Source organism: Gordonia sp. G4 (assembly GCF_057770005.1).
Genome location: NZ_CM173442.1, coordinates 2,070,962 through 2,127,314, shown reverse-complemented (window position 1 = coordinate 2,127,314; position 56,353 = coordinate 2,070,962). Strand labels below are relative to the sequence as shown.

The window sequence follows — 56,353 nt, the reverse complement described above, 5'->3', positions numbered from 1 at the left end:
GTCGGCGCTCTCCGCGTCCATCGTCGCGGAGATGTCCCAGTATTCGGCCGACACGAACGCCATGCGCTCGCGTTCGCGCTCGACGATGATGCGCGTGGCCACCGACTGCACGCGGCCGGCCGACAGCTTCGGCATGACCTTCTTCCACAGCACCGGCGAGACCTCGTAGCCGTAGAGGCGGTCGAGGATACGGCGGGTCTCCTGGGCGTCGACGAGGTCGATGTCGAGGTCCCGGGGATTCTCGGCGGCTGCCCGGATCGCCGGTTCGGTGATCTCGTGGAAGACCATCCGCTTCACCGGGATCTTCGGCTTGAGCGTCTCGAGGAGATGCCAGGCGATCGCCTCCCCCTCGCGGTCACCGTCGGTGGCGAGGTAGAGCTCGTCGACGTCCTTCATCAGCGCCTTCAGTTCGCTGACGGTCGACTTCTTGTCCGGGGACACCACGTACAGCGGTTCGAAGTTGTCGTCGACGTTCACGCCGAGGCGTGCCCAGGGCTGGCCCTTGTACTTGGCCGGGACGTCGGCCGCGCCACGCGGAAGATCGCGGATGTGCCCGCGGGAGGACTCCACCACATAGTTCGACCCGAGGTAGCCGGCGATCTTGCGGGCCTTGGTCGGGGACTCGACGATCACGAGGCGTCGGGTGCCCCCACTCGAGCGGGATGCGGTGCTGGTCTCTGCCACCGGGGCGTCCTTTGGTTGACTGGGTGGAGAACGTTCCTGCGTGTCAGTTCAGGTGTGTTCGTTGGGTTTGTACCTTATGTATAGCGCCGTTTGCACATTTGAATTCCGCGACGGATCGGCCCGGGCGGTCAAGCCCCTGGTAGTGGTGTAACTGGTTTTTGATCCTTCGTTGGTGATCAGGCGGGTAGTTGCATCAGTTCATCGGTGCTCACCTCCGTGGTCGAGCTGGTGCCGGTGTCGGTGGTCAGTGTGAGGCGGCAGCGGCTCAGGACTTCGAGTCCGAGGTAGCGGCGTCCTTCGGCCCATTCGTCGGTCTGCTCGGCCAGGACCGCCCCGATGAGGCGGACGATGGCGTCCCGGTTGGGGAAGATGCCCACGACGTCGGTGCGGCGGCGGATCTCCCTGTTGAGCCGTTCGGTGGGGTTGTTGGACCAGATCTGGCGCCATACGTCGTCGGGGAACACGGTGAAGGCCAGCAGGTCTTCGCGGGCATCGCCAAGGTGGTCAGCAACGTCGGGCAGCCTGCCTTCGGTGTACTCCAACAGCCGATCGAACTGCTCGTTCACCGCGGTGGCCGTGGGTTGGTCATACACGCTGTGCAGCATCGCTTTCACGGCCGGCCACATGGACTTGGGGCACACGCCCATGAGGTTCGCCGCGTAGTGGGTGCGGCACCGCTGCCACGCTGCACCGGGCAGGTTCGCCGCGATCGCGTCCACGAGCCCGGCGTGGGCATCGGAGGTCACCAGCCGCACCCCGCCCAGTCCGCGGGCCACCAGGTCGGCGAAGAAAGTGTTCCACGAGGCCTTGGTCTCACTGGTGGCGACCTGCATCCCGAGGACCTCGCGGTGCCCGTCGCCATTGACCCCGGTGGCCAGCAGGACGGACGCCTTGACGACCTGGTTGTTCTCGCGGACCTTGATCGTCAACGCATCGGCGGTGACGAACGTGAACGGGCCGGCATCGTCCAGGCGGCGGTGCCGGAACGCGGCCACCTGCTCGTCCAGGTCGGCGGCCATGCGTGAAACCTGCGACTTTGACAGTGAGTCGATGCCCAGGGTCTTGACCAGCTTGTCCATCCGGCGGGTGGATACCCCGGCCAGGTAGCAGTCCGCCACGACGGTGATCAGCGCGGACTCGGCCCGCTTGCGGCGCTCGAGCAGCCATTCGGGGAAGTAGCTGCCCGAGCGCAGCTTCGGCACCGCGACGTCGACGGTGCCGACGCGGGTGTCCAGGGGCCGGTGCCGGTAGCCGTTGCGCCGGTTGGTGCGCTCGGCGGTGCGGGCGTTCCACTCGGCGCCGCACACGCTGTCGGCGTCGGCGGACAGCAGGGCGTTGATCATGGTCTGCAGCAGCTCGCGCATCAGATCCGGTGATGCGTCGGATAGGGCTTGGCCAAGTAGGCCTGCAGGGTCGACAATATGGGGTGCGGTCATCGTGATGACTCCTCGAGGATTCTTTAGACGGTTGACTCGAAGGATCACACGGTGGCCGCTCTACATCCGTGTACAACACGTAGCTGCAGGCGATCTCGGCCACCGAGTTACACCACCCTATGGGGCACTACTGCCCGGGCGACGGATCCGCCGCCACATTGACACGTTCTACCAGCTCAGAAGCCCGAGTGTGGGATGGCTAATGCTCGTCCACCGGCGGCCAGTCCGCGACGGCCTCGGCGCAGGGCGGCACCCCGACGTACTCGTGCAGGCGCGACAAGCGTCGATGGCCGGCGATCCGCAGTGCCGGCGATTGCCCGCGCGTACCGACGAGGGTCGGCGCGATCCCGACTCGCATCAACGCGGTCGCGAGGGCGGCGTGCGACTCCGGGGCGTGAGGATCCAATCCGAGCTGATAGCGGCCGGCATCGCTGTGACCTGCGGCGATCACCCACAGACGCAGCGCCCGATAGCTCGGGACCCAGCCGGACGGCATCGCCTTCACCGCGCCGGACGACCATGCCCTGTGCAACGGGTCCAGCTCATGACAGGAGGCGGTACGTGCCAGGGGCGTGCCCTCATCCGACGTCGTCGACTCGGCGTCGAGGCCGGCGGCACGCATCTCGACGACGATCTGCTCGGCTCGCCAGCGATCGGCGACCACGATCGAGACCCGCGTACCGGTTTCGGAGCGGACGGTCTGTCCGTGCGCCGCGAGCAGCCCCGCGAGGTCGGTGTACGCGGGCTGTTCGGTCTCCGCGGAGAAAAACGACAACTGGCCCACGAGTCGAGACTAGGTCGTCCCCGGGGCCGGAGCCGGGGTTTGGGGTCGGCGGGTTCACGACGCCGCGGAGCACGTGCCGCCCGCGCACGCCGGGCACAGACAACAAACCGCTCCCGCCTCGACGAATCGAAACGGGAGCGGTGGTTTGCCCCGACTGCGTGGTGCAGTCACACGCGGGTGTTCTCAGACGGCGCGGACGCCAGTGGCCTGCGGACCCTTGGTGCCCTGACCGACCTCGAACTCCACCCGCTGGTTCTCCTCGAGGGTGCGGAAACCGGATCCCTGGATCTCGGAATAGTGGACGAACACGTCGTCGGAACCCTCATCAGGCGCGATGAAGCCGAAGCCCTTTTCCGCGTTGAACCACTTCACAGTTCCCTGTGCCATTCTTGCAATCCTTTACATATCAACTGTCGCGACACGATGGGTCATCGTGTCGTGGCCGGTCGACCGCCATACCTCAAAGAGCCCCGCGAAGATCTGCATCGATCCGCCAAACTAACCTCAGTACCACGGCTGCAACATGCTTGTCGCCCACCGTGCGGTGGGTCGCGAAAGCTGCGGCCGGAACCAGTCAATCATGTTCGGCCCCCCAGCGATAGTCACACGAACCAAAGTGAGTGAAAACCTCGTCAAACTTCAGATCAACGACATCAGCCGGTAACATCGCCGCAGGTCAGGGACCACGCAGCGACACTATTTCGAAGAGTTGTCACCAGAAGATGCAGTACTCCACATTCGGGACAGGGCTGCTGGCCCGGACCCTCGCGGGTTCCGACGCCGACCCCTCCCCTCTCACTCACCTGTCGGTAATCCCGTCGCGCTCAGCATCTTTCGACGACTGGCCGGAGTGGGTGCCGCAAGCCCTGATCGACGCCTATGCCGACAACGGCATCGAGAAGGTGTGGACTCACCAGGCGCGCGCGGCCGACGCCGCATTCCACGGAAATCATGTCGCTATTTGCACGGGTACCGCCTCAGGCAAATCGTTGTCGTATCAAATGCCCATTCTCACCGCTTTGCTGAACGAAAAGAATGCGACGGCGCTATACCTCGCACCGACAAAAGCACTCGGCGCCGACCAGATCCGGGCGGTGTCGTCGATCATCGCCGGACGGCCGGAGTTCGGGCATCTGCAGCCGTGCGCATACGACGGCGACACCGACCCCGAGATCCGTCAGTGGGCGCGCGCCCATTCACGCTGGATCTTCACCAACCCCGACATGTTGCACATCGGGATTCTGTCCCATCACCACCGCTGGCGTCAGTTCTTCCGGCATCTCCGATTCATCGTCGTCGACGAATGCCACCACTATCGTGGGGTGTTCGGGTCCCATACCGCGTTGGTGATGCGGCGATTGCTGCGCATCGCGCGGGCGGCCGGCGCCGATCCCATCGTCATCGGGGCGAGCGCGACGGTCGCCGAGCCGGCGGAGGCGCTGGGCAGGCTGATCGGCGAGCCGGCCGTCGCGGTGACCGAAGACGGGTCTCCCCGCGGCGAGCGGACCGTCGCCCTCTGGGAGCCCGACTTCCTGCCCGTGGTCACCGGCGAGAACGGCGCACCGGTCCGCCGTTCGGCCGGCGCCGAATCCGCCCGTCTGCTGGCCGATTTCGTGGTCGAAGGGGCTCGCACGCTGTGCTTCGCCCGTAGCCGGCGGGGTGTGGAGCTGACGGCGCTCAGCGCGCGGCACCTGTTGTCGCAGAGCGCCCCCGAGCTCGAGTCCCGGATCGGCGCCTACCGGGCGGGCTATCTCGCCGACGATCGACGGCGTCTCGAGAAGGCCATCTCCGACGGGGAGCTGCTGGGCGTGGCCACCACCAATGCGCTCGAACTCGGCGTCGACATCAGCGGGCTCGACGCCGTGATCGTCAGCGGTTATCCCGGGACGGTCGCCTCGTTCTGGCAGCAGGCGGGGCGGGCGGGACGCCAGCGCGAGTCCGGCGACTCGCTCGTCGTACTCGTCGCGCGCGACGATCCGCTCGACACCTACCTCGTCCACCATCCCGAGTCGCTGCTCGGCAAACCCGTCGAGGCCACGGTCACCGACCCCGCCAACCCGTACATCCTGGGTCCGCATCTGCTGTGCGCCGCCATGGAGAAACCGCTGTCGGACAAGGAGATCGACGCCTGGAACGCCCGTGACGTGGCGCACGACCTGGCGAGCGAAGGTCTGCTCCGCAAACGCAAGTCCGGGTGGTATGTCACCGCCGGGACCGAGCCCCACGCCGACGTCGACATCCGCGGCGGGATCGGCGGACAGGTCCTCATCGTCGACACCACGACATCGCAACTGCTCGGTACGGTCGACACCGGTCGTGCCATGTCGACCGTGCACCCCGGCGCCGTCCACATCCACCAGGGCGAAACCTATCTCGTCGACGAACTCGACCTCGACGACGGTCTCGCGCTGGCCCACCCGGAGGATCCGGACTGGACGACGTCGGCGCGGGAGACGACCGACATCACCATCACCGCCACGCTCGCGAGCCGACGATTCGGTCCGCTGACGGTTGCGTTCGTCGAGGTCGACGTCACGCACCAGGTCGTCGGGTATCTGCGCACGTTGCGGACCGGCGAAGTACTCGACGCCGTCGAACTCGACATGCCCGAACAGACACTGAACACCCGCGCCGTGATGTACACCCTCACACCGGAGTCGCTGGCCGACGCCGGAATCGACGAGACCCGGTTGCCGGGCTCGCTCCATGCCGCCGAGCACGCGGCGATCGGCCTCCTTCCACTGGTGGCGACCTGCGACAGATGGGACATCGGTGGTCTCTCCACCGACCTCCACCCCGACACCGGGCTGCCGACGGTCTTCGTCTACGACGGCTACATGGGTGGCGCCGGTTTCGCCGAGCGAGGGCACTCGGCTTTCCTGACCTGGATCGACGCCACCCGCGACGCCGTCGCCAGCTGTGGTTGCGAGAGCGGCTGCCCATCGTGCGTCCAGAGTCCCAAATGCGGCAACGGTAACGATCCGCTGGACAAGAATGGCGCAGTAGCCGTCCTGGATCTTCTCCGTCGGGGATACTTGGCCCATGCATGACGAGGCATCCGACCGGGGGACACATACCTATCGTCAGGTCACTCGACCCTCCCGGGCCTTCTTCCTGCTCGCCCGACCGACGCAGAACACCGACCAGTTGCCGTCCTCCATCGGCGAACGCGATGTGTTCTTCTCCGAGGAGGAGGCACTCGACGCCCTGGACCTCCACTACGCGTGGTGCGCCGCCCGTTCCGGAGGATTCACCGACGTCGTGACGACAGCGCAGTGGTACCTCCAGACGGCGATGGTCGGCCCGCGGGTCACCGCGTCACTCGGCGAGGTCTACCTGGCGTCGTCCGATGCGCAGTCCGGCGAGACGTGGGCAGCGGCAGGAGGTTTCCTCACCGAAGGAGAGCTCATCCACTGGTCGTCGTTCGTTCGGGCCGCCCGGACGTGGATCCCGATGAACACCGGCACCGATGCCTTCGAACTCGCCTACCGCGGTGACACCGACGTGCACTTCCACCAATTGTGGTTTGCTCCCATGCAATCCATCCGGGTGTATCCCAAACGGATCTCGGTGGACGCGGACGGGCGCGGCTAGGTCCGGCGTAAGCAGTCTCCGACCCGACATCGACTCAGCCGACGGGTCCCGCCCGGGCCTGTGCCGTCGCGTCGTTCGTACCGAAGGTCCCGAGTTCGACCGGCACCCGTACGGTCACCACCACGTCCTCCCCGACGATGCGGCACCCGACGAGTTCGGCGCCGGAGGATTGCCGCCCGGCCAGGTCTCGCGCGGACGCACACGGATCCACCTCACCGGCGACATGATCGATTGCCGCGGCCAGCGCCGACAGATCGGCAGCCGACTGGGCCCGATGACGCGCCAGCACAGCACCCCCGACGTAGATCACCATCACGAGGACACCGGCCAACGCCGCGATCACGAACGCACCCAGCACCGTCGCGTGACCATCGTCGTCGGCGATGAGTCCCCGACCGGCCCTCACGGTCCGACCCCGGGTGCGAACACCACCTCGTCGGCACCTGTCGGCTCCTTCGCCGCCACTGCCCGCGCCGAGATCGTCAACCCCGGCAGCATCGCCACATCTGACCGGACCTCGACGACGACATGCTCGTCCGAGGCCGAGATCGACACCCGGGCATCGTCTCCGGCGAGCTGTTGCGCAGCCTCTCGCGCCGCGGCATCTCCCGCGGCGGACAATCGCGCCACCTCGCGCGCCGCGTCGGTGCATCGGATCTGCGTGGTCACCGCGGCGATGGCGCCGACGGCGATCAGTACCATGACGACGATCGCCGCGACGGCGTACGCGGCCTCGACGGTCACCATCCCCGATTCGTCGGCGACGAAGCGTCTCAACCGATTCCGACGACTCATCAGCCGACCGAGGTGTTGAGAGCCTTTCCGATGATGCCGGTCAACGCACTCACGATGTTGTCTCCGGTGACGACGGTATAGAGGATCGCACCGAAGGCGGCCGCGGCGATCGTCCCGATCGCGTACTCCGCGGTCGACATTCCTTCCTCGTCGGTCATGAGTCTGGTCATGTGTGCGCCGAGACGTCCGATCGTGGCGCCGCGATCGTGCCCCGCAGCGGCAGGGGTGTCGTCGTGAGTCCGGAACATGATGCGTGACATGGTCTCTCCTGGGAGTCGATGGAACCGCGGGAAACGGTGTGGCAAGTACGTGCGGTGTTACAGCTACTTGGACGCACCGCGTCCCGGTTCGGATCCCTCGGATTTCGAGACCATGCCGGGCCTGCGCGCAGACCCGGCCGGAGGTCGGCTACGAGGTCGACCACACCCCGAGTTCGTTGCCGCTCGGGTCCGTGAAATGGAACCGGCGGCCGCCGGGAAACGCGTAGGGCCCGTTGACGATCTCACCGCCCGCGGCACGCACCTGCTCCGCGGTGGCGTCCAGGTCGTCGGAGTAGAGCAACACGAGCGGGCCACCGCGAACGGCGGCGGTGTCGCTCGTCGCGAGGCCACCGACCTCGGGCAGATCCGGGCCGCCCGGATTCACGATCCCGGCGTACGCGGGCCCGTAGTCGTTGAACTCCCAGCCGAACGCCGCGGCGTAGAAGGCCTTCGCCTCGGCGGCGTCGGTGACGGTGAGTTCGATGTAGTCGATCGCGTGGTGTCGAGATCCCGAGTCGCTCATGGAGGCCATTGTGCGTCGGTGTACCGACAGTGCGTCAGACCGAACCCAGAACCGTCGAGGCGAGCCCGACGACGACCGGGACGATGCCGAGGCAGATGAACGCCGGGAGGAAGCACAGTCCGAGCGGGCCGCTGATGGCGACACCTGCCCGCTCCGCGGCCGCGAGGGCGTCGTCGTGCGCCCGGCGCCGCACGTCCTCGGCGAGTTCGGCGAGTCCGCCCGCAAGTGACGAGCCGGCCCGCGCCGAACGGCGGGCCATCGCGGCGAGCGCATCGAGATGGTCGTCGGACGACTCGCCCCCGTCGGTGAGGACCGACCATGCCGCGTCCGGATCGGCCCCGAGTTGCAGCAGGTCCGCGACGTGCGCGAGTGGGCCGGCCATCGAGGCCGGCGCGCGTTCGGCGACCACCGACGCCGCGGTCCCCACCGGCAACCCGGCGCGCAGGCACACCGCGAACAGGTCGAACGACGACGCGATCGCGAACGGGTCGTCGGGGGCGGGCCCGGCACCCAGCCACCGCGGCGTGCGAGCAGGGGGTGTCGGCGGCTCGGTCACGCGATACAACAGCCACCGGGGCGCGGGCCAGATCCACAGCGCCGCGGCGAGCAGGACCGCCGAACACGCCGCACCCGTCATCCCACCGGGGGTCAATGCGCCAGCACCTTTCCGGTGATGCGCTCCGACCAGCCGATGCCCGCAGCCACCAGGCCGCACCCGGCCATCAGCAGAATGCCACCCAGCCCTCCGCCGAGGAGGACCTGGATCGGTCCCGCACCCGTTGCCTGTCCCAGCGCTATCCCCAGGAGCGGCAGACCGGCCAGGACCGCTGCGGTCGCCCGTGGCCCCGACAGTCCGGCCCGGGTTCGATCGGCGAAACCCCGCCGGGCCTGCAGATCCGAACGCACCGCACCGAGGAGGTCGACCATCGGCAGACCGCGATCGTCGGCGATCTGCCAGGCCACTCCGATGCGACGCCACGACTCCCCGTCCGTTTCCCCGCCCACGCGGACGCCGGCCCCGGACGCCGGGTCGATCACCGAACCGCCCAGTGCGGCACGACAAGCCATCGCCTCCAGCCCGTCCGCGATCCCGGTCCCGGAGCCCGCATCACCCGGATCACGACGACGGAGTTCGGCGACCGCGACCTCACAGGCCCGCACCGGCGGTGCGCCGACCGACAGTTCGGCGATCATCAACGACAACGCGAGAAGCAGTTCGTCCATCCGGCGATCACGTCGCTTCTCGGCCAGTCGCCGTCGGCGGACCCACAGCACGATCGTCACGACGATCCCCGCCGCGACGGCGGCCGGTAACCCGCCCACCAGGAGGGCACCGAACGGCGCCGTCATCGGGAGCAGCACGGCCGGTGTCGACGACCACGCAGGTGCGGTGTGTCCGCACACCGCGAGGAGCCGGGGGGTCGCCCGAGGCGGTGCGGACATCAGCACCGCGACACCCGCGGTGCCCAGCACCAGTGCGACCGCGGCCGGCGTCGACATCATCGACCAGCCCCCGACACCGGCCCACCGGCGGCGACCAGCGCGTCGAAGTGTCGACGATCAGCGGTGAAACCCCTGTCACGCAACCAGATCGGCACGATCGTCACGCGCCCTGCGTCGTTCCGGCGAACGACCCCGATCTCGACGAGACCTCTCGTGCCGCCTGCGTTCCGTGCCACCCCGAGTACCACCTGCAACGCGGCACCCAGCTGACTGTGGAGCGCGTCGCGAGCCATACCTCCCAGTGCGGCAAGCGCTTCCATACGGGCCGGCACCTCCGACGTCGAGTTCGCGTGAACCGTCCCGGCGCTTCCGTCGTGCCCGGTGTTCAGCGCCGTCAGGAGGTCGATGACCTCACCACCGCGCACCTCCCCGACGATGATCCGGTCGGGTCTCATCCGAAGTGCCTGCCGGACCAGGGTCCGTACCGGGACCTCGCCCACACCCTCGACATTCGACGCCCGCGCGACGAGTCGCACCACCTGCGGATGCCGCGGGGCGAGTTCGAGCGCATCCTCGACGCAGACGACCCGCTCGCGCGGATCCATGGCACCGATCAGCGCGTTGAGCAGCGTCGTCTTCCCCGTTCCGGTGCCGCCGATCACCAGGAAGGCCAGGCGCTTCCGGAGGATGTCGGCGATGACCGGCACGACCTCGGTCGGGATCGCGCCGCTGTCGACGAGGCTCGGCAGGTCCTTGGACGCCGACCGCAGGACCCGCAACGAGATACAGGTCCCATCCGCGGCAAGTGGCGGGATGATCGCGTGCAGCCGCACGGTGTACCCGCGGCGCCCCACGTTCGACAACTGCCCGTCCACCCAGGGCTGTGCGTCGTCGAGACGGCGCCCGGCGCCGAGTGCCAGCCGACCCGCGAGGCGTCGTACCGATGCCTCGTCCGGAAATCGGATGGTCGTCGACTCGAGTCCGGAACCGCGGTCGACCCACACCTCGTCGGGTCCGGACACCAGGATGTCGGCGATGTCGGGTTCGGCGAGGAGTTGCTCGAGCTTGCCCGCCCCGGTCAGCTCGGTCTGCAGGAATCGAAGCGCGGCGAGCAGGTCGGTGTCACCGAGCACTCCCCCGGCCTCCGCGCGGATCGCGTCGGCGATGACCGCCGGACTCGGGTCGGCCGCGTCGGCGGCCAGGCGCGAGCGGACCCGGTCCAGCAACGCCTCGTCGGCCTGGCCGTCCGTTCGGGAGCGCGTCATGACGCGAGCCGTCCGCGCTCGGCGACCCTCGCGTACACCGTTCGTGCCGCACGACCGAGCGGACCGCGAGGTCGCAGCCGCAGCGGGCCGCCCTCCAGCCGCACGGCCAGGCGGGGCTCCGGTCGATACGCGGCGAGCAGCGGCAGTCCGATCGCGTCGGCGACCTGCTGTGGGCGCAGACCGCCGGGCGAGGGACCCCGCACCGCGAGCTCGACGGCCACCTCGTCGCCGACGACACGATCGACGATGCGCCGGGCCGCGGCGCATCCGCCGACGGTGGGAGTGGTCACCACGACCACGACGTCGGTGGACGCGATCGCCGCGCGCACCACCGGGCTGTCGCATCTGGGCAGGTCGAGCACGACGAGATCACCGTGTGTGTGCCCGGCATCGATGACCGCGGTGACCGCCTCGACACTCAACCCGGCAGCCGGCAGGCGCTGAGAGGTCAGCACCGCGAGACCGTCGCCCGCACTCGGCAGCGCCTGGTGCAGGGCCGTACCGCCGACGACCCCACCGTCGAGCGAGAGATCCTGCCATCGCAGCCCTCGACGACGTTCGAGGCCGAGCAGGAGGTCGGCACCCGCGCCCATGTCGTCGAGGTCGAGCAGCAACGTGGGCGAGCCGGCGTCGGCTGATGCCAGCGCGACCGCGGCGGCCAGTGTCGAGGCCCCCGCACCGCCATGGGCTCCGATGACCGCGATGACGCCGGCCGGGCGGCGGCGCGGTACCCGGCACTCGGTCAGTACCCGGACGAGGCGTCCCTCCTCGGCCGGCAGCGTCGACGCGTCCTCGGCGCCCAGGTCCATCGCCATCCGCCACGTGTGCGCACTCGGTTCGGTTGCGCTCACCAGCACCAGACCGGGCCGGCGGGGCGGGCGGACGCGGCTCAGGACAGCGATGGCGGGCGGGTCGACGACCACGGCGCGGGCCGTCAGCCATTCCCGCCGGCAGTAATCGGCGGGTGCCGTCTGTACGAGGTAGCCGGCCGCCGCGGCGCACCGCGCGACATCGTCGTGGAGGTCGGGATCTACGAGAACCAGGAGTTCGTCGGGCATGCGGACGATCATGCGGCCGGAGGAGCCCGTCGACCGGTGGGATTCCGGCGGTCTGGGGATGGGGCCGAAGCCTGTGGACAACGTGCCGCGCTCAGCGCGTTCCACGGGTAGAAAAGACCCCAGACAGAGGACAACCCCGGCCAGGGGGGGAGGAGGCCGGGGTCGTCACGTTTCAGCCCCGGGGGGTCGGGCTGAAACGCACCGGTATGAGAACCGGGTAAGGATGACTATACACACGGATTCGGATTCTTTGCAAGCACAACAATCGCTTTCGCGAATGTCCGTTCTACTCCAGGGTAACAAGATGCGCGAATGGGCAATCCGAGTTGGGCGTTATCCGAGAAACGCGATTCCGGCGCGGAAAGTACGCAACGTCTTTGCAACGTTCCCTTTGACCACCCCGCGGGCCGGGATCGTGCGCGATCAGACCCCCATGCACCCATTCCTTCTCCGAACCCGCTGGGCAACAACATTTTTCGCTGAAGCACGCAAGTTGTCCGACATTCCGACACCGAACGCTTGATGTGACCGGCATCACGGTGTAGAACAGTGGTTACGGAAACTCGGAAGGCCAAGTTCGATCCGGAAGAGAAGGAACGAACCCCCACGCCGAGCACTTCCCAGCACGGGCGGCAAGCACCCACGCGGAGCACGCCGCATATGGCAAAAGTGTTGTGCGCCTGCGACATCGCAGTCAGGACGACCGACCGCCACACTCGTTGCGCCATCGCCTTCCTCCCCTGAGGCGCCAGGCCCGGGAGGAACGGCACACAGCTGGCAGCACGTGGACGGTCCGCAATCCCGACTCGCGGTCAATCGCCGAGGCGGTAACCACAACCCACCAAGCACGCTTGGTAACTTGAGTCCGTGCTACGCGGGCGGCAACCGCGTCGTTTACGACGCCGGCGGCCGCCCGCAGCGCTGTCCGGGACAGAAGCGCAACCCGACCGCTATCCCGCCCGTGCCGCGTCGGCGATCGACTTCGCCTCCGCCGCACCGGCTTCCAGAGCCTCGCAGCAGAACACGATCCAGTCCCGCAGGCCGGCTTCGGTACCTGTCCCGAAGCTCGTCGCCAACGTGCGATACTCGCCGACCCGCTTGAACCAGGTCACCTCCGGCACGCCGAGACAGTGCGGGTCCAACCCGGTGGCGGCGGCGACGAGCCGAGACGCGGCGCGGGCGACGACGCCGTTGGCGGTCGGAAAGGCATTCATGGCCAGCAGCTCGCCGTGGACCACCGCGACGAGCACGGGCGCCGGAACCGACGTCGCCCCGGTTGTCAACTGCCCCAACAAATTGAGACGTTCGCCGACATCCGTCCCACTCCGTGGCCGCCCGAGCTCATCGGGGTCGTCGACGAGGTCGGCGGCGGCGAGAGTGTGCAGCCGCGCCAGAGCCTGGGCCGGCGCCCGCCGGATCACCGAGGTCATCGTGACCAGGGAGTCGCCGTCGAGTGCCTGCGACACCCGCATCGCGCCCGCGAGGATCGGGTCGTCGAAGTCGCCGTCACGCCGGAGCTCGACGCTTCCGCCGTCGATGGCGGCCGAGGAGCGACCGGCCCGCCACGAGGCCTCGGTGGCGGTCTTGTCCCATCCTCGCAGGTTGGCGGGGTGCCGGTGGACCGCGGAGAGGGCGTCACGTGCGCGATCGGCAGCCGAGGAGACGCCGGGTAGCTCCAGCAGGGGCAACAATGGGTCGGTGGTCACGAACCGACGATAGTTGCGTCGACGGCCGTCCCTTCCGGGACACCCTCGGTCTCGCGCGGTACGGCGGCGACAGAGTCCGGCGGCGCTTCCCCGTTCCCTCGAATCCGGAATTAATGAACCCTCATTGTTAGTCGCCGTTTCGAAATTCCGTGCGGCCTATTGTTCGTACCGCCGAGTCAGTCGCCCGGCTGAAACGAAGCGTCGCCGGCTCCGGTCGCCGCCGACAGGCGTCCTACCGTTCGTCGTCACCCACCGGCCGTTCGTCGCGAATCGGTTGCGTTCGCATACGGGACGGTTCCTGGGTCGACGTCGACGTGACTACGCTCACACTGTTTCCCCGTACTGACGTCGGGTCACCTTACTGTTGAGTGACCGCCGTCGACAGCGAAAGGCCCTTCTCACCGATGTCCTCCACCGTCCAGGCATTCCCACCTTCCGACGAGTTCGCCGCCCAGGCCAACGGCACCGCCGAGATGTACGACCATGCTGATGCCGATCGCCTCGAGTTCTGGGCCGAACAGGCCCGGAGGCTGGACTGGGCCACCGACTTCACCACGACCCTCGACTGGTCCGACGCCCCGTTCGCCAAATGGTTCGTCGGCGGCACCCTCAACGTCGCCGTCAACTGCGTGGACCGCCACGTCGCCGCAGGTAAGGGCGACCGAGTCGCCATCCACTGGGTCGGGGAACCCGGCGACACCCGGGACCTCACCTACAGCCAGCTGCTCGCCGAGGTCAGCAAGGCGGCCAACTACTTCTCGTCCATCGGACTCGTCGCGGGCGACCGCGTCGCCATCTACATGCCGATGGTCCCCGAGGCCCTGATCTCGATGCTCGCCTGCGCCCGCCTCGGACTCACCCACTCCGTGGTGTTCGCCGGCTTCTCCTCGGGAGCGTTGCGCTCGCGCGTCGACGACGCCGAGGCCAAGCTCGTGATCACCACCGACGGGCAGTACCGCCGCGGCCAGCCGGCACCGCTGAAGACCCAGGTCGACGAGGCACTCGGCACCGGCGACGACGCCGCGAAGTCGGTCGAGAAGGTTCTCGTGGTCCGTCGGACCAACCACGACCCCGACCTCAACTGGGTCGAAGGCCGCGACGTGTGGTGGGAGGACACCGTCGACGAGCAGTCCGACACCCACGAGGCCGAGGCGTTCGACGCCGAGCACCCGCTGTTCCTGCTCTACACCTCGGGCACCACCGGTAAGCCCAAGGGCATCGTCCACTCCTCGGGCGGCTACCTGACCCAGGTCAGCTACTCGTTCCACTACGTGTTCGACCACAAAGAAGGCCGGGACGTCTTCTGGTGCGGCGCCGACATCGGCTGGGTGACCGGCCACTCCTACCTCGTCTACGGCCCGCTCTCCAACGGCGCCACCGAAGTCGTCTACGAGGGAACCCCCAACTCCCCCAACGAACACCGCCACTTCGAGATCATCGAGAAGTACGGCGTCAGCATCTACTACATCGCCCCGACGCTGATCCGCACCTTCATGAAGTGGGGACGCGAGATCCCCGACGCCCACGACCTCTCCACCATCCGGCTGCTCGGCAGCGTCGGCGAACCGATCAACCCCGAAGCCTGGAAGTGGTACCGCGAGGTCATCGGCGGCAACTCCGCGCCGATCGTCGACACCTGGTGGCAGACCGAGACCGGCGCCATCATGATCTCGCCGCTGCCCGGGGTGACCGCGACCAAACCGGGCTCGGCGATGAAACCGCTGCCCGGCATCAGCGCCAACATCGTCGACGACCAGGGCAACCCCGTCGGCGCCGGCGAGCAGGGCTACCTCGTGCTCGACCAGCCGTGGCCGTCGATGCTGCGCGGCATCTGGGGCGACGAGGAGCGCTTCCGCGAAACCTACTGGTCGCGCTTCGCCGAGCAGGGCTGGTACTTCGCCGGCGACGGCGCCCGCTACGACGAGGACCACGCGCTCTGGGTCCTCGGACGCGTCGACGACGTCATGAACGTCTCCGGTCACCGCATCTCCACCGCCGAAGTCGAGTCGGCCCTCGTCGGCCACTCCGGTGTCGCCGAAGCCGCGGTCATCGGCGCCGCCGACGAGACCACCGGCCAGGGCATCGTCGCCTTCGTCATCCTGCGTGAAGGCGTGGAGAACACCGGAGACCAGCTGATCGCCGAACTGCGTCAGCAGGTGTCGGTGGAGATCTCGCCGATCGCCAAGCCCCGCGAGATCAACGTCGTGCCCGAACTGCCCAAGACGAGGTCGGGCAAGATCATGCGCCGCCTGCTCAAGGACGTCGCCGAGGGTCGCGAACTCGGCGACACCTCCACCCTCGTCGACCCGTCGGTCTTCGAAGCCATCCGCGCGAAGAAGGCCTGATCGCGCCCGGACGACCGTCCCCTGCGGGGCTGTCCTGACCCGATGCGCCACCAGCGAACTCCCGCCGGTGGCGCATCGCACGTTCGGGCACTCCCCGACGCACCCATGGGTGGGCCGCCACGTCAGCGGCGCTCGCATGGCAACATATGGCCATCAGCCGAACAACGGAGGATTCTGTGAGCCCCAACGAGCACGGCCTGCCCGACGCGGGCCGGGACTCCGTCCCGTCGATCCCGCTCTCCGACGCCAATGCCGGCCGTAACGGTGAGCCGACGATCGGAAGCCTGGTCAAGGACGCGACCACCAGTGTCTCCACCCTGTTCCGATCCGAGGTCGCGCTCGCCAAGGCCGAACTCGTCACCGAGGCGAAGAAGGCCGGCGCGGGCACGGGGCTGCTGATCGTCGCCGGTGTGATGGCGCTGTACTCCAGCTTCTTCTTCTTTTTCTTCCTCGCCGAGTTGCTCGACGAGTGGGTCTGGCGCTGGCTGGCATTCCTCATCGTGTTCCTCATCCTGGTGACGGTCACCCTGATCGCGGCCTTTGTGGGCTATCTGTTCTTCAAACGGGTTCGGGGACCGAAGAAGACGATCGAATCGGTCAACGAACTGCCGACCGTCCTGCCGAACCGTCACGCAGAGCACGAGACCTCGCACCCGAGAATCCCGCCCGCCCGCGAAGGGTGATCCGTGAGCGAGGAGCCTGACCCCTCGAGCGTTCGACTCCCGGGCGACTGGGAGCATTTCGACGTCCGCGCCAACGGAGTCCGGTTCCACGCCGTTGCGCCCGCAGGCGTCCCCGCCGGCGACCGCCCGCTTGTGCTGCTGCTCCACGGCTTCGGCGAATTCTGGTGGAGCTGGCGACATCAGCTGACCGCGCTCACCGAGGCCGGCTTCCGCGCCGTCGCGGTCGACCTGCGCGGCTACGGCGACACCGACAAGCCCCCACGCGGCTACGACGGCTGGACCCTGGCCGGCGACACCAACGGACTCATCCGCGCGCTCGGGCACACCCGCGCCACCCTCATCGGGCATTCCGACGGCGGACTGGTCTGCTGGGCGACCGCCACACTGCACCCACGAGTCGTCGACCGGATCATCGTCATCGCGTCCCCGCACCCCCGTGCCCTCCGCCGACGCGTACTGCGCGACAAGACCCAGCGGGCACGGTTCCTGCCGTTGTTCCTGCGCAACCAGATCCCCCGGTTCGGCGAACGACAGATCACCCGCGACGACGCGGCCTTCGTGTCCGACTACTTCGCGGAACGGTCGTCGGCTTCCTGGCGAGCCCAGCCCGATTACGCGCACACCGTGGAACTCAACCGGTCGGCCATGCTGATCCCCAACGTCGCCCACTGCAGCCTGGAGTACCGGCGCTGGGCGTTCCGTTCACAGTTCCGACCCGACGGCGCCCGCTTCATGGAGCTCATGGATCAGCGGCTGCACCTCCCCGTGCTCGCCCTCCGCGGCCGCGACGACCCGTACATCCTCGACCACGCGATGGCCGACAGCCACCGCTGGGCGGCGCACCAGATGTACCGGCAGGTCGAGGACAGCGGTCACTTCGTCCATCAGGAACAACCGGCCGCGGTGACCGAGTACGTCCTCGAGTTCCTACGCCACGAGCCCGAACCGACCGCGGACGGCCCTCGCCGACCGGCCCGGAAAGTCAGGCGAGGACGCAGCGCTGTGTACTCACCCGTTCGCTTCGCCGCTCGGATTCGTCGAAGTCGGAGCGCACCTGACGGGCGGTGAGCACGAAACCGGTTTCGTCGGCGGCGTTCTCGGCCGCACCGAAGACCACTCCGAGCACCTCGCCGTCCGAGTTGAGCAGCGGCCCACCCGAATTTCCCTGCCGGATGAGTCCGCGGACGGCATACACCTCGCGGGTCACCTGCCCGGTGCGGTAGATGTCGTCGCCGGTGTGCGAGAACGTCGCACGCACCCGCAGGGGGCTCACGTAGAAGGGTCCGGCCTCGGGGAAGCCGAGGGCGATCGCGTCGTCCCCGGTGGATGCGGGTCGCGAGGCGAACCGCAGGGCCGGGGCACGCAGGCCCGGGACGTCGAGCACCGCGATGTCGTTCTCGCTGTCGAAGAGCACCACCCGCGCGGGGAGCTGTGCCCCGGTCGAGGTCTGCACCTCCAGCCGCTCGGTACCCGCGACCACGTGCGCGTTGGTCATGACACGCTCGGGAGACACGACGAACCCGCTGCCCTCCAGCGCCTGCCGGCAGCTCGGCGCCACACCCTCGATCTTCACGACGCTGGGCCGGGCCTGGGTCACCACCGGCAGTTCGGCCAGCGCCTGATCGGGAGGATCGACGTTCGTCGACGGAGTGCTGACGAACGGGAACTTCGGGAGCCCCGAACTGTCCAGGAGCGCCTTGAAGTCGTCCGGCAGGTCGTCGACCCACTGCGGCGACACCGTGTCGACGCCGGTGAGCACCTTGGAGTCACGCACCGCCCCGGCGATCGCCGGATCGGCCGACTCCCGCAGCGGGATCGCCAGCAGACCGGCGGCCAGCAACACCGCGACCACCTGCAGAAGCGAACCGACGCCGCTGTCGACAGCACGCAGGCCGGGCGACCGGATACCACCGCGTGCCGCACGTCCCAGGACCATGCCCGCCACCTCGCCCACGACGACGAGCACGACCAGAACCAGAATCCCGGCGAGCACCCGCACCTGCAGGTCGTCGAACTGTTCGATCAGGCGAGGCGCGAGCAACAGGCCGGCGACGGCACCCAGTGCGACGCCGATGAACGCCAGCGCCGAGGCGACCGCACCCGATCGGTAACCGCTGGCCGCGGCGAGCAGCGCGATGGCGATCACGATGACGTCGACCCAGGTCGAGCCGGTCATCGCGAGCCTCCGGACTCGACATCGGTGGCGTCGACGACCTCCCGGTCGTCGTGGTGGAGTTCGGCGAACCCGGACTCCTGACGGCTGCCGGCGAGTTCGATCATCTTCTCCAGCGAACGCACGTCGTCGGAGTCCCACGGACGGTCCCAGCCGGACACCTCACTGATGGCGGCGACGAGCCCACCGGTGAATCCCCACACGAGCAGACGGTCGACGAAGAACGCCGGGCCCTTGTAGACGATGCCCACCGCCTTTCGCCGGACCTGGAACCGGTTGCCCGGGTCGAGCATCTCGCGCAGGTTGATCCGGTCCACTCGGGCGGTCTCTCCCTCGTCGACGACGCGCACCTCGCTCGGACGGTGCCAGTAGCCGATCACCGGGACGACGTCGAACCCCGACACCCCGACCGGAAAGCTGGGGAGGGTCGCGAGGATGCTCACCCCGGATGCGTCGAGACCGGTCTCCTCGGCCGCCTCGCGAAGCGCTGTGCCCACCGGGAAGTCGTCGCCGGGATCGGCCGCACCGCCGGGGAAGGCCACCTGACCACTGTGCTGGCGCAACGTCGGAGCACGCTCGGTCAGCAGCACCTCGGCGTCCGCGGGCAGACCACCCGGATGGTCGTCGGCCGCCTCCCAGGAGCCGGAGAACAGGATGAGTACCGCCGCCGCCCGCGACTTCGTCGGCAGCATCGACGCCCAGCGCGACCGGTCGCCGCCGCGACCGTCGACACTCCTCGTGACGGCGCTGACGTCGTCGGTGAGGGCTCGTAGCCAGGGCGGGATCTCCGCGCGCGAGACCAGCGGCCCGGCGTCGGCAGAGCGACGCCCGCTCATATCCGCACGCCCAGGTGCTCGGCCACCGAGTCCGCGATCTCCTCCGGACTGTCGAAGACCCCGGGATAGACCTCGGCCACCGAGCCGTCGGGTCTCAGGAACACGGTCGACGGGAACACCCGCGGCGCGCTGATGGCCGCGGCGACCTTCCCGTCGAGGTCGAGCACGGACGGCAAACGGACTCCGATCTCGGTGAGCAGCGTCAACGGGAAGAACGGATTGCTGCCGCCTTCCTTGGCGTGCAGGGCCAGCACGGTGACCCGGTCGCCGGCACGAGCGGCGAATTCTTCGAAGTAGGGCAACTCGGTCTTGCACGGACCACACCACTGCGCCCACACATTGATCACCAGCGGGCGACCCGCCGTCGCCGCACCGAGGTCGTACGGCGCACCGGTGCCCAGACAGGGCTCGACGACGCCCGCGAGGACGGAATCGGGTGACTCCGGCAGACCCGTGACCGGGCAATCCGGTAGAGCGGCGGCCTTCCGCGCCTCCGCCACGCGCGCCTCGTCGACCGGGGCGTCGATCGGGCGGGTCCCACTCGCCGACGGCGGCGCGCTCGACATCGGCGCCGGCTCGCCGCCGCGCGGCCAGATCGCCACGATCAGCGCGATCATCACGATCACGAAGACGGCGGTCCACCGCGCGGCAGGCGGGAAACGAGAATCCTTCCGCGACGACGGACTCGCCTCGCTCCCGGCGGTCTCGGTGTCTGTGGTGTCGTTCACGGCGCGACGACCCCTGCCAACGCGAGAAGATGCTCGGTCTCCGGACCCTTCACCAGGGCGGCGGCCTCGGCCTTGTCCATCGGGCCGGTCCCCACCGACGGGCAGTCCTTGGCGAGGACGCACACACCGCAGGCGGGCTTGCGTGCGTGACACACGCGGCGGCCGTGGAAGATCACCCGGTGCGACAGGTCCGTCCACTCGCGTCGCTCGATCAGCTCGCCGATGGCGTGTTCGACCTTCACCGGATCGGTCTCCTCGGTCCACTGCCAGCGCCGGACCAGGCGGCCGAAGTGGGTGTCGACGGTGATGCCGGGAACACCGAAGGCGTTGCCCAGCACCACGTTCGCGGTCTTCCGTCCGAAACCGGGCAGCGACACCAGGTCCTTGAGGTTGTTCGGGACCTCCCCGTCGAACCTCTCGACGAGGGCCTGGCCGAGCCCGATGATCGAGTTCGCCTTGTTCCGGTAGAAGCCGGTCGGACGGATCATCTCCTCGAGTTCGGTGCGGTCGGCACCGGCGTAGTCCGCGGCCGTCCGGTACCGGGCGAACAGCGCCGGGGTGGTCAGGTTGACGCGCACATCGGTGCACTGGGCCGACAGGATCGTCGCGACCGAGAGCTCGAGCGGATCGGTGAAGTCGAGTTCGCAGTACACGTGCGGGAAGGCGACCTTGAGGGTGCGATTCATCCGCCGCGCACGCCGGACCAATCCGAGATGGGTCTCCTGCTTGCGTGCCACGGCCGGTCCCGCGGTCGCAGTCTTGCGTGCGCTCACCTGATTCAGGTTAGCGATGTACTCCGCCAATCCCGATTCCACAGGCGCCCGACCCCGCGGCCCGACCGTGACAGCGCGGTCAGACTCCGCGTTTCCGCAGTTCAGAACGGCATCCATACCCTCCGGGAGGCCCAGGGAACGGCCACACCGCACAGCCGACCCACAACCTACGGTCAGGTAACAAGTCAGTGACGGCGGCCCTCCGGATGAGGATCCCGGCGGGTCCATTGTGTTTACTGGTCCCCATGCACGGTCTCGCGGCGCTGCTGTTCCCGGCTGTACTCATGCTTTTCGCCATGGGCATGGACAAGGTCCAGTCCCGGATCGACCGCTCGGCGGTCTCTCGCGACGAGGTCGAGGACTTCCTCGACTCGGCCGACGCCCAGAACGTCCAGACCCTCGCCCGCGAGGGGATGCCCGCGGCTCTCGACGAACTCCGCGACCGTCGCGTCACCCGTCACGAGTCGGCCGTCGCCGGCCACACCGAGTCGCCGCAACGGGCCAGCTGATCGGTCATTGCGGGTCAGCCGTCGTCTCGCCCCCGGACATCGCGTCGGCAGCTCGACGATCGGACACACGCGCAATGAGCTTCCAGTGACCCATCCAACACATATGCTTGTGCGCGGGGTAGCGTGTCCAAGGGCGCGATCTGACGCGTGGCTGTAGCAAAGATTTCGAGAAAGGTTCCCTAGGTGGAAGAAGTACTGGCGCGGGCGGGCATATTTCAAGGCGTCGAGCCTTCCGCCGTGGCGGCGCTGACCAAGCAGCTTCAGCCCGTCGACTTCCCTCGCGGACATGTGATCTTCCACGAAGGCGAACCGGGCGATCGGCTCTACATCATCATGTCCGGCAAGGTGAAGGTCGGCCGCCGCTCCCCCGATGGACGCGAGAACCTGCTGACGATCATGGGACCGTCCGACATGTTCGGCGAGCTCTCCATCTTCGATCCCGGTCCGCGTACATCGTCCGCGACGACCGTCACCGAGGTGCGCGCGGTGTCGATGGACCGCGACGCGCTGAAGGCCTGGATCAAGGACCGCCCGGAGATCGCCGAGCAGCTGCTGCGCGTGCTGGCACGTCGCCTGCGCCGCACCAACAACAACCTCGCGGACCTCATCTTCACCGACGTCCCCGGTCGTGTCGCCAAGCAGCTCCTGCAGCTCGCACAGCGCTTCGGAACCCAGGAGGGCGGCGCCCTGCGCGTCACCCACGACCTGACCCAGGAAGAGATCGCACAGCTGGTCGGGGCGTCGCGCGAGACCGTCAACAAGGCCCTCGCCGACTTCGCCCAGCGCGGATGGCTGCGACTCGAGGGCAAGAGCGTCCTCATCGCCGACTCCGAGCGTCTGGCGCGCCGCGCACGCTGACAGCTGCGCCCGCTCCTCAGGGGACAGGTAGACAGCGCGCTCCTGAGGGACCAGGCACACAGGCACCACACGAAGGCCGCCCGCTCCGATGAGCCGGCGGCCTTCGTCGTGTCAGGCCTCTCGCAGATACTCCAATTGCGCCTTCACCGACATCCGCGCGGCGGGCCACAGCTTCTTGTCGACGTCGGAGTACACCATGCGCACCACCTTCATCGGCTTCGCTTCGCGGGCCGACACCCCCATCGAGTCGAGGGCCGCGACGATCTGGTCGATCCGTTCCTCACGGTGAGCTTTGTAGTACCGCGCGACCGGTCCCAGGTCGGGATGGTCCGGGCCGTGCGCCGGGAGCAGCGACGCCCCTTCACCTTCGACGATGAGGCGGTTCAGCGAGTTCAGGTAGTCGCGCAACCCACCGTCGGCGGGATCGAGCACGGTCGTACCACTCCCGAGGATCGTGTCTCCGGTCAGGACCGCGCGCTGCCCGTCGTGTTCGACGAGGAAGCTGACGGAGTCTCCCGTGTGCCCGGGCGTCAACAGCACCGTGATCCGTAGGCCCGCGGCCTCGATCACCTCACGATCCCGGAGCGGAGCGCCTCTGCGGCAGTACTTCTCGAGGCGAGCACGCACCGGAGCGCCGGTGCGCCGGTGCAGGCGCGAGACTCCGCCGGTGTGGTCGTGGTGCCGGTGCGTCACCAACACCAGTGCGACCCCGGGTAGTTCGGCCAGGCGCCGGGCATGATGCTTGTACTTCGGCGGCCCCGGGTCGACGACCACGCATTCATCGCTGTCGGGCGCGCGCAGCACATAGGTGTTCGTGCCGTCGAGTTCCATCATCCCGGAGTTGTCGCACAACAGGACCGATGCGAACGGGGTCACCTCCCGGAGCACCCCGTAGGCCGGGTGTGTCGGTGCGGCGTCATTCGGTGAGCTCATGGTCTCCGAGCCTATCCACTCGGCGTGGTCGCCCGGGTGGACCCCGACGATCCGATCGTGCCGGGCCGAACCGCCTGGTCAGTTTTCGCGGACCGGGGTGCCGTTCACGTGGTGCTCATCGGCCGATCCGTCGACCATCGTCGGCGCCACTTGGTCCTGCAGACTTCGCAGCAGCGCGGCGCCCTGGGTGATCACGCCGGTCATGATCTCGTTGACCCCCTCGGCGCCGTTGTACACCGTGAGGTTCGCGGTGCTCAGTCCCTTCGCGACCTCGCCGACGAGAGTCGGCAGGGCTTCGATGAGCTGCTGGTCGAGGGCGATCCGGTTGTGTTGAGCTGCCGCCGCCGATTGGATCTCGACCGCCTTGGCCTCTGCCTCGGCGATGATCTGACGGCGTAGCGCCTCTGCCTCGGCCGGCTTCACGACCTCCGAGATCAGTTCCTGCTCACGGAGTTCGGCCTGCGCCTGCGCGAGCACGGACTGTTCGCGGATGACCTCCTGGTTCACCCGGGCCTGAGCGAGGGGCCCGGCCTGGGCGGCTTCGGCGTTGGCCTTGTCGGTCTCGGCCTTGATCGCAGCCCGCTTGATCGCTGTCTCCCGTTCGTAATCGGCCTGATTGCGGAGCGATTCCTGCTGCGCCTTGGCCGACTCCTGGTCTGCGCGAGCACGTTCGACGGCGGCCTCGCGCTGCACTTTGGCGATGTTGGGAGCGGCCAGCGCGTTGATGTAACCGGAGTCCATGTCGTCGATCGACTGGATCTGGAACGAGTCGACGACGAGGCCTATCGATCCCATCTCACGTTTGGACGCGTCGAGCACCTGACGGGCCAGGGTGTCGCGTTCGCGGATGATCTGTTCGACGGTCATCGAGCCCACGATGGAGCGCAGATGGCCCGAGAAGACCTGTCCGGTCAGTTGGTTCATCTCGCTCTCCTGCTCGGAGATGAACCGTTGCCCGGCATTCACGATCGACGCCACGTCGTTGCCGACCTTGTGCGCGATGACCGCCCGCACGTTCAGTTGTATTCCCTGCGTGGTCACACAGACCTCACGAATCGTCGCTTCGTGCAGTGCCATCGACAGGAATCGGACCTTCCGGAAGAAGGGCATGACCCATTTGCCGTGTCCCACCACCACGACGAACGGCGCGTTGTCGGCGTCGGACTTGGCGCCCGAGATCAACATCGCCTCGTCGGGTTCGGGAACGTAGTAGCCGAGCATTGGTTTCTCCTCGTGGTCGGCGGAGTCGAGCGCGCCGTGTCTGGCAGTGCGGAAGCGAAGCGGGCAGAGTGTCGCCTGCTTCGCGACAAGGTGACCGATCGGGTGTGTCGGACTCAGATCCTGCCGCATCGAACGGCTCGCCACGATCGGTTGTTCACATGGCGTGGGGCCGGCTCACCGGGGCTCGGGTCCTGGGGTCCGCGCCCACGGTTCGACGTCGACGATGCGGCCGGGCCACTCCGCGATCACCAGGACTGCCTCGTCGAGTCCGATCGGCCCGGCGGCCCGCGCGAGGAACCGCTCGGTTCCGCCCGCAAACGGCAGTTCGACCTCGCCGAGGGGCTCGCCTCCCGGGATGGCCATCGTCACGGTCCCGGTGCGTCCGACGAGTTGCGGTACTGACATCCGACGCCTCCTCGAATCGCCCGACAGTGGACAGAACCCTAGGCCATCGCGGTCCGACGCCGGTCGCGGACTCCGTCGAGAACGACGTAGGCCGCGGTCACCACGGCGACCACTGCGGCCCCGAGGACCAGCGCCGCGTAACCGAAGGTCCCGACGACTATCCCGGCGACCGCACCCGCGGCCGCGCCGGCCAGACTCATCGAGGTGTCCGAGACACCCTGTGCCGGTGCACGTCGTGCGGTGTCCACACTGTCGGTCAGGAGCGTCGACGCCGCGACCGTCGATGCCGACCATCCGACACCGAGGAGGACCAGCGCCACGACGAGGCCCGTCTGCGATTCCGCGAAGACGAATCCGATGACGCAACTGACGACAAGCACCGCCTGCCCACCGAGGATCACCGGGATCCGGCCGGCCCGATCGGCGAGCAGGCCCATCACCGGTGCGAGCGCGTACATCCCGGCGATGTGCGCGCTGATCGACAGTCCGACCAGCGTCACCGAGGCGCCCCCGTGATGCATGTGGACCGGCGTCAGCGCCATCACCCCGACCATGACCGCGTGCGCCGACACCACCGCAGCCATCGCCGCTCTCGCCGGCGGTGAGTGCACGATCGCCGAGAAGCCTTCGGCCAGAGAGACCTTGGTGCGCGATCCGCCGGCTTCGCCGAGCGCCACGACGAGCGGATCGGGGCGCAGGCCGACGAAGAGCACTGCCGCCGCTCCGAAACACCCCGCGGCACCGACGAGGAACGGACCCGAGAGATCGGCCATCGCGAACCAGCCTGCGACGGTCGCACCCAGCGGGACCACCGCGGGTCCGATCACCGCGCCGACCATCGTCGTCCACACCACGAGCGAGAGATCGCGTCCGCGTGTGGCCGCCGACGACAGGTCGGTCGCGGCGAACCGCGCCTGCAGACTCACCGCACTGCCCGACCCCACCGCGGCCATACCGACGAGCATCAACGCGAACCAACCGCGGTCGACGGCGACGGCCACGATCAGCGTCCCGAATCCGGCGATCAGCAGACCCGTGGTCAACGCGGGACGACGGCCGCGCCCGGCCGCCAGTGACGCCAGCGGCAGGCCCGCGGCGGCCGCACCGAGCGTGACCACGGTGGTCGGCAGACCGGCCAGCGAATCCGTCCCCGACAGCTCCTCACCGAGGATCGCGCCGAGCGCCAATGCCCCGCCCATCGACAAGCCGGCGAGGACCTGGGCCACGCAGAGCAAGACGATGGTTCGCCGCTGCGGGGCGAGGCGGTCGGAGGCTACGTCGATCTTCACCCGATCAGCATCGACGCTGCCCCCTGCCTCCGCCAACCCCTGGCGGGTGACGGCGCGTGCTCACCCGGCGATCAGGTCGTATCCGAGCTTCCCGACCATGACCACCACCACCGCGAGCAGGACCCAGCGCACGAACGAGCTCCCCCGCCCGATCGCCATGTGGGATCCGATCTGGGCGCCGACGACGTTGGCGACGGCCAACCCCAGTCCCAACAGCCACAGCACATTTCCCTGCAAGCCGAACACCGCCAGAGCGCCGAGATTCGTGCCGGTGTTGATGACCTTGGCCATCGCCGAACTCTCCAGGAAGCTCGTCCCGACCAGGGCGGTCAGGCTGATGATCAGGAACGTCCCGGTCCCGGGTCCCATCACCCCGTCGTAGAAGGCGACGACGACACCGGCCAGCACGAGGCCGGCAATCGTCGAGACGCGCGACCGCGGTCCCGTCGACGCGTCACCACCGAAGCCGGGATTGAGTGCGACGAACAGCCCGACGCAGACCAGCATCACCAGCACGATCGGCGTGAAGATCTCGGTGGGCAGAACGACGGCCACCGTCGCGCCGAGCGCCGAGAAAACCAGGGCCGCAACGAACACCGGGATCAGGCGACGCAGATCGATCCGGACATGCCGCGTGTAGCGCCACGCGGCCGACGCGGTGCCGAACACCGCGGCGAGCTTGTTGGTCCCCAGGGCCGTCGCGGTGGGCAGCCCCGGTTGGACGATCAGCATCGCCGGGATCAGGACGAGACCACCGCCGCCGACCACGGCGTCGACCCACCCGGCCGCGGCGGCAGCGACGATCAGCAGCGCGACGTCCAACGAGACGTCAGGCCACTTCGACGATCAGTTCCACCTCGACCGGCGCGCCCAGCGGGAGCTCGGCGACGCCGACAGCGGAGCGGGCATGCACACCGGCGTCGCCGAAGATCTCACCGAGGACGTCCGACGCCCCGTTGATCACCTTCGGCTGGCCGGTGAACCCCGGCGCGGACGCGACGAAGCCGACGACCTTGACCACGCGCACGATCGCATCGATCCCGACCAGCGCGTCGATCGCGGCGAGGGCGTTGAGCGCACAGACCCGGGCGGCCGCGGTCGCCTCGTCCGGACGAACGACACCCTCGGCACCCTCGTGCACCTTGCCGCGCGCCGACAGCTCGCCGGCGACCATGGGCAACTGACCCGAGGTGTAGACGAGGTCGCCGGTGCGCACGGCCGGTGTGTAGCTGGCCACCGGCGGCACCACGGACGGGAGCTCGATGCCCAGCTCGGCGAGACGATCGGTCCACGTGGTCGCCATGTTCAGCCCTTCGGTCGCTTCAGGTACGCGACGTGCTGCTCGCCCGTCGGACCGGGCAGAACCGAAACCAGTTCCCAGCCATCGGCACCCCACTGATCGAGGATCTGCTTCGTGGCGTGCGTCAGCAGCGGCACCGTCACGTATTCCCACGCGGTCACTTCACTCATGGACTCACCCTATCTGGCGACGGTCAATGGATAAGGTGTTGCGGTGGCCAATGAACAGGGCTCGCGATCCGGGTCGGGTGAGTCGCTCGAATCCGGCGTGACAGACGACGCCTCCGGCAACGGCGTGACAGACCGCTCTTCCGTCGCGGGAGAGAACGAGTGGCCGCAGGCCGCTGCCCGCGCCCGCCTGCATTTCGTGTCGGGCAAGGGCGGTACGGGCAAGACCACCGTGGCCGCGGCGCTGGCGCTCGCGCTCGCCGCCGACGGCAAGAAGGTGCTCCTCGTCGAGACCGAGGGGCGACAAGGCATCGCGCAGGTCTTCGACATCGCCCCGTTGCCGCCGACCGACACCCGCATCGCGACCGCCGAAGGCGGCGGCGAGGTGTCCGCGCTGGCCATCGACATCGAGCACGCCCTGCTCGAGTACCTCGACATGTTCTACAACCTCGGCTTCGCGGGCCGTGCGATGAAGCGGATCGGCGCCATCGACTTCGTCACGACCGTCGCTCCCGGGCTTCGTGACGTGCTGCTCACCGGCAAGATCAAAGAGCGGATCATCCACACCGACAAGCAGGGCAACCGCGTGTACGACGCGGTGGTCGTGGACGCACCGCCGACCGGCCGGATCGGGAACTTCCTCGACGTCACGCAGGCGATGGCCGACCTGGCCAAGACCGGCCCGATCCGCAACCAGAGCGAGGGCGTCGTCCGGCTCCTGCACTCGGAGGAGACGATCATCCACCTCGTGACGCTCCTCGAGGCGATGCCCATCCAGGAGACCATCGAGGCCATCGACGAGCTGCGGGGCAAGAACCTCAATCTGGGCAGCCTCGTCATCAACCGCGTGAGCGCCCCGCACCTACCCGCCGAGGTGATCGACGAGATCGCCGAGGGCCGGATCGACGCGGGGCGAGTCGAGGACAGCCTGACCGCTGCCGGGCTCAAGCTCACGGACGGGGATCTGGCCGGCCTGCTCACCGAGACCATCGAGCACGCGACCCGGCTGCAGGCACAGCAGATCGCGAAGGCCCAGCTCGACGAGGTGGAACTACCGACGCTCGAACTGCCGTCCCTCGGGGACGGTGTCGACCTGGGTTCCATCTACGAGCTGGCCAACCTCCTCCAGAAAGCGGGTGCATGATGCCACTCGACCTCAAGATGGGCTCGGTGCTCACCGACCCGTCGACCCGCGTCGTGATCTGTTGCGGCGCCGGTGGAGTCGGTAAGACGACCACCGCGGCGGCGATGGCGATGTACGCCGCGGAGCAGGGCCGGACCGTGGCCGTGCTGACCATCGATCCGGCCAAACGCCTGGCCCAGTCCCTGGGGATGTCCGAACTCACCAACGATCCGCAGCCGGTCGCGATCGACGGCACGGGCACGCTCGACGCCATGATGCTCGACATGCGACGCACCTTCGACGAGATGGTGCTCGAGTACTCCTCGCCCGAGCGGGCCGAGGCGATCATGGAGAACGCCTTCTACCAGACCGTGGCCTCGTCGTTCTCCGGCACGCAGGAGTACATGGCGATGGAGAAGCTCGGCAAACTGCTCGAGCAGGACCACTGGGACCTGATCGTCGTCGACACCCCGCCGTCGCGAAATGCGCTCGACTTCCTCGATGCCCCGCAGCGGCTGGGTTCGTTCCTCTCCGGCCGCCTCATGAAGGTGCTGGTCGGCGGCGGCCGCGGGGTGGGCCGCATGGTCACCGGCGCGATGAGCCTGGCCATGCGCGGCGTGGCGACGATCATCGGCGGCGACATGCTCCGCGACGTCGCGATGTTCGTGCAGTCACTGGACTCGATGTTCGGCGGGTTCCAGGACCGTGCCGCGAAGACCTATGCCCTGCTCAAACAGCCGGGCACCCAGTTCGCCGTGGTCGCGGCGGCCGAGGCCGACGCGCTGCGTGAGGCCGCGTTCTTCGTCGACCGGCTGTCGGAGGAGTCGATGCCGCTGGCCGGGCTGATCCTCAACCGGACCCATCCGAACCTGACGTCGATCCACGAAGAGGCCGCGCTGGTCGCCCTCGAGTCGGTCACCGACGACCTCGCCCGGGGCGTCCTCGAGATCCACGCCGATCGGGCGGCCACCGGCAAGCGCGAACTCCATCTGCTGCAACGGTTCACGGCCTCGCATCCGCGGGTACCGATCGTCGGGGTGCCGGCGTTGCCGTTCGAGGTGGCGGACGTGACCGCACTGCGCGCGGTGGCCGAGCAGATCACCGGCCGGGGCTGACCTCGCGCTCAGCTGCTCGATGGATAAAGGGTTTCAGACCGCGTCGCGGTGGCGCCGGCGCTGCGCGGCGAAGAACGCCGACCAGGACGTGACCTCCGGATGCTGGCGGAGGAGGGCGCGGCGCTGACGTTCGGTCAGTCCGCCCCAGACGCCGAACTCGACACGGTTGTCGAGGGCGTCGGCACCGCATTCGAGCTGCACGGGGCAGTGGCGGCAGATCGTGGCGGCCTTGCGCTGGGCAGCGCCTCGCACGAACAGATCGTCGGGGTCTCCCCCTCTACAACGCGCCTGAGCAACCCACGCCAAGCGATCCTCTTCGTTGGAAACTGCCGCTGTCGCCATCCGCCACCCCTACCTGTCGTATCTGCGTAGCTGCGAGAACGTCTCTCCCTCGCTGCTCAAGCCACATTTGCAGCGAACTGTTAAGTGAGTCACATTCTGCACTCAATCTAGGGATCTGTGCTGGGGGGCGCAACCCCTGGAAGCAACAAAGTGGGACAACCGTGCAAACTCATCCGTTCGGACGGTCCGCACTCGGCCCTCCCCCAGCGGAAGCGGCCGGTCGCGCCGAGTCCCCGGCGGCCGGTCCACCGCCGCCCTCCACCGACGCCGCGGGCGAGGCAGGGCGATGTTCAGAGGGAACGCACGTATCCTGTCGGGGTGATGTCGAAGAAACTGTGGTCGCTGGCGTGGGCGAGCCTGCTGGCCGGAGTTCTCGTCGCAGGTCTGCTCTACCCGGTGGCCAGCGGAATCGGCGTCGTCTCCAACCGAGCGGCGGCCGCAGTCGAGAACGTGTCCTCTGAACTACTCAACGGCACGTTGCCAGAGGTCACCACGATGACCGACGTCGACGGAAAGCCGATCGCGGTGCTGTTCGACCAGTACCGCTACCAGGTGGGCTACAACGACATCTCTCCCGACATGATCCGGGCGATCATCTCGGTCGAGGACCGGCGGTTCCTGGAACACGACGGCGTCGACTGGAAGGGCACCATCCGTGCCGCTCTGAAGAACTCGTCGTCGGGCGAGGTCCAGCAGGGTGCGTCGACGCTCGACCAGCAGTACATCAAGAACTACCAGCTCCTCGTGCTCGCCCGGACCGAGGCCGATCGCCAGGCCGCGGTGGAGACCACCCCCGCGCGCAAGCTCCGCGAGGTGCGCATGGCGCTCACCCTGGAACAGACCCTGATCGATCAGGCCAAGCGCGACAAGGGACTCGACGACGCCGCCGCCAAGCAGGAGGCGAAGAAGCAGATCGTCACCCGCTACCTCAACGTCGTGCCCTTCGGCAACAACGCCTACGGCATCGAGGCCGCCGCGCAGACCTACTTCGGCATCCCCGCCAAAGATCTGCGCGTCGAGCAGGCCGCCCTGCTCGCCGGCATGGTCCAGTCCAGCTCCGCACTGAACCCGTACTCCAACCCGGAGGCCTCCCTCGCCCGCCGGAACGTCGTGCTGGACACGATGATCGAGAACTTCCCGGAACGCCGCGACGAACTCGTCGCGGCCAAGGAGAAGCCGCTCGGCGTGCTCCCGCGCCCGCAGACCCCGACGCAGGGATGCATCGCGGCGGACAACAACGGCTTCTTCTGTGACTACGCGCTGCAGTTCCTGGCCGAGAACGGCATGTCCCGCAACTCGGTCCTGCGCGGCGGCTACATCATCCAGACCACGCTCGACCCCGAGGTCCAGCGCTCCACCGTGCGGGCGGTGAAGGCTCAGGCGAGCCCGACCGCCGACGGTGTCGCCGACGTGATGAGCACCCTCCGGCCCGGCAAGAAGTCGCACGACGTGCTGTCGATGGCGTCGAGCCGCGACTACGGGCTCGACCTCAATCGCGGCGAGACGATGCAACCACAGCCGTTCTCCATGGTCGGTGACGGCGCCGGCTCGGTGTTCAAGATCTTCACCGTCGCCGCCGCGATGGAAAAGGGCCTCGGCGCGGGGTCCAACATCCCCGTCCCCGGGTCCATCGCCGTCGAGGGCATGGGTAACAGCGGCGGAACCAACGGGTGCCCCGCCAACGCCTACTGCGTCAAGAACGACGGCCGCTATCCGGCCTCGATGTCGGTGACGAACGCCCTGGCACAGTCACCGAACACCGCGTTCGTGAAGCTGCTGCAACAGGTCGGCGTCAAGCCGGCGGTCGACATGGCGGTCCGCCTAGGCCTGCGTTCGTACACCATCCCCGGTTCGTCGGGGTATGGCGAGAAGAGCATGGCGCAGTACGTCAAGGACGGGAACTTCGGCTCCTTCACCCTCGGCCCCCTGCCGCTCAACGGCCTCGAGCTCGCGAATGTCGCAGCCACCCTCGCGTCGGGCGGTACATGGTGCCCGCCCAACCCGATCAAGTCCATCAGCCGGATCAATCGAGACCAGTACGGCAACCCGGTGATGGGGCCCGACGGGCAGCGCGCCCTGACGGCCGTCCCGTTCACGCCGCCGCCGTGCGAGCAGGTCGTGGACGAGGGTCTGGCGCACACCCTCGCCAACGCGATGAGCAAGGACGACGTGGGCGCCGGCACCGCTGCCGGTGCGGCCGGATCCGCGGGCTGGACGCTGCCGATGGCGGGCAAGACCGGCACCACCGAAGCGCACCGCTCCTCGGCGTTCGTGGGCTTCACCAACCAGATCGCCGGCGCCGCATACGTCTACAGCGACGGCCCGAACCCGCAGGGCGTGTGCAGCAGCCCGCTGCGCTCCTGCTACGACGGCGACCTCTACGGCGGCATGGAACCGGCCCGCACCTGGTTCCAGGCCGTCAGACCGGTGGCGACGAAGTTCGGTCCCGTCAACCTGCCCCCGATCGACCGTGAGTACTGGAACGGCAGCGACCGCGGTCGCATCCCGCAGGTCAGCGGCCTGCCTGCGAGCGAGGCGACGTCCCGTCTGCAGGGCGCCGGATTCAAGGTCAGCGAACTCGAGGTCGACAGCGGGCGTCCGCAGGGCACCGTGGTCTTCACCGCTCCGTCCGACTCGGCCATGCCCGGCAGCACCGTGACCATCTATGTCAGCAACGGCCGCCGCGCCGGTGGTGACGAGGGCGGTCCCACCGAGACCACGGTCGTGGTGCCCGGCGTCGGACCGGTGGTGATCCAGCTACCCGGCTGACCGCGATCGGTGAATCGACGCACCCGTCCGCGCCGCTGGAGAAACCGGGACGGAACCGTCGCACGGGATGCGTATTCTGGGGTGATGCAGCACTCCGAACTCGACTTCGCACGCCTCGGCATCCCCCGCCTCGGTACGTCCGGTTCCGGGGTACCCGCCCGCGCTCTGGCCGGCGTGGCGGGGCTCGCCGCGGCCGGGCTGTTCTACTCGACGGTGATCGAGCGCAACGCATTCGCGCTGCGTCACACGACGCTGTCGGTACTCGAACCCGGCGCCACGCCGCTGCGGGTCCTGCACATAAGCGACCTGCACATGATGCCCGGCCAGCGTCTCAAGCAGGCATGGATCGCCGAGCTCGAGGCGCTCGAACCCGACCTCGTCGTCAACACCGGCGACAACCTCGCACACCCGCAGGCCGTGCCGTCGGTGATCCAGGCGCTCGGCGGGCTGCTGTCGCGGCCCGGTTTCTTCGTGTTCGGGTCCAACGACTACTTCGGTCCCAAACCCAAGAATCCGCTCAAGTACTTCAAGAAGAACCATCAGCGCACCCAGGGCGAACCCCTGCCGTGGCAGGACCTGCGGGCGGCGTTCACCGAGCGCGGGTGGCTCGACGCGACACACACGGTCCGCGAGCTGGAGGTCAGCGGGGTGCGGGTCGTCGCGGCCGGCGTCGACGATCCCCACATCGAACGGGACCGGTACGAGACGGTCGCCGGCCGGCCGAATCCGCTGGCTCACCTGCGGCTCGGGCTCACCCATTCACCCGAACCGCGTGTCCTCGACCGGTTCGCCGCCGACGGCTACGACCTGGTCATGGCGGGCCACACGCACGGCGGGCAGCTCTGTCTGCCGTTCTTCGGCGCGCTGGTGACGAACTGTCAGCTCGATCGGTCCCGGGTCAAGGGCCCGTCGAACTGGGGGTCGTCGATGAAGCTGCACGTGAGTGCAGGCCTGGGCACGTCGCCGTATGCCCCCGCGCGTTTCTGTTGCCGCCCGGAGGCCAGCCTGCTCACCCTCACCCCGGTGTCGCACGGTGACGCCGACTACGACGCCGACCAGTCGCTTCCGCAGCTGGCCCGGGAGACCATGTGAGCGCTGACCTTCATCCCCGTGTGAAGGTCCTCGCTTTCGACACGTTCGGGACGGTCACCGACTGGTTCACCGGCATCTCCGGTGCCGTCCGGGCGATCGTCCCGGGTGTCGACTCCGCGGCATTCGCCAAGGAGTGGCGACGCCGGTATTCGCCGATCCTGGCCCGGGTCGAGGCCGGCGAACTACCGTGGCGGCGCCTCGATGATCTGCAGACCGAGACGCTGCACGACGTCGCCGCGCTGTACGGGGTCTCGCTCGACGACGCGCAGGCACGCTCTCTCGTCCGCGCCTGGCGGACGATCCCCGGCTGGCCCGACGCCGCCGAGGGCCTCCGGCACCTGAAACGCGACCACATCATCTGCGCACTGAGCAACGGCACCGTCGCGCTGCTCACCGACATGGCCCGCCACAACGGATTCCCCTGGGACGTCATCGGCGGCTCCGACCTCTGGCGGCACTACAAACCGGCGCGCGAGACCTATTGCGGGCTGGCCGATCTGCTCGAGGCCGAGCCCGCCGAGGTGATGATGGTGGCGACCCACCAGAGCGATCTCGACGCCGCGCGGTCCTTCGGGCTGCGGACGGCGTTCATCGAGCGACCGGACGAGTGGGGCGGGGACGAGAAAGACGATTCCGGTTCGCCGGACAACGACTTCCACGCGACGGATCTGCTCGATCTCGCGCGGCAGCTGAGCGGCTCCGAGAGCGCACCTCTCGGATGACACTCGACGACCTGCTGCGCTGGGAGGACTCCGGGGCGTCGTGGCGGGTGGTCCACCACGGACCGGACGGGGTCACGGTGGGTCTGCTGCGATGCGACGGCGGCGAGGAGGTCGACCGCATCCTCACCGACGACCCGATCATCCTGGCCCACATCGGCGGTCGGCTCTCGTCGGACGAGGACCTCGACTGACCTGCAGAAACGAGGAAGCCCTGACCGGATTTCTCCAGGCCAGGGCCTCTACTGCTTCCCAACCAAAGCGTCGGGGTGGCGGGATTCGAACCCACGACCTCTTCGTCCCGAACGAAGCGCGCTACCAAGCTGCGCCACACCCCGTGTGTAGCCTGCGATAGCTTATACCCCACTTCGGGCGAGTACTAAATCGCCTGGTCAAAGATGTGCCCGGTGTGGCTCAAACACTGTGCGTAAGTGTGTCGCACACCTCATTCTTGTTGTGGTCCATCCGTACCAGAGCCGCCGCGCCGTCGGTCGGGACCAGGAGTCGGCGTACCACCACTGAAAGGACACGCCAAACCATGAGCGCTTCCCCTGACCAGCAGGCCAGCTCGTCTGCCAAACAAGGCTTCGCTTTCGGGATCGCGATCGTGGCCGCCGCGCTGCTGTTCGTAGCCGGTCTGGTCTCGATCTTCCAGGGCATCTCCGCGATCGCGAACGACGATCTGTTCGTGGCCAGTCCCAACTACATCTTCGAGTTCGACCTCACCACGTGGGGCTGGATTCACCTGATCCTGGGCATCGTCGGCATTCTCGTCGCCGGTGGTCTCGCCGTGGGCGCTGACTGGGCGCGCATCTCCGCGATCATCATCGCGTCGTTGTCGATCATCGCGCAGTTCCTGTGGCTGCCCTACTACCCGGCGTGGGCGATCCTGATCATCGTCCTGGATCTGATCGTGATCTGGGCCATCTCCACGTGGAACCCCACCAACGAGTACAACCTGTGACCGACCGGCTCTGAGTCGGTGACAAAAAGTCGCTGAGACGAGGCCTGCGGGGGACCGACCAATCCACGACGCGCATCGGGTCCGAATCGTCTGATGACGCTGCTCCACCGAGGGAGCGGCGCGAACGACGTATCGCACGAAAGGAACACCATGCGCATCACCCGGTCCCTTGCAGCCCTTGTCGCCGGCGTACTCCTCAGCGTCGGCTTCGCCGCTGGGACGGGGCCGGCCCAGGCCGCGCCGCTGGCCCCGGTGGCGAAGGTCGAGGTGGACCGCTACCTCGGAACATGGTGGCAACTGGCGACCGTGCCGTCGTTCTTCGGCGTCACCTGCGCCCGGGACACCAGCGCCACCTACACCTACATCGACGCCAAGACCATCGGCGTCGACAACAAGTGCACCGGCCCGACCGGCATGCGAGGTGGCGTCGTCGGACGCGCGACCGTCGTCGACCCCCAGACGAATGCCCAACTGAGCGTTCGTTTCCCGCAGACCCCGGGGAGCATCAACCCCGGCAGCGCACCCAACTACATCGTCGCCTACCTCGAAGACGGTGCGGACCCCACCGGGCCCTATCAGTACGCGATCGTCGGTGACCCCAGCCGCGGATCGGGATTCCTGCTCTCGCGCGACAAGGTGGTGCCCAACTCGGAATTGCGTCGCCTGACCACAGAGATCGAGAAGGTCGGGTACAACCCGTGCACCTTCCTCGTGTCCCCGACCACCGGCGGGCGCAGCGACTACTCGCCCTTGTGCACGGTGTGACGGCCACCGTCAGACGATGACCAGGTTCCGGCGCAGGCATGAAAATGCTTGCGCCGGAGTCGTTTCAGCTCGCCTCGGCGTCCGGTCCCGAGACCGGTGCCATGCGGCGGAATTCGTCGGGGGTGCACCCGAACTTCGACCGGAAGCGATTGCGCATCGTGGCCGTCGAGGCGAATCCCGATGCGTGCGCGATGGCCTCGAGTTTCAGGTTGCCCGGACCCAGGAGCAACCCCTGCGCCCATTCCAGGCGGCGGTCGGCGATCATCTCGGCGAGCGAGGTGGTGCCGCCGGCGAGTACCCGGTAGAGGTGACGGCGACTCACGTGCAGGTGCCGGGCGACGATCTCGACACTGAAGTCAGGATCACGGAAATTGCGCTCGATGAGGTCGGTGACCGCGGCACGCAAGTACCGCTCACTCGTCCGCATGTCCGACCGTTGAGCACCCGAATTCGATTCCGGCACAACACGTATCGACTGCATGTCCCGACCATTGAGGATTGCGGTCACTGGGTTCCTTCCACACGAGAGCCTGCTCCCACCCGATACCGAGTTTATCGACGCGCACCCTCCTGGTCTTGGGCCTTTGGTCCCACTTTCAAGGATTCTGGTCCCGGGATCGTGCTGCGCGACGACGATTTCCGTGCCACGCGACGACGAGAGACCTGGTCGGGCGTCCAACATCAGGGCCCGGCCGGAACACTCGTCGTAGGGTGTTATCTGTGACCACCGACGACGCCGCAGCCGCTCGACGGACCGAGCTCCGCACGGCCGCGATCAGGGTCGCCGACGAGGTCTTGTTCCCGGCGGCCGGTGAGACCGACCGCACCGGCTCGGTGCCCGACTCCCATTGGCAGGTACTGGCCGACGCCGGTCTGTACGGCATCGCCGCACCGGTCGAGGCCGGCGGGCAGGGACTCGAGTTCGGCGAGGTCACCGAGATCCTGGAGGTGCTGACCAGCGGTTGCCTCGCCACCGCCTTCACCTGGATTCAGCATCACGGCGTCGTGCTCTCGCTGTCCCGGACCCCGAACACCGACCTGCGCGCGGAACTGCTCGATGCGACAGTGACCGGGCGGCTGCGCGCGGGAGTCGCCTATGCCGGGGTCGTGCCCACGCCGCCGCGAATGACCGCAACCGCCACCGACGGCGGCTGGATCCTCACCGGCCATGCACCGTTCGTCAGCGGCTGGGGCGTGGTCGACCTCCTGCAGATCTCGGCGCGCGACGCCGCCACCGATGACGTCGTGTCCGCGATCCTGCGCATGCCCGACCTCCTCGACGGCGCGTCGGCCGGTGCGGTCCGGGCCACGCCCGTCGACCTGTCCGCGGCCGCCGCGACCCAGACGGTGTCGCTGCGCGTCGACGGCCTGACCGTCCCCTCCGATCGCGTCGTCACCCGCCTGGGTCTCGAGGAGTTCTCCGCGACCCAGAACGTCGGCGTCCGGCTCAACGGCACGCTCCCGTTCGGCCTCGTGCGCCGCTGCACCGCGCTGCTCGATGTCGGCGGCCACAGTCGGGAGGCGCGGGCCCTCCGTGAGCGTGCCGACATCGTCCGGACCGCACTCGACGCGGGGATGGCGGATGCCACCGCGCTGCTGGCAGCCCGGGCCGACGCCGCCCGCCTGGCACTCGACGCGGCCGCCGCGCTCGTGGCAGCCACCGGGGGCGCGCACTCGTGCGCGGGTCCGACCCCGAACGCCTCTTCCGCGAAGCCGCGTTCGTCCTGGTCGCCGCCAGCCGGCCGGAGCTGAAAACTGCTCTGGCGCAGCGATTCAGCGGCCTCTGAGGCGTACGCTGAGTGTTACCTGCGGGCCGCCGCCCCGCGGGCGCCGAAGTCGCGTAGGAAGATGGCCTCGGCCAGCGCGATCCGTTCGATCTCCGACGGATCGACGCTCTCGTTGGGCGCGTGGATCAGACACCGCGGTTCCTCGACACCGAACAGCATGATCTCGGCCTCGGGGAACAGCGACTTTAGGACGTTGCACAACGGGATCGACCCGCCCTGTCCCTGGATGAGGACCTCACTGCCGTAGGCGGTCGACAGCGCGTCGGTCAAGGTGTCGTACGCGGGGCCGTCGGTGGAACCGACGAAGGGCGACCCCACGGCCTCACGCTCGAAGGACACTCGCGCGTTCCAGGGCGTGACGCCGCGAAGGTGTGCGATGAGCGCGTCCTGCGCATGCACGGGGTCCATCCCCGGCGGCACCCGGAGGTTGATCCGCGCCCGCGCCCGCGGCTGCACCGCCGCCGATGAGCCGACCACCGGCGGGCAGTCGATGCCGAGCACCGTGGCGGCCGGGCGGGCCCACACCATGTCCGAGACCGATCCCGAACCGACCAGTCCGACCCCGTCGAGAACCGTTGCATCGCTGCGGAACCGATCGGGCGGATAGGACACGCCGCGCCATCGGGCGTCGGCGTCGAGTCCGCTGACGGTGGTGTTGCCGTGCTCGTCACGCAGGGTGGCGAGCATCGAGATGAGGGCCGCGAGTGCGTCCGGGGCGGCACCGCCGAACATCCCGGAGTGCATGGCCGACTCGAGGGTCTCCACCGACACCACGATGTTCGCGATGCCGCGCAGCGTGGTCGTCAGGCTCGGCTTCCCGACGGCGAAGTTGCCGGAGTCCGCGATCAGGATCGCGTCGGCGCGAAGCAGTTCCGGGTTCCGGACCGCAAAGTCCTCGAGGCCACCGGTCCCCTGCTCCTCCGACCCCTCGCCGATGATCTTCACGGTCACCCCGGCGCGGCCGGCGAGTGCCCGCAGCGCGGTGAGGTGTACGACGATGTTGCCCTTGCAGTCCGCCGCTCCGCGGCCGTACCAGCGCCCGTCACGGTCGGTCAATTCCCAGACGGGAGAGTCCCATTCGTCATCACCGAGGGGTGGCTGCACGTCGTGGTGAAAGTACAGCAGGACGGTCGGCGCACCCTCCGGGCCGGGAATGGACCCGGTGATCGCCTTGCTGCCGTCGCTGGTCACGTGTGCGGTGACGTCCTCGACACCGACGGCATGGAACGCTTCCAGCAGCCAGTCGACCATCCCGTCGCACTCCTCGACCGGGAACTGGTCGGGATCGTGTACCGAACGGAACCCGACCATCTCCGCGAGATCCGATCTCGCCTGCGGCATCAGCTCGGCCACCCGCTCCCGCAGTGCTGTCTCGGTCTCTCGCGCAGTCGATTCCACCGGCGATCTCCCCTCTGTCGTCGAATCCGGCGGTTGCGGCCGGCTCAGCTCTTTCCCTCTGCCGCCAGGTCGTACACCTCGAGCTCACCCCGGCCGATGGCTTCCATCATCCTCGAATGATCGGAGTCGTTGAGATCCGCGTAACCGATCGAGAACTCCGCGATGGCGTCGCTGAAACCCCTCGCCGTCTCCAGGTACTGGGCGATCTGCGAGCGACTCGCGGTGCGCGCATGGGCCTGACCGAGGACCAGTCCGCACAACTGCGCGTACAACTTCATCCCGTCCGGGCTCAGGGCCTCGACGACGACCGAGCCCTTGCCGTCACGAAGCTGGCGCACGTAGAAGTCGCGTCGCTCGCCGTTCTCGTCGGTCCCTGTCGACCAGCCGAGGAACAGGTCGCTGGTCGCCTGGAGCAGCCGCTGACCCTCGACCACCCGCTGCCCCTGATTGTCGAACCCCGACGCGGGCACATGGTCGGCGAGAACCGACCGCTGCGCCTCCTTCACCTGGAGGAACAGCGGGTCACCCATCTCCTTGCCGGTGAGCAGGATGATCCACGCCCGCGTCCCGACGCTGCCGACGCCCACCACCTTGAACGCGATGTCGACGATCTCGAACTGGTCGAGGAGGGCCTGCACGTGCAGCGGCACGGTGTCGCGGTAGGCGTCGATCCGCTCCCGGACCCTCTCGGCGACGATGTCGGCGGTCTCGGCCGGAAACCGTTCGTGAAGCGGCACCAGCAGCGGCGGTTCGCTGCGGATGTGCGCGGACCCGTCGGCATCGACCACGCAGAGCTTCGCGAGGGCCTGAGCACTGTCACGATGCCGGGCCTTCTTGAGCGCCTTCTGCGTGCGCTCGCTCATCGACGTGTCCAGCTTCGGTCCGAAGTCCGTCAGAAAGGCGTCGGCGTCGATCCCGGCGTACCAGTTCTCGAGCGTCGTCTGGGTGGCGCTGCGAGCGATGGCCCGCCGATACGCCTTGGCGACGGTCTTGGCGACCTTGCGGTTGGTCGCGTCGTCGAAACCGTTGTTGCGTCCGGCGATCGTGAAGCTCGCCGCGAGACGTTTCACGTCCCACTCGAACGGACCGACATGGGTCTCGTCGAAGTCGTTGAGATCGAACACCATCCGACGTTCGGGGCTGAAGAACAGACCGAGATTGCTGAGGTGCGCGTCGCCGCACAGTTGCGTGATGATCCCGGTGTTCGGGGTTCGCGACAGATCGTCGGACATCACGGCTGCCGCACCGCGATAGAAGGTGAACGGGGTGGCCGACATCCGCGCGTGCCGCACCGGGATGAGGTCGGCGACACGGTTCTGCGCCTGTGCCGCGAGGATCTTCAACGGGTCGGCCCGCTCGGTCGGCGTGGGGCACGCGGCGAGTTCGGCAGCGGCGGGCAGCGTGGACAAGGGTGTCGCCACGGGGTGCTCCTTCATATCGGTGCGGCCCCGCCACCGGCGGAGTAGCAGTTCTCCGGGTCCCGACCGGGGCCCGCGGGAGAACTGCCGCGAACGACGTCCGTCCGGTCCGGGCCGCCCGGTGACGTCACAGAGTCACTGGTACGACACGAACCACGGTGACGGGCGCACCGCCAGCGTGGTCGCGGGCGAGAACGTCGGCTTGTCCTCCGTGTAGAAATTCTTCCAGCCCATCCACATCCCCGCCGGGAGATCGGTGACCAATCTGCGCCACGTTTCCATCTTCACGTCCGGTGTGCCGTGTCCATCGGCGTGCAGGACCACCTGCAGTTCTTCGCGACCGGTGACGATCGCCGGCCGGTCGTCGAGCATCCCGGCGTCGAACTGGTGCAGGACGAACAGTTTCTGCGGCAGGTGCCGGCTTCGGACGAGTCCGGCGAGCCATTCCGAGGTCCGGTTGACCTCCTCGGCGCCGACCGAACCGATCTGCGTGAGGTGGACCTGATCGGGTTCGAGTCGCCACTCGGGGTCCAGCGCCAGCCCGACGTGGGGTTGCGCCAGCAGGTCGGCGTAGCGACGCGCCTGCGTCAGGAAATCCATCCGCCCGGGCTGCAGATCGAGGGTGACGTAGACCCCGGCGCGGCCGGCGGCCTCGACCCACGGCCGGAGGGTCTCCGGATCGATCATGTTCGTGTACGTCGACCCCGGGCCCGGCTCGGCCGATGCGACGGAGGCGATGATCTCGAATGCCGGGATCACCGGTTCGGCACTCACCCGCTGGTAGTCGGCGGCGAGGCGGCGCACCCGGTCGATCGACGCCGCGATGCCCTGTCGTCCGAGCGGACCGAGCGCGGGCGCGCCCGGCGATCCGTACAGCGCGACCATCCGCCTGCCCGGGAAGACGATCTGCCCGCCGCCGGGCAGTTGCGGTGTGCCGCGGGCTTGTTCGGCGCGCCGGGCGAACTCGTCGGCCGAGCCGAACCCGGGTCCGACCGCCCGCACGGCGGTCCGTTCGGTCGCCGCCGCCTCGATCGTGGCCACCGATTCGGCGGTCGCCCGCGGATCCGGTACGGGCACCTCGACGACCCGGGCCGCCGACCGTGCCGTCATGATCGCGTCGGCTGGGGCGTCGCGGGTCAGCATCACCAGCGGGGCGGGCCCCGACCTCGGAGCGTTTCCGCGTAGGTCGTCGAGATCCGCGGCGGAGCGCGAGTCCGACACGCCCTCGACCCGGCCGAGACGGACCTGGGTGTTCACCCCGAGCCGTCGGAGCTCGTCACCGACGCTCGACGCCGTCTGCGACGTCACGGCCAGCACCGGCACGTGCCTGTCCTGCGCGACGCGCGCCGCAGCGGTCCGGATGGCGGCGTCGTCGAGGGCATCGCGACCCAGCAGGATCGCCTCGTCGGAGCGGGCATACAGCTCGCGACTGAGCAGGACCGCCTCCGGTGCATGACCGGACAGCACGTCGACACCCGGAGCCGGGCTCGTGTACGCGCCGCTCCCCGAGGGCCCGATCCCATGGGCACCGACACCCGTTGCCGAGGCACTCACGACGAGGCCCACGACCGCGCACAGGATCGACGTCCAGATCATCCGAGCCCTCACCCGCACATCCCTCCCGTTCGTCATCGAACCTCTCGCGCCGGCGGCGCCGGGCTCTTCCCGGTCGGCTCCGTTCCGGCACAGACGGTCGCCCAACCTAGCAGCGCCCGCACCCCGGGCCCGACCGTCGGCGGGGGCAAGGCCGTGACCGGCCACGACGAGGGCACCCTGTGACCCGCTTCACGACTGCAACAGGTTCTAGTTGTAGCGTGAACGCCGTGGACTACTGGGGTGTGATGGTCGGGTTGGGACTCTTGGCTACGGCGTTCGGCGTCGTCGGGTTCGTGCGATACCGGGAACGGGAATCGACGACCCTGCAACGCCAGACCCAGCTGGCCCGGGAACTGCGCGACCTCGCGGGCGACGACGAGGTACGGCTGGCCGCGGTCGACGAGTTCTCGCTGACCATCTACCAACGGCTCTTCTACGCCTCGGTGGTCGCACCGTGGATTCGCAGTGCCGCGTGGGCGCTGCTCGGCGCGGTGCTCGCCGGAGCCGGGGCGTTGGCGGTGGGTCCGCTCGACGGCGCCTTCGCGACCGTCGTGCATGTCGCGGCCATCGTGGCCACCGGGATGTTCGCCGTGGCGACCCTGGTGTACACGGGAATCGCGCTGTACCACTCGGCGACCACCCCGAGGGTGTCCTTCAGCGACTCCTACGCCACCGAGGACACCGATCCGGACCCGGACGGTCCGGCGTCGGAGGTGCCGGACCCCGACGCAGGGGTCTCCGCGCGGTCCGTCGACTGACCGAGCCATCCGAGACACAACGAACCCCCGCCGGGCCGGAGCTCGGCGGGGGTTCGTTGCTGTGAGAGGGTCAGGCGTTCTCGCTAGGCGATCTGCGCCTGCCACATCCAGTGCAGTTGTTCGAGTTTCGAGGCGAACGAGATCAGCAGATCCTGGGTGACCGGATCGGCCTGCTCGGTGACCCCGATTCGTTCGCGGAGACCGACGACCACTGCCTTCAGATTGGCGACGATCGCCTCGACGACGTCGCTGTCCTTGGTCCATCCCTCACCGAATCCCTTGGTGTGGGCGGTCTTCGCGACGGTCTCGGCGCGACCGTCGGGGCTCACGCCGATCGCGGTGGCCCGTTCGGCGGCCGCGTCGGTGAACTCCCTGGACACGGTGACCAGTTCATCCAGGTCGAGATGCACGGAGCGGAACTGCTTGCCGACCACGTTCCAGTGCGCCTGCTTCGCGATGAGCGACAGGTCGATGAGGTCGACGAGAGTGTCCTGCAGCGCCTTTCCGGCGACGGACTGCTGCTCGTCGGTGAGTGTGCTCGTGATCGGGGTGGTGGTGGTCATGATCAAGAACTCCCTTCTTGTCATAGCTGCGTGCAGTCGTGATCCGACTGCCGCTGTGCGGCAAGGGCTGCGGTGCGATCACACGTGAGCGGTGACCGCGGAACCGGTGTAGCCCCTGATCGCCTGTTCCAACCGACCCCGTCCGCGGAACATTCCGGCGACACCGTCGCCCGCGGGGTGATGATCACGACACCGGCGTGCGACGTCGGCACGCCACTAGCGTCCGCGCATCGCCCGTGTGGGTTTCATCCGGGTCGACTCCGGCAACCACTGGTTGACCGGGCGCCGGAGGGTGCAGAGGGCAGCGACGACCAGGAGGCCGAACTGGACGTAGCTGAGGACGACCATGCTCGACGACACGTCGGGGTACCGGAACAGAAGGTCGACGCCGACGGGGATGCACAGCAGATGCACGACGACGGCTGCCAGGAAGAAGTTGCGGAGATGGCGGCTGTGCTGGGTCGCGGCGGCCACCAGACATGCGTACTCGATGGCCAGCACGACGACGATCATCGCCAGCATGAACGGCGGGAAGAATCCGGCGAGTGTGTCGACCTCGCTCTCCGGAGCGGAGTTCGCCGGATCTGCGACCACACCCTCGAGCAGCCGGCCACGCAGATCGTCGGTGATGGTCCCCAGGTTGAAGAAGCCGTAGATCGTCAGCACGAGCCCGATCACGGCAGCGCCCCACCACGCGAGGCGCGCATGCACCGCGAGCGCGTCCGGCGGCGGTCCCGGATCACCCGGCCGTGCCGGGTAGAGCGCAGCCAGGTCCCGATCGCGCGAGGATCGTTCGAGGGCGGCCAGGTCCTCGGCGTCCAGCTCGGCCTGGGTCGGGACACGGTCGGGGTCAGGCCCGGCTGGGTCACGGCCGGCTGGGTCGCCGGACGCATCGCCGGTCGGGTCCTGCGGATCCGTCATGCCCCGATCCTGCCACTCGCCCCGGCGGGCCTCCAGCGTCGACGAGCGTGCGGCACCGTCCGGCCTATTTCCGGAACTCGGTCAGGACGAATTCCATGCCGGGAACGAACGTGCCGAGCATGGGCACGACATGGTTGACGATCGACTTCGTCACGATGGGCGGGGTGGGATCGGTGACGAAGGTGACGTCGGCACCCTGTGCCCGCCAGTCCGCGGCGAGTTGCGCGACCTGGCCGTACGGGATCACGTCGTCGTGCAGTCCGCCTTCGACGAAGACGGGCGCGTTCGGCTTGAGGCGCCCGATCCGCTGGTCCCGGACCACATCCTGCAGACCCGGGGACCGTGCGATGAGGGCCGACAGCGTCTCCCCGGTACGGGTCCACGTCTCGACGCGGCGGAAACCGAACGCCGGGATGATGTCGCCGATGCAGCTGGTCGAGATCTGCTTCAGAGCGGCCTTGCCGGTCGGGTTGGTCTCGCGTCGCACCACGTCGGCGACGTCCGGGTATCGCTCGGTCAATCCGTTGATGGCGAAACCGATCGCCCCGGCGATCGTGGTGCCGTCGATGGCCGGGATGACCTTCTCGAGGTCGGCGGGGGGCGCGCCGGCGTAGGTGGCCCGGACGTTCAGTTCGGGCGCATACGTCTCGGCGAGTTCGGCGGCCGACGCCGCGGCTCCCCCACCCTGCGAGTACCCGGCGAAGCCGACCGGCGCATCGGCGGGCGCACCCGAGACGTCGAGCGCGGCCCGCGCACCGTCGAGCATCGCCTGTCCGGATTCGGCCCGATTGACGTAGGTGTGGACGCCGGGCGTACCCATGCCGACATAGTCGGTGATGAAGACACGGACACCGTGGACGAGCATGTAGTACATCTCCGGCGCGGTGTAGTTCACGCCGATGCTGGGCTTCGTGAGGTCGACCGCCAGCGGCAGACCCATCAGCTTCGACGGAGCGCACTGGTCGCCCTGACCGATCGTCCCCGACCCGACGACCAGCGTCGGTCGCGGACCCTTGCCGCGCCACGGCGCCGTCGGCTCGACGACGGTGCCGGTGACCGGGGTGGGCGTCCCGTCCTGGAGACGCGAGGTGTACATCACCGTGCGGGCCGTCCCCGGCCATTGGCCGGTCATTCCGGGGATCTGGAGCAGCAGCGGACTCGGCTGGCTGCGGATGACCGAACCCGGCTCGGCCGCGAACCGGGCCGGCGGGGTGTAGAAGTTCCCCGCCGCCGCGGCACCGACCGCTGCCGGGATCAATGAGGCCGCGCAGGCCGCCACCAGCGCCCCGGCGATACCGACGATCCGTCTCGAAGTGCTGCGATGAGTCACGATTCTCCCCGACCTCCCGTTCATGGAACTGTAACCTACCGCACAGTAACTTGAGTCAGGTGACTGGTGTCGCCCCGGGGGTGTGCTCGTCTTGCTGCCCAGTTCGACGACGGTGTCGGTGGTCACCCGCGTGGGCACCAACTGGACGTCGCCGACCCCGACCCTCACGCACCGGATCATCAAGAGCGTGCTCGCCTCCTCATGCGCCACCCCGGGTACGGTGACGTCTCCGGGAGGTGCGGCAACCGCGGCACGACAGGCCCGTGCCGCCGTCCCGTCGGCCGCCACGTCCTCGGCTCCCTCCACGCCCTCGACCTCAGCCCCACCGGACCGCGATCCCGATGTGGGACAAGCCGACCCGGACACCACGAGTTCGTCCGCGCCGTCGACGGCCGCGGGATACCGCTGAGTCGGTCAGCGACCTGGCGCGATCTTCAACATCCGCCCGAGCCCGCGCAGAAATCCGCCCCTGAAAGCCACCCTCCACAACCTGCTCGACGACGATATCGGGCTGTTGCGTAAACGGGTCGGCGGGCGGGTTGGGCGTGATGGCCGGTCGCGGAGCGTCCGGTCTCAGGCGGTGGTGGGGGTCAAAGCGGCGGTTCCGATGGCTTTGAACAGGTTGTGGACGAGGGCGTGGAAGCTGAATTCTGCTGTGGCTCTGTCGAGTCCGCGGCTGGTGAAGCGACGGAAGCCGAGGTTGTGTTTAGCGTGGGCGAACGGGGTTTCAGCGATGTGGGCGCGTTGACGGTAGAGCGCATGTCCCTCGGGTGTGGCCAGCCGGTGGGTCATGGCCTGGATCGGGGAGGCTTCTGATGGTGGCGGCCCGTGTGTGGGTGCGTGCTGCGCGGCGTGGGCCACGGCCCGGTGCTTGCCGGTCGCGATGAGCCGGTCTGGTCCGGGTGCGGTGAGGTTGTGTTCGGAGAGGTAGCCGGCATCAGCCAACACGACCCCAATTCCTGGTGAGACCGGCGGTTCGGGGCGGTGGGTGTCGATGAGTGCGGCGGCGGTGACGGCTTTGTCGAGCATGGTGGTGAAGGTGGTGACATCGGCAGGGTTGTTGCCCACGCCGGTCGCGATGATCAGCCCGTCATCGCTGGTCACAGCCTGGCAGTTGAAGCCTTGGAGCCAGCCGCCGCCGCGCAATCCCATCATCCGTGATTGCGGGTCGGTGATGTTACGGCAGGGTTCCCGTGACGGTGCAGCCGCGGTCGCGGTGGTCGGCGGGGTGCAGACCGCAGCGGGCCGAGCCGCTGCCGCGGCGTCACGTTGCTGCTGCCGCTGCTGTGCCCGCTCGAGTGCTCGTTGGGCGCGCCTGACGTAGTAGTTCGTCTCGACCGGCCCGGGTTTGCGGCCTCGCTGACCAGGTCGATAGTGGTCGATCTTTGCTTGGTGGGTCGCGATGGCCCGCGCCAACGATTCGGTCAGCACCTCGACCTCGATCTCGATCGGCAACGATCCCTTGCCTGTGGCGGGCCCGCCCGCAGCGCGGCGTTCCCGCGCCCGCTCGATCTTCTCCTCGCGGGCCTGCTGGGACTTCTCGGCGGCCTGGTCACGTTCGTTCCTACGCTGCGCGGCCACCGCTTCGGCGTTGGTGAGTAGTTCAGTGTGGGCAGCCAGATCAGCCAGCGCCGCGGCGATCCGGGCCTGCCGCGACCCCGGATCGTGCAACCCGCGGGGTAACAGGTCACCGCGGTCATCACCATGAACATCATCGTCGGCGGTGTCAGCGGCTGCGTGTTCGGCCGCGGCGCGCGCAGCCTCACTGGCCAACGCTTCCCGCAAGCCTTGCTCGGTGCGATTGGCGCTGAGCGAGGCGTTCGAGGCGATCTTCACTCCGTCGAGGGCCACCACCCCAAGTCGGCCCATCCCGACCCGCGAGCACAGCATCAACACCTGGGTGAACAGGTCCTCGATCGCGGGTGCGCAGTCCGCGCGGAACCGGGCGATCGTGACGTGATCAGGGACCTCACCACCGCAAATGATGCGGTAGGCGACGTCGCGGTGACACAACCGTTCCAGCTGCCGCGAGGACCGTTGGCCTTGGGCCCACCCCCAGATCAACAAGGTCAACAACATATCCGGGTGATAGGCGGCGCGACCGGCTCCACCGGTCTTGCGTACCGCCCGTATCGCCGCGGTATCCAGCGAGGCGACCGATTCGATGACCAGCCACACCGGATCATCGGCCGGAAGCCATTCCCGCATACTCGGCGGCATCAGAAACTGCTGATCACGCTGCACCGGACGATAACCCTTGGCCACCAACACATCATCGCCGATACCCACCACACACCGCTCCCGACAAGCCGTCGGCTGACACCGGAATTTTGCAACAGCCCGATATATGTCGACGGCCTGGGTCCTGAGGGCGGTTGTCAGGGGCGGATTTCAGGCGCTGCCGCGCACGCTCAGATGACCAGGCCGAGGGCGAGCACCACGATCAGTCCGGACACCGAGAGGACCGTCTCCATCATCGACCAGGTCTTGAAGGTCTGTCCGACGGTCATCCCGAAGTACTCCTTCACCAGCCAGAAACCGGCGTCGTTGACGTGGGACAGGAACACCGAACCGGCGCCGATCGCCAGTACGACCAGTGAGAGCTCTCCCGAACCCATCCCATCGACCAGCCCCAGGATCAACGACGACGCGGTGATGGTCGCAACGGTCGCCGACCCGGTTGCCAGGCGGATCAGTGCCGCGAGGGTCCACGCGAGCAGGAGCACCGAGACGTTCGCGCCGGTCGCCCAGTCCGCCAGCAGTGTGCCGATCCCCGTGTCGACGAGAACCTCTTTGAAGCCGCCGCCCGCGGAGACGATGAGCAGGATTCCCGCGATGGCGGGCAGGGCCGCGCCCGTGCACTTCGAGATCGTCTCGCGGTCCATGCCGGAACCCCGTCCGAGAGTGAACATCGCGACGATGACGGCGATCAGAAGCGCGATGAGCGGCGTGCCGAGGATGTCGAGGACCTTGCGCACGGGCTGATCCTCGTCGGCGATGAATATCTCGGCCAATGCTTTGCCCAGCATCAGCACGACGGGCAGCAGGACGCTGAACATGGTGATCGCGAACGAGGGGCGCTTCGTCGTCGGACCGTCGGCCGGATCGACGTCGAAGGTCGTCGGTGCCTCGACCGTCACCCACCGGCCCGCGAGCACCCCGAACAGGGGCCCGGAGACGATGATGGTCGGAATGGCCACCAGCACACCGAGTCCGAGTGTCGTGCCCAGGTCCGCACCGAGGGCGTCGATCGCCACGAGCGGGCCCGGGTGCGGCGGGACGAAGCCGTGCATCGCCGAGAGACCGGCCAGCGCGGGTATGCCGATCGGGATCAGACCGAGACCCGAGCGCCGGGCCACCAGGTAGATCACCGGCATCAACAGCACGAGACCGATCTCGAAGAACATCGGCAGCCCGATGATGGCGCCGACGAGGGCCATCGCCCACGGCAGCATCCGGGGTGACGCATGACCGACGATCGTGTCGACGATCTCGTCGGCACCGCCCGAATCCGCGAGGAGTTTGGCGAACATGGCGCCGAGTGCGATCAGGATGCCGACACCTGCTGCGGTGGTGCCGAATCCGGCGGTGAACGACTCGAGGACGGTCGGGATGGACTCACCCGCGACGATGCCGACGGTCGCGCCGCCGCCAACCAGCGCGAGGAAGGGGTGGACCTTCGCGATCGTGATCGCGACGACGATGACGGCGATACCGGCCAGCGCCGCGACGATGAGTTGCCAGCCGGGGGCAACGGGTTCGGGTAGATCCGCGCCGGCGGCCAGGATCGTGGTGGTCGGCAACATCGTCAGTTCTCCTCGCCGTCAGGGTGCGGGTCGTTCGAGTTGGGATCGTCCGGGAGGGACGCGACCAGCTCGTCGACGATGGCGTCGACGCTCTGGTCCACGTCGACGGTCAGGCCGCGTTCGTCTCCGGTCAGCTGTTCCAGGGTCTCGAACTGCGACGCGAGGAGCGCCGGCGGCATGAAGTGCCCCGGCCGCGATGCCTGGCGTCGAGCGATGACGTCGACCGAGCCGGCCAGATGCGCGAACAGTGTCGTCGGCGCGTGCTCACGAAGACGGTCACGGTAGTGCCGTTTGAGGGCTGAACAGCTCATGACCCCGCCGTCGCCGTGCTCGGCAAGCCACTCGCCGATCGATTCGAGCCAGGGTCGACGATCGTCGTCGTCGAGCGGCTGTCCCGCCGACATCTTGGCGATGTTCGCTGCGGGGTGGAAGTCGTCGGCGTCGGCGAACGGCACTCTCAGGCGCTGTGCCAGCGCGGCTCCGACCGTCGACTTCCCGGACCCCGACACCCCCATGACGACTACGGGCGATCGCATGTTCACTCCTCACGACACTGTGCTGCTGATCACGTAGGCTGCCTCAATGATCATACTTTTGCAAGCCCGGTCGTCATTAAGTACGCAGATTCAGCAAGACCTCGACGAATGAGAAGATGAAACAGTGAGTCAGGGCACACGGAACGCGGGCGAGCGGCACGATGGGATCCTCGCCGCCATCGGTAGACGCATCGTCTCGGGAGCACAGCCGGCCGGGAGCGTACTGACCCTCGAGTCCATCAGCGCCGAACACGGCGTCTCCCGGACGGTGTCACGCGAGGTGATCCGGGTTCTCGAGTCGATGGGGCTCGTCGAGTCCAGACGTCGCGTCGGCATCACCATCCAGCCGCGGGCCCGCTGGAGCGTGTTCGACCCCCGGCTGATCCGGTGGCGCCTCGACGGCGCCGACCGCGCCGAGTTCCTGGCGACTCTGTCAGAGTTGCGGCGAGGCTTCGAACCGGTGGCGGCGGCACTGGCGGCCGAGCGGGCCGACGAACATCATTGCCGCATTCTCGCGGCGGCGGTGTCGGACATGTCGGTACACGGACGCGATGGTGACCTGGAGTCGTACCTGTTGGCCGACAAGGTCTTCCACCGAACACTGCTCGAGGCGAGCGGCAACGAGATGTTCCGCTCACTCACCGGTGTGGTGAACGAGATCCTGGCCGGACGCACCCATCACGGGATGATGCCGGCGACCCCCAACCCGGCCGCCATCGCGCTGCACGACGACGTGGCCAGAGCAATACGCCTCCGCGACCCGGAGGTCGCGGAGGCGTCGATGCGAGCGATCATCACCGAGGCGGCGGCGGCCGTCTCCGAGGAGCCCCCCTGGCCGCCTGAGGTGCGAGCGTAGCGAGCCACCCCTGTGCTGCCTGAGGTGCGAGCGTAGCGAGCCACGAAGGCCACCCGGCTGAGCTCCTCTAGACGAGCAGTTCGGCGATCTGGATCGTGTTGAGGGCGGCACCCTTTCGGAGGTTGTCCCCTGAGACGAACAGCGCGAGGCCGCGCCCCTCGGGAACGCCCGGGTCCTGCCGGATCCGGCCGACCAGCGAGGCATCCCGGCCCGCGGCGGCGAGCGGCGTCGGCACGTCGGTGAGCTCCACACCGGCTGCCGCAGAGAGGATCTCCTGTGCCCGGGCCACGGACAGCGGGTTCGCGAACTCGGCGTTGATCGACAGGGAGTGACCCGTGAAGACCGGCACGCGCACGCAGGTTCCGCTGACGAGCAACTCGGGGAGACCGAGGATCTTGCGCGACTCGTTGCGCAGCTTCTGATCCTCGTCGGTCTCGCCCGACCCGTCGTCGACGAGCGACCCGGCGAGCGCGATGACGTTGAACGCGATCGGGGCGACGTACTTGTTCGGAGCGGGGAAGTCCACTGCCGAACCGTCGTGGACGAGCTTCTCGGCATCGTCGGCGACCGCCCGCACCTGGCCGGCGAGTTCCTCCACGCCCGCGAGCCCGCTGCCCGAGACCGCCTGGTAGCTGGAGACGATGAGGCGCTGCAGGCCGGCCTCGTCGTGCAGCGGCTTGAGCACCGGCATGGCGGCCATGGTGGTGCAGTTCGGGTTGGCGATGATGCCCTTCGGCGGGTTCTTCGCGAGCTCGCCGTTGACCTCCGAGACCACCAGTGGCACATCGGGGTCCTTACGCCACGCCGAGGAGTTGTCGATGACGGTCACGCCCGCCTCGGCGAACCGGGGTGCCTGCTCGCGCGACATCGTGGCGCCCGCCGAGAAGAGGGCGATGTCGAGCCCTGACGGGTCCGCCGTCGAGGCGTCCTCGACGACGATCTCGCCGTCGCCCCAGGGCAGCTTCTTGCCCGCCGAGCGCGACGATGCGAAGAACCGCACCTCGTCGGCGGGGAAGTTGCGCTCCGCCAACAGGGTTCGCATGACGGCGCCGACCTGACCGGTCGCACCCACGACTCCGATACGTACACCCATCCTCATCGCCCCGTTCCGGCGTAGACGACGGCTTCTTCTTCGCCGCCGAGATCGAAGGCGGCGTGCAGCGCGCGCACCGCGTCGTCGAGTTCGGTGTCGCGGCACAGCACCGAGATGCGGATCTCCGAGGTGGAGATCAGCTCGATGTTGACGCCGGCCTCGCTCAGGGCCTCACAGAACGTGGCCGTGACGCCGGGGTGCGACTTCATACCCGCGCCGACGAGCGACACCTTGCCGATGTGATCGTCGTAGAGCAGGTCGGTGAAGCCGATCTCCTCCTGGAGCTTGGTGAGCTTCTCCACCCCGAGCGGTCCGAGCTCGCGCGGGAGGGTGAAGGTGATGTCGGTCTTGCCGGTGTCGACCTTCGAGACGTTCTGGAGCACCATGTCGATGTTGATCTCGGCGTCGGCGACGGCGCGGAACACCCGCGCCGCGTAACCGGGCTTGTCGTCGAGTCCGACGACGGTGATCTTGGCCTCGCTGCGGTCATGTGCGACGCCGGTGAGAATGGCTTCTTCCACGGGGATGTCCTCCATCGATCCGGTCACCACGGTGCCGGGTTTGGTCGAGTACGACGAGCGCACATGAACGGGAACGTTGTAGCGGCGGGCGTATTCGACGCAGCGCAGCATCAGCACCTTGGCACCACAGGCGGCCAGTTCGAGCATCTCCTCGAAACTGACGGTGTCGAGGCGCCGGGCGTCGGGCACGATGCGCGGGTCCGCCGAGTAGACGCCGTCGACGTCGGTGTAGATCTCGCAGACGTCGGCCTCGAGCGCCGCCGCGAGCGCGACCGCGGTGGTGTCGGAGCCACCACGGCCCAGCGTCGTGACGTCCTTGGTGTCCTGCGAGACGCCCTGGAAGCCGGCGACCAGCACGATCTTGCCCTCGTCGAGGGCGCTGCGGACACGTCCGGGCGTGACGTCGATGATCTTGGCCTTGCCATGGCTGCTCGTCGTGATCACACCGGCCTGGGAACCGGTGAACGACTGCGCCTGCGCGCCCATCGAACTGATCGCCATGGCCACCAGTGAGTTCGAGATGCGCTCACCGGAGGTCAGCAGCATGTCCATCTCGCGGGCCGGTGGCGCCGGATTGACCTGCTGGGCGAGGTCGAGCAGTTCGTCGGTGGTGTCGCCCATCGCCGACACGACCACGACGACGTCGTTGCCCTGCTTCTTGGTCTCGACGATGCGCTCGGCGACGCGACGGATGCGTTCGGCCGTTGCGACCGAGGATCCGCCGTACTTCTGCACCACGAGGGCCACGTCGAGTTACCTCCCGCCGGCCAGAGTGCCGGTCGATAGACGTCAACTTGCCGGGACAACCTTACCGGGGAGTCTGAGGATGCCCTGACCTGGTCTCTGTCTGCCCCGTCCGGGCCGCGGCGATCCGATCCGCTCTAGGATCTCTCGCGTGGCCTCCCCTACCGACGTCGGCGATACCGGAGGCGGCGCCGATGGTCGGACCGGACGCCGCACCGACGACGACGTGGCGACGGCCGGAGGCGTGTCCGCCGGGACGGGTCGTCGGCTGAGGGCGGCGACCACCGCGTTCTTCGGTCCGCTGAGCTCGTCGCCCGCCGGACTCCGTAGGTATCGCTGGTGGCTCGACGCACTGGTCGTCTTCCTCGTCATCCGGGCCGTCGGCATCCTGGTCCTGGCCCGGTTCGCCGACCTCCGGGGCACCACGCTGGGCGATTCCCTGGCGGTGTGGGACGGACAGTGGATGATCGCGATCGCGACCCACGGCTACGACGGCGTGCCCTACGCCCTGACGGACGCACGGGGTCTGCACACGGCCGACACCGCGTACGCGTTCTTTCCGGGCTACCCGTATCTGGTCGGTCTGATCGCGAAGTTGCCGGGCCTGAGCCCCTTCGGTGCCGCGGTCACGGTGAACCTGATCCTCGGGTGCGTGGCCGCGGTCGGCGCGGCACGCCTGGGCATGGTGTGCGCGCGGCTCATGGCGCGCCGGTCACCGATCGGCCCGGCGCCCGAGCGCGGAACCGGTTTGTTCCTGGTGGCGCTCTTCGCGGCGACGCCGATGTCGATCGTGCTGAACATGGCCTACACCGAGGCCCTGTTCTGTGCGCTCGCAGTGTGGGCGCTGGTCGGGGTGCTGGAGAAACGCTGGCTCCTCGCCGGCACCGTGGCGGCGATCTGCGGGCTGTGCCGGCCGACGGCAGCGGTCCTGATCGGGGTCGTGATGCTCGCGGCCGTGGTGTTCCTCTGGCAGGCACGCGGGACCGCCGTGCCGAGAGGGGTGCGGGTCCGCGCGATCGTCGCCATCGTGATCAGCCCACTCGGCTACCTCGCCTACCTGAGTGTGGTGTGGGCGCACACCGGATCACCGACCGGGTGGTTCCGGATCCAGACCGACGGTTGGGACACCCAATTCGACTGGGGCGCGGCCGCGTTCCGCTTCGTCAACGAGATGCTCGTGCATTCGGCGGAGATCGCACCGGTGGCCACATCGTGGATCGTCCTGAGCACGCTGGTGATGCTGGGCGTCGCGGTGTGGTCTCGGATGCCGTGGCCGGTCCTGCTGTACGGTTCGCTGCTCGTCGCGCAGATCGTGCTGTCGAGCGGGCTGATGATGAGCCGGCCGCGACTGCTCCTACCCGCGTTCGTCTTGCTGATCCCACTGGCGATGGCGCTCGCCCGGATGCGACCGGTTGCCGCGGGCCTCGTCGTCGTGCCCATCGTGGGGGGTAGCTCGTGGTTCGGCGCGCACATGCTGACGGTCTTCCCGCATGCCATGTGACCCCTCTGATCCCTGAGGTGCGAGGAGCGCGCCCCCAGCTCCCTGAGGTGCGAAGCGCGCCCCCCTGCTCCCTGAGGTGCGAGGAGCGATAGCGACGAGCCTCGAAGGGCCTGGTGAGATGCCTCGCTTCGCGCGCACCCCAGGGGCGGTTGATTCACACCGCCGACGCCGCGAATCCCAGACAGAGATAATCGATTCCGGCGTCGAGCCGCGCGCGGGGATCGAGGAGCCGGCCGGCGTCGCGCCGGCCGGCCAGACGAGCGAGGTGCGACGGGACCTCGACCTCGGACTCGCCCGAGATCACCTCCGCGAGCCCGGCGGACGGCAGCAGCGAATCGTCTTGGAGCAGTTGATCGCTCACCGCGACGAGTGCGACACCGTGGACGAAACTCCAGACGGACAGCGCCATGTCGGTGGCTCGTTCGATGCCGACACCGAGTTCCAGGAACCCGGCCGCGAGCCAGTCGAGGCACGCCAGTGAATCCTCGCCGTAGCTGTGCCGTGGCGACGAGTAGGCCAGGACGACCCATGGGTGCCGGGTGTAGAGCTCCCAGTCGACGTCGACGGCGACCTGCACCCGTGCGCGCCATCCGGGCTGGGTGTCCACGGGATACGGGAACCGGCGTCCCACCTCGGTCGACATCGCCTGCAACAGGGCGTCCTTGTCCGCGACGTGGCGATACAGCGACATCGCCCCGACCCCCAGTTTCTCGGCGACCCGCCGCATCGACAGCGAGCCGATTCCGTCGTCGTCGGCGACGGCGATCGCGGCGTCCACGATCGTCGCGGTCGACAGTTTCGAGGTGTCGGACGTCACTGCGCGGTTCCTCCTGCTCAGAGCGGGAATAAAGCGATTGCGTACAGCGTA

General features: G+C 68.3%; 57 protein-coding genes, 1 tRNA gene and 1 pseudogene (1 of these 59 only partly in view). 20 read left to right on the top strand and 39 right to left on the bottom strand.

Annotated features, from left to right (window positions below; all coding sequences use genetic code 11):
* The 4 genes from topA to AC3B5T_RS09415 all read right to left on the bottom strand — a co-directional run.
* Positions 1-684: the 5' end (the start) of a type I DNA topoisomerase gene (gene topA / locus AC3B5T_RS09430; RefSeq protein WP_488358549.1), read on the bottom strand. 2,382 nt of this gene lie to the left of the window's left edge; the window shows 684 of its 3,066 coding nt (coding positions 1-684); the start codon lies at positions 682-684; the stop codon falls past the left edge of the window.
* Between the two features lie 176 nt (positions 685-860).
* Positions 861-2,120, bottom strand: coding sequence for an IS256 family transposase (locus tag AC3B5T_RS09425; protein WP_205334498.1), 1,260 nt, complete (start codon positions 2,118-2,120; stop codon positions 861-863).
* 199 nt (positions 2,121-2,319) lie between these two features.
* Positions 2,320-2,904 (bottom strand): hypothetical protein, encoded by a 585-nt coding sequence (locus AC3B5T_RS09420; protein ID WP_010844243.1) that lies wholly within the window; start codon positions 2,902-2,904, stop codon positions 2,320-2,322.
* A 183-nt stretch (positions 2,905-3,087) separates the two neighbouring features.
* Positions 3,088-3,291, bottom strand: coding sequence for a cold-shock protein (locus AC3B5T_RS09415; protein ID WP_004022110.1), 204 nt, complete (start codon positions 3,289-3,291; stop codon positions 3,088-3,090).
* A gap of 335 nt (positions 3,292-3,626) precedes the next feature.
* Here AC3B5T_RS09415 and AC3B5T_RS09410 point away from each other — a divergent pair, with 335 nt between their 5' ends.
* Both AC3B5T_RS09410 and AC3B5T_RS09405 read left to right on the top strand, forming a co-directional pair.
* Positions 3,627-5,954 (top strand): DEAD/DEAH box helicase, encoded by a 2,328-nt coding sequence (locus tag AC3B5T_RS09410; protein ID WP_488358548.1) that lies wholly within the window; start codon positions 3,627-3,629, stop codon positions 5,952-5,954.
* Complete coding sequence (locus tag AC3B5T_RS09405) at positions 5,947-6,498, top strand: hypothetical protein (RefSeq protein WP_035718080.1); 552 nt, start codon at positions 5,947-5,949, stop codon at positions 6,496-6,498. Before AC3B5T_RS09410 ends, AC3B5T_RS09405 begins: the two co-directional genes overlap by 8 nt.
* Before the next feature lie 34 nt (positions 6,499-6,532).
* On the opposite strand, the gene AC3B5T_RS09400 is transcribed toward AC3B5T_RS09405, so the two are convergent.
* The 9 genes from AC3B5T_RS09400 to AC3B5T_RS09360 all read right to left on the bottom strand — a co-directional run bounded on the left by AC3B5T_RS09400 (position 6,533) and on the right by AC3B5T_RS09360 (position 13,548).
* Complete coding sequence (locus AC3B5T_RS09400) at positions 6,533-6,904, bottom strand: Rv3654c family TadE-like protein (protein WP_488358547.1); 372 nt, start codon at positions 6,902-6,904, stop codon at positions 6,533-6,535.
* Positions 6,901-7,293, bottom strand: coding sequence for a TadE family type IV pilus minor pilin (locus AC3B5T_RS09395; protein WP_035718081.1), 393 nt, complete (start codon positions 7,291-7,293; stop codon positions 6,901-6,903). Before AC3B5T_RS09395 ends, AC3B5T_RS09400 begins: the two co-directional genes overlap by 4 nt.
* On the bottom strand, positions 7,293-7,553 hold the full coding sequence (locus tag AC3B5T_RS09390) for a DUF4244 domain-containing protein (RefSeq protein WP_010844247.1): 261 nt from the start codon (positions 7,551-7,553) through the stop codon (positions 7,293-7,295). Before AC3B5T_RS09390 ends, AC3B5T_RS09395 begins: the two co-directional genes overlap by 1 nt.
* A gap of 148 nt (positions 7,554-7,701) precedes the next feature.
* Positions 7,702-8,076 (bottom strand): VOC family protein, encoded by a 375-nt coding sequence (locus AC3B5T_RS09385; protein ID WP_035718092.1) that lies wholly within the window; start codon positions 8,074-8,076, stop codon positions 7,702-7,704.
* A gap of 34 nt (positions 8,077-8,110) precedes the next feature.
* A complete protein-coding gene (locus AC3B5T_RS09380) occupies positions 8,111-8,713 on the bottom strand; it encodes a type II secretion system F family protein (RefSeq protein ID WP_488358759.1) in 603 nt (200 codons plus the stop codon).
* Positions 8,714-8,724: 11 nt separating this feature from the next.
* Complete coding sequence (locus AC3B5T_RS09375) at positions 8,725-9,579, bottom strand: type II secretion system F family protein (RefSeq protein WP_488358546.1); 855 nt, start codon at positions 9,577-9,579, stop codon at positions 8,725-8,727.
* On the bottom strand, positions 9,576-10,784 hold the full coding sequence (locus AC3B5T_RS09370; protein WP_488358545.1) for a TadA family conjugal transfer-associated ATPase: 1,209 nt from the start codon (positions 10,782-10,784) through the stop codon (positions 9,576-9,578). Before AC3B5T_RS09370 ends, AC3B5T_RS09375 begins: the two co-directional genes overlap by 4 nt.
* Entirely contained in the window at positions 10,781-11,842 is a 1,062-nt protein-coding gene (ssd, locus tag AC3B5T_RS09365; RefSeq protein WP_488358544.1) for a septum site-determining protein Ssd, read from the bottom strand. Before ssd ends, AC3B5T_RS09370 begins: the two co-directional genes overlap by 4 nt.
* Before the next feature lie 950 nt (positions 11,843-12,792).
* Positions 12,793-13,548, bottom strand: coding sequence for a hypothetical protein (locus AC3B5T_RS09360; RefSeq protein WP_010844253.1), 756 nt, complete (start codon positions 13,546-13,548; stop codon positions 12,793-12,795).
* A gap of 404 nt (positions 13,549-13,952) precedes the next feature.
* Between AC3B5T_RS09360 and acs the strand changes: the two genes are divergently transcribed.
* The 3 genes from acs (at position 13,953) to AC3B5T_RS09345 (ending at position 17,644) form a co-directional block, all read left to right on the top strand.
* The gene (gene acs / locus AC3B5T_RS09355; RefSeq protein ID WP_010844254.1) at positions 13,953-15,893 is read left to right on the top strand and encodes an acetate--CoA ligase; all 1,941 of its coding nucleotides are present in this window, start codon (positions 13,953-13,955) and stop codon (positions 15,891-15,893) included.
* Positions 15,894-16,069: 176 nt separating this feature from the next.
* Positions 16,070-16,576, top strand: coding sequence for a phage holin family protein (locus AC3B5T_RS09350; protein ID WP_014925140.1), 507 nt, complete (start codon positions 16,070-16,072; stop codon positions 16,574-16,576).
* A 3-nt stretch (positions 16,577-16,579) separates the two neighbouring features.
* Positions 16,580-17,644 carry an alpha/beta fold hydrolase gene (locus AC3B5T_RS09345; protein WP_035718084.1) on the top strand — a complete coding sequence of 355 codons (1,065 nt, stop codon included), beginning with the start codon at positions 16,580-16,582 and terminating at the stop codon, positions 17,642-17,644.
* On the opposite strand, the gene AC3B5T_RS09340 is transcribed toward AC3B5T_RS09345, so the two are convergent.
* From AC3B5T_RS09340 to nth, 4 genes are read right to left on the bottom strand one after another with little or no spacing between them, the layout of a single operon-like run.
* Positions 17,559-18,752, bottom strand: a complete 1,194-nt coding sequence (locus tag AC3B5T_RS09340; protein ID WP_010844257.1) for a MarP family serine protease — start codon at positions 18,750-18,752, stop codon at positions 17,559-17,561. The two genes, AC3B5T_RS09345 and AC3B5T_RS09340, sit on opposite strands and share 86 nt — an antisense overlap.
* Positions 18,749-19,585 (bottom strand): NUDIX hydrolase, encoded by an 837-nt coding sequence (locus tag AC3B5T_RS09335; protein WP_055476952.1) that lies wholly within the window; start codon positions 19,583-19,585, stop codon positions 18,749-18,751. Before AC3B5T_RS09335 ends, AC3B5T_RS09340 begins: the two co-directional genes overlap by 4 nt.
* Positions 19,582-20,313 carry a TlpA family protein disulfide reductase gene (locus AC3B5T_RS09330; RefSeq protein WP_055476953.1) on the bottom strand — a complete coding sequence of 244 codons (732 nt, stop codon included), beginning with the start codon at positions 20,311-20,313 and terminating at the stop codon, positions 19,582-19,584. Before AC3B5T_RS09330 ends, AC3B5T_RS09335 begins: the two co-directional genes overlap by 4 nt.
* Entirely contained in the window at positions 20,310-20,999 is a 690-nt protein-coding gene (nth, locus tag AC3B5T_RS09325; protein WP_231632811.1) for an endonuclease III, read from the bottom strand. The genes AC3B5T_RS09330 and nth overlap by 4 nt, the downstream gene beginning before the upstream one ends.
* Positions 21,000-21,331: 332 nt before the next feature.
* On the opposite strand from nth, the gene AC3B5T_RS09320 reads away from it, so the two are divergent.
* Together AC3B5T_RS09320 and AC3B5T_RS09315 are read left to right on the top strand one after the other, a co-directional pair.
* Positions 21,332-21,595 carry a hypothetical protein gene (locus tag AC3B5T_RS09320; protein WP_014925136.1) on the top strand — a complete coding sequence of 88 codons (264 nt, stop codon included), beginning with the start codon at positions 21,332-21,334 and terminating at the stop codon, positions 21,593-21,595.
* A 183-nt stretch (positions 21,596-21,778) separates the two neighbouring features.
* Positions 21,779-22,453: a Crp/Fnr family transcriptional regulator gene (locus tag AC3B5T_RS09315; RefSeq protein WP_004022089.1), complete on the top strand. Its 675-nt coding sequence runs from the start codon at positions 21,779-21,781 to the stop codon at positions 22,451-22,453.
* 111 nt (positions 22,454-22,564) lie between these two features.
* On the opposite strand, the gene AC3B5T_RS09310 is transcribed toward AC3B5T_RS09315, so the two are convergent.
* From AC3B5T_RS09310 to sp36, 7 genes are all read right to left on the bottom strand, one after another.
* Positions 22,565-23,386 carry an MBL fold metallo-hydrolase gene (locus tag AC3B5T_RS09310; protein WP_055476954.1) on the bottom strand — a complete coding sequence of 274 codons (822 nt, stop codon included), beginning with the start codon at positions 23,384-23,386 and terminating at the stop codon, positions 22,565-22,567.
* A 78-nt stretch (positions 23,387-23,464) separates the two neighbouring features.
* On the bottom strand, positions 23,465-24,607 hold the full coding sequence (locus AC3B5T_RS09305; protein WP_035718094.1) for a flotillin family protein: 1,143 nt from the start codon (positions 24,605-24,607) through the stop codon (positions 23,465-23,467).
* Between the two features lie 174 nt (positions 24,608-24,781).
* Positions 24,782-25,012 (bottom strand): hypothetical protein, encoded by a 231-nt coding sequence (locus AC3B5T_RS09300; protein WP_010844264.1) that lies wholly within the window; start codon positions 25,010-25,012, stop codon positions 24,782-24,784.
* 38 nt (positions 25,013-25,050) lie between these two features.
* Positions 25,051-26,301 carry an MFS transporter gene (locus tag AC3B5T_RS09295; protein ID WP_055476955.1) on the bottom strand — a complete coding sequence of 417 codons (1,251 nt, stop codon included), beginning with the start codon at positions 26,299-26,301 and terminating at the stop codon, positions 25,051-25,053.
* A 60-nt stretch (positions 26,302-26,361) separates the two neighbouring features.
* On the bottom strand, positions 26,362-27,123 hold the full coding sequence (locus AC3B5T_RS09290) for a TSUP family transporter (protein ID WP_010844130.1): 762 nt from the start codon (positions 27,121-27,123) through the stop codon (positions 26,362-26,364).
* A 7-nt stretch (positions 27,124-27,130) separates the two neighbouring features.
* Complete coding sequence (locus tag AC3B5T_RS09285; protein ID WP_055476956.1) at positions 27,131-27,604, bottom strand: RidA family protein; 474 nt, start codon at positions 27,602-27,604, stop codon at positions 27,131-27,133.
* Positions 27,605-27,606: 2 nt separating this feature from the next.
* Positions 27,607-27,771: a Sp36 family protein gene (sp36, locus tag AC3B5T_RS09280; protein WP_004022081.1), complete on the bottom strand. Its 165-nt coding sequence runs from the start codon at positions 27,769-27,771 to the stop codon at positions 27,607-27,609.
* 43 nt (positions 27,772-27,814) lie between these two features.
* On the opposite strand from sp36, the gene bagA reads away from it, so the two are divergent.
* Together bagA and bagB are read left to right on the top strand one after the other, a co-directional pair.
* Positions 27,815-28,912: an ATPase BagA gene (bagA, locus tag AC3B5T_RS09275; protein ID WP_055476957.1), complete on the top strand. Its 1,098-nt coding sequence runs from the start codon at positions 27,815-27,817 to the stop codon at positions 28,910-28,912.
* Entirely contained in the window at positions 28,912-30,006 is a 1,095-nt protein-coding gene (gene bagB, locus AC3B5T_RS09270) for an ArsA family ATPase (RefSeq protein WP_044505726.1), read from the top strand. The genes bagA and bagB overlap by 1 nt, the downstream gene beginning before the upstream one ends.
* Before the next feature lie 33 nt (positions 30,007-30,039).
* Here the strand turns inward: bagB and AC3B5T_RS09265 are convergent, their stop codons facing one another.
* Positions 30,040-30,348, bottom strand: coding sequence for a WhiB family transcriptional regulator (locus AC3B5T_RS09265; RefSeq protein ID WP_004022078.1), 309 nt, complete (start codon positions 30,346-30,348; stop codon positions 30,040-30,042).
* Positions 30,349-30,669: 321 nt separating this feature from the next.
* Here AC3B5T_RS09265 and AC3B5T_RS09260 point away from each other — a divergent pair, with 321 nt between their 5' ends.
* The 4 genes from AC3B5T_RS09260 to AC3B5T_RS09245 all read left to right on the top strand — a co-directional run bounded on the left by AC3B5T_RS09260 (position 30,670) and on the right by AC3B5T_RS09245 (position 35,122).
* A complete protein-coding gene (locus AC3B5T_RS09260; RefSeq protein WP_035718026.1) occupies positions 30,670-33,117 on the top strand; it encodes a penicillin-binding protein in 2,448 nt (815 codons plus the stop codon).
* 84 nt (positions 33,118-33,201) lie between these two features.
* Positions 33,202-34,209: a metallophosphoesterase gene (locus AC3B5T_RS09255; RefSeq protein ID WP_055476958.1), complete on the top strand. Its 1,008-nt coding sequence runs from the start codon at positions 33,202-33,204 to the stop codon at positions 34,207-34,209.
* Entirely contained in the window at positions 34,206-34,931 is a 726-nt protein-coding gene (locus tag AC3B5T_RS09250) for a haloacid dehalogenase type II (RefSeq protein WP_055476959.1), read from the top strand. Before AC3B5T_RS09255 ends, AC3B5T_RS09250 begins: the two co-directional genes overlap by 4 nt.
* Complete coding sequence (locus AC3B5T_RS09245) at positions 34,928-35,122, top strand: hypothetical protein (RefSeq protein WP_055476960.1); 195 nt, start codon at positions 34,928-34,930, stop codon at positions 35,120-35,122. The genes AC3B5T_RS09250 and AC3B5T_RS09245 overlap by 4 nt, the downstream gene beginning before the upstream one ends.
* A 70-nt stretch (positions 35,123-35,192) precedes the next feature.
* Here the strand turns inward: AC3B5T_RS09245 and AC3B5T_RS09240 are convergent.
* Positions 35,193-35,266 (bottom strand) — tRNA-Pro (locus AC3B5T_RS09240).
* 200 nt (positions 35,267-35,466) lie between these two features.
* Between AC3B5T_RS09240 and AC3B5T_RS09235 the strand changes: the two genes are divergently transcribed.
* Positions 35,467-35,892 (top strand): DUF7144 family membrane protein, encoded by a 426-nt coding sequence (locus tag AC3B5T_RS09235; protein ID WP_014925127.1) that lies wholly within the window; start codon positions 35,467-35,469, stop codon positions 35,890-35,892.
* 150 nt (positions 35,893-36,042) lie between these two features.
* On the top strand, positions 36,043-36,657 hold the full coding sequence (locus AC3B5T_RS09230; protein WP_055476961.1) for a lipocalin family protein: 615 nt from the start codon (positions 36,043-36,045) through the stop codon (positions 36,655-36,657).
* Between the two features lie 64 nt (positions 36,658-36,721).
* On the opposite strand, the gene AC3B5T_RS09225 is transcribed toward AC3B5T_RS09230, so the two are convergent.
* On the bottom strand, positions 36,722-37,165 hold the full coding sequence (locus AC3B5T_RS09225) for a helix-turn-helix transcriptional regulator (RefSeq protein ID WP_010844118.1): 444 nt from the start codon (positions 37,163-37,165) through the stop codon (positions 36,722-36,724).
* A 212-nt stretch (positions 37,166-37,377) separates the two neighbouring features.
* Here AC3B5T_RS09225 and AC3B5T_RS09220 point away from each other — a divergent pair.
* Positions 37,378-38,444, top strand: a pseudogene (locus AC3B5T_RS09220) (acyl-CoA dehydrogenase family protein).
* 15 nt (positions 38,445-38,459) lie between these two features.
* On the opposite strand, the gene AC3B5T_RS09215 reads toward AC3B5T_RS09220, so the two are convergent.
* The 3 genes from AC3B5T_RS09215 to AC3B5T_RS09205 form a co-directional block, all read right to left on the bottom strand.
* Complete coding sequence (locus tag AC3B5T_RS09215) at positions 38,460-39,842, bottom strand: dipeptidase (protein WP_055476963.1); 1,383 nt, start codon at positions 39,840-39,842, stop codon at positions 38,460-38,462.
* 44 nt (positions 39,843-39,886) lie between these two features.
* Complete coding sequence (locus AC3B5T_RS09210; RefSeq protein ID WP_197282823.1) at positions 39,887-41,278, bottom strand: DUF2252 domain-containing protein; 1,392 nt, start codon at positions 41,276-41,278, stop codon at positions 39,887-39,889.
* A 117-nt stretch (positions 41,279-41,395) separates the two neighbouring features.
* Entirely contained in the window at positions 41,396-42,856 is a 1,461-nt protein-coding gene (locus tag AC3B5T_RS09205) for a serine/threonine-protein kinase (protein ID WP_231632810.1), read from the bottom strand.
* A gap of 218 nt (positions 42,857-43,074) precedes the next feature.
* Here AC3B5T_RS09205 and AC3B5T_RS09200 point away from each other — a divergent pair, with 218 nt between their 5' ends.
* Positions 43,075-43,614, top strand: coding sequence for a hypothetical protein (locus tag AC3B5T_RS09200; protein ID WP_055476964.1), 540 nt, complete (start codon positions 43,075-43,077; stop codon positions 43,612-43,614).
* Positions 43,615-43,697: 83 nt separating this feature from the next.
* On the opposite strand, the gene AC3B5T_RS09195 is transcribed toward AC3B5T_RS09200, so the two are convergent.
* The 3 genes from AC3B5T_RS09195 to AC3B5T_RS09185 form a co-directional block, all read right to left on the bottom strand.
* Entirely contained in the window at positions 43,698-44,177 is a 480-nt protein-coding gene (locus tag AC3B5T_RS09195; protein WP_055476965.1) for a Dps family protein, read from the bottom strand.
* 216 nt (positions 44,178-44,393) lie between these two features.
* Positions 44,394-45,098, bottom strand: a complete 705-nt coding sequence (locus tag AC3B5T_RS09190) for a hypothetical protein (protein WP_055476966.1) — start codon at positions 45,096-45,098, stop codon at positions 44,394-44,396.
* A 64-nt stretch (positions 45,099-45,162) separates the two neighbouring features.
* On the bottom strand, positions 45,163-46,452 hold the full coding sequence (locus tag AC3B5T_RS09185) for a lipase family protein (protein WP_197282824.1): 1,290 nt from the start codon (positions 46,450-46,452) through the stop codon (positions 45,163-45,165).
* Between the two features lie 67 nt (positions 46,453-46,519).
* Here AC3B5T_RS09185 and AC3B5T_RS09180 point away from each other — a divergent pair, with 67 nt between their 5' ends.
* Positions 46,520-46,837, top strand: a complete 318-nt coding sequence (locus tag AC3B5T_RS09180; RefSeq protein WP_156354362.1) for a hypothetical protein — start codon at positions 46,520-46,522, stop codon at positions 46,835-46,837.
* Positions 46,838-47,001: 164 nt separating this feature from the next.
* Here AC3B5T_RS09180 and AC3B5T_RS09175 read toward each other — a convergent pair whose 3' ends face one another.
* From AC3B5T_RS09175 to AC3B5T_RS09165, 3 genes are all read right to left on the bottom strand, one after another.
* Positions 47,002-48,693, bottom strand: coding sequence for a transposase (locus tag AC3B5T_RS09175; RefSeq protein ID WP_488358751.1), 1,692 nt, complete (start codon positions 48,691-48,693; stop codon positions 47,002-47,004).
* A 146-nt stretch (positions 48,694-48,839) separates the two neighbouring features.
* Positions 48,840-50,234, bottom strand: a complete 1,395-nt coding sequence (locus tag AC3B5T_RS09170) for a GntP family permease (RefSeq protein ID WP_010844107.1) — start codon at positions 50,232-50,234, stop codon at positions 48,840-48,842.
* Positions 50,235-50,236: 2 nt separating this feature from the next.
* Entirely contained in the window at positions 50,237-50,770 is a 534-nt protein-coding gene (locus AC3B5T_RS09165; protein WP_055476726.1) for a gluconokinase, read from the bottom strand.
* A 124-nt stretch (positions 50,771-50,894) separates the two neighbouring features.
* Between AC3B5T_RS09165 and AC3B5T_RS09160 the strand changes: the two genes are divergently transcribed.
* Complete coding sequence (locus tag AC3B5T_RS09160) at positions 50,895-51,626, top strand: FadR/GntR family transcriptional regulator (RefSeq protein WP_055476696.1); 732 nt, start codon at positions 50,895-50,897, stop codon at positions 51,624-51,626.
* A gap of 67 nt (positions 51,627-51,693) precedes the next feature.
* Here AC3B5T_RS09160 and AC3B5T_RS09155 read toward each other — a convergent pair whose 3' ends face one another.
* Positions 51,694-52,719 (bottom strand): aspartate-semialdehyde dehydrogenase, encoded by a 1,026-nt coding sequence (locus tag AC3B5T_RS09155; protein ID WP_010844104.1) that lies wholly within the window; start codon positions 52,717-52,719, stop codon positions 51,694-51,696.
* A gap of 2 nt (positions 52,720-52,721) precedes the next feature.
* Positions 52,722-53,987 carry an aspartate kinase gene (locus AC3B5T_RS09150; protein ID WP_010844103.1) on the bottom strand — a complete coding sequence of 422 codons (1,266 nt, stop codon included), beginning with the start codon at positions 53,985-53,987 and terminating at the stop codon, positions 52,722-52,724.
* A 148-nt stretch (positions 53,988-54,135) separates the two neighbouring features.
* Here AC3B5T_RS09150 and AC3B5T_RS09145 point away from each other — a divergent pair, with 148 nt between their 5' ends.
* A complete protein-coding gene (locus AC3B5T_RS09145; RefSeq protein ID WP_488358543.1) occupies positions 54,136-55,485 on the top strand; it encodes a hypothetical protein in 1,350 nt (449 codons plus the stop codon).
* A 154-nt stretch (positions 55,486-55,639) separates the two neighbouring features.
* Here the strand turns inward: AC3B5T_RS09145 and AC3B5T_RS09140 are convergent, their stop codons facing one another.
* On the bottom strand, positions 55,640-56,302 hold the full coding sequence (locus AC3B5T_RS09140) for a TetR/AcrR family transcriptional regulator (protein WP_055476699.1): 663 nt from the start codon (positions 56,300-56,302) through the stop codon (positions 55,640-55,642).
* Between the last annotated feature and the right edge of the window lie 51 nt (positions 56,303-56,353).

Excerpts from the sequence above, each read along its gene's own strand:
- nth (WP_231632811.1), bottom strand. The coding sequence starts at position 20,999 with ATGAATCGCACCCTCAAGGTCGCCTTCCCGCACGTGTACTGCGAACTC.
- AC3B5T_RS09370 (WP_488358545.1), bottom strand. The coding sequence starts at position 10,784 with ATGACGCGCTCCCGAACGGACGGCCAGGCCGACGAGGCGTTGCTGGAC.
- AC3B5T_RS09260 (WP_035718026.1), top strand. The coding sequence starts at position 30,670 with ATGTCGAAGAAACTGTGGTCGCTGGCGTGGGCGAGCCTGCTGGCCGGA.
- ssd (WP_488358544.1), bottom strand. The coding sequence starts at position 11,842 with ATGCCCGACGAACTCCTGGTTCTCGTAGATCCCGACCTCCACGACGAT.
- AC3B5T_RS09235 (WP_014925127.1), top strand. The coding sequence starts at position 35,467 with ATGAGCGCTTCCCCTGACCAGCAGGCCAGCTCGTCTGCCAAACAAGGC.
- AC3B5T_RS09205 (WP_231632810.1), bottom strand. The coding sequence starts at position 42,856 with ATGATCTGGACGTCGATCCTGTGCGCGGTCGTGGGCCTCGTCGTGAGT.
- AC3B5T_RS09170 (WP_010844107.1), bottom strand. The coding sequence starts at position 50,234 with ATGTTGCCGACCACCACGATCCTGGCCGCCGGCGCGGATCTACCCGAA.
- AC3B5T_RS09405 (WP_035718080.1), top strand. The coding sequence starts at position 5,947 with ATGCATGACGAGGCATCCGACCGGGGGACACATACCTATCGTCAGGTC.
- AC3B5T_RS09285 (WP_055476956.1), bottom strand. The coding sequence starts at position 27,604 with ATGGCGACCACGTGGACCGATCGTCTCGCCGAGCTGGGCATCGAGCTC.
- bagB (WP_044505726.1), top strand. The coding sequence starts at position 28,912 with ATGCCACTCGACCTCAAGATGGGCTCGGTGCTCACCGACCCGTCGACC.
- AC3B5T_RS09255 (WP_055476958.1), top strand. The coding sequence starts at position 33,202 with ATGCAGCACTCCGAACTCGACTTCGCACGCCTCGGCATCCCCCGCCTC.
- AC3B5T_RS09385 (WP_035718092.1), bottom strand. The coding sequence starts at position 8,076 with ATGAGCGACTCGGGATCTCGACACCACGCGATCGACTACATCGAACTC.
- AC3B5T_RS09185 (WP_197282824.1), bottom strand. The coding sequence starts at position 46,452 with ATGAACGGGAGGTCGGGGAGAATCGTGACTCATCGCAGCACTTCGAGA.
- AC3B5T_RS09245 (WP_055476960.1), top strand. The coding sequence starts at position 34,928 with ATGACACTCGACGACCTGCTGCGCTGGGAGGACTCCGGGGCGTCGTGG.
- AC3B5T_RS09195 (WP_055476965.1), bottom strand. The coding sequence starts at position 44,177 with ATGACCACCACCACCCCGATCACGAGCACACTCACCGACGAGCAGCAG.
- AC3B5T_RS09375 (WP_488358546.1), bottom strand. The coding sequence starts at position 9,579 with ATGATGTCGACGCCGGCCGCGGTCGCACTGGTGCTGGGCACCGCGGGT.
- AC3B5T_RS09320 (WP_014925136.1), top strand. The coding sequence starts at position 21,332 with ATGCACGGTCTCGCGGCGCTGCTGTTCCCGGCTGTACTCATGCTTTTC.
- AC3B5T_RS09390 (WP_010844247.1), bottom strand. The coding sequence starts at position 7,553 with ATGTCACGCATCATGTTCCGGACTCACGACGACACCCCTGCCGCTGCG.
- AC3B5T_RS09425 (WP_205334498.1), bottom strand. The coding sequence starts at position 2,120 with ATGACCGCACCCCATATTGTCGACCCTGCAGGCCTACTTGGCCAAGCC.
- AC3B5T_RS09165 (WP_055476726.1), bottom strand. The coding sequence starts at position 50,770 with ATGCGATCGCCCGTAGTCGTCATGGGGGTGTCGGGGTCCGGGAAGTCG.
- AC3B5T_RS09210 (WP_197282823.1), bottom strand. The coding sequence starts at position 41,278 with ATGAAGGAGCACCCCGTGGCGACACCCTTGTCCACGCTGCCCGCCGCT.
- AC3B5T_RS09335 (WP_055476952.1), bottom strand. The coding sequence starts at position 19,585 with ATGAGCGGGCGTCGCTCTGCCGACGCCGGGCCGCTGGTCTCGCGCGCG.
- AC3B5T_RS09300 (WP_010844264.1), bottom strand. The coding sequence starts at position 25,012 with ATGTCAGTACCGCAACTCGTCGGACGCACCGGGACCGTGACGATGGCC.
- AC3B5T_RS09305 (WP_035718094.1), bottom strand. The coding sequence starts at position 24,607 with ATGCTCGGCTACTACGTTCCCGAACCCGACGAGGCGATGTTGATCTCG.
- AC3B5T_RS09415 (WP_004022110.1), bottom strand. The coding sequence starts at position 3,291 with ATGGCACAGGGAACTGTGAAGTGGTTCAACGCGGAAAAGGGCTTCGGC.
- AC3B5T_RS09395 (WP_035718081.1), bottom strand. The coding sequence starts at position 7,293 with ATGAGTCGTCGGAATCGGTTGAGACGCTTCGTCGCCGACGAATCGGGG.
- AC3B5T_RS09310 (WP_055476954.1), bottom strand. The coding sequence starts at position 23,386 with ATGAGCTCACCGAATGACGCCGCACCGACACACCCGGCCTACGGGGTG.
- AC3B5T_RS09190 (WP_055476966.1), bottom strand. The coding sequence starts at position 45,098 with ATGACGGATCCGCAGGACCCGACCGGCGATGCGTCCGGCGACCCAGCC.
- sp36 (WP_004022081.1), bottom strand. The coding sequence starts at position 27,771 with ATGAGTGAAGTGACCGCGTGGGAATACGTGACGGTGCCGCTGCTGACG.
- acs (WP_010844254.1), top strand. The coding sequence starts at position 13,953 with ATGTCCTCCACCGTCCAGGCATTCCCACCTTCCGACGAGTTCGCCGCC.
- AC3B5T_RS09230 (WP_055476961.1), top strand. The coding sequence starts at position 36,043 with ATGCGCATCACCCGGTCCCTTGCAGCCCTTGTCGCCGGCGTACTCCTC.
- AC3B5T_RS09155 (WP_010844104.1), bottom strand. The coding sequence starts at position 52,719 with ATGGGTGTACGTATCGGAGTCGTGGGTGCGACCGGTCAGGTCGGCGCC.
- AC3B5T_RS09340 (WP_010844257.1), bottom strand. The coding sequence starts at position 18,752 with ATGACCGGCTCGACCTGGGTCGACGTCATCGTGATCGCCATCGCGCTG.
- AC3B5T_RS09380 (WP_488358759.1), bottom strand. The coding sequence starts at position 8,713 with ATGACGGGTGCGGCGTGTTCGGCGGTCCTGCTCGCCGCGGCGCTGTGG.
- AC3B5T_RS09265 (WP_004022078.1), bottom strand. The coding sequence starts at position 30,348 with ATGGCGACAGCGGCAGTTTCCAACGAAGAGGATCGCTTGGCGTGGGTT.
- AC3B5T_RS09410 (WP_488358548.1), top strand. The coding sequence starts at position 3,627 with ATGCAGTACTCCACATTCGGGACAGGGCTGCTGGCCCGGACCCTCGCG.